This window comes from Streptomyces sp. NPDC029296 (assembly GCF_055569255.1).
Genome location: NZ_JBVHXT010000038.1, coordinates 57062 through 106939, shown reverse-complemented (window position 1 = coordinate 106939; position 49878 = coordinate 57062). Strand labels below are relative to the sequence as shown.

Annotated in this window: 46 protein-coding genes, 5 tRNA genes, 1 other RNA gene and 2 pseudogenes (1 of these 54 running past the window's edge); 24 read left to right on the top strand and 30 right to left on the bottom strand. The window is 72.9% G+C overall.

Going from position 1 to position 49878, the window contains the following annotated elements:
- Nucleotides 1–92 precede the first annotated feature (92 nt).
- Nucleotides 93–683 (top strand): annotated as a pseudogene (locus ACZ4W9_RS29920) (XRE family transcriptional regulator); the annotation flags it as partial.
- A gap of 2 nt (nt 684–685) precedes the next feature.
- Complete coding sequence (locus ACZ4W9_RS29915; protein WP_467941028.1) at nt 686–1156, top strand: NUDIX domain-containing protein; 471 nt, start codon at nt 686–688, stop codon at nt 1154–1156.
- Nucleotides 1157–1194: 38 nt separating this feature from the next.
- Here ACZ4W9_RS29915 and ACZ4W9_RS29910 read toward each other — a convergent pair whose 3' ends face one another.
- Complete coding sequence (locus tag ACZ4W9_RS29910) at nt 1195–2100, bottom strand: hypothetical protein (RefSeq protein WP_467941027.1); 906 nt, start codon at nt 2098–2100, stop codon at nt 1195–1197.
- A gap of 907 nt (nt 2101–3007) precedes the next feature.
- On the bottom strand, nt 3008–3499 hold the full coding sequence (locus ACZ4W9_RS29905; protein ID WP_467941026.1) for a MarR family winged helix-turn-helix transcriptional regulator: 492 nt from the start codon (nt 3497–3499) through the stop codon (nt 3008–3010).
- Nucleotides 3500–3595: 96 nt separating this feature from the next.
- On the opposite strand from ACZ4W9_RS29905, the gene ACZ4W9_RS29900 reads away from it, so the two are divergent.
- The 7 genes from ACZ4W9_RS29900 to ACZ4W9_RS29870 all read left to right on the top strand — a co-directional run bounded on the left by ACZ4W9_RS29900 (nt 3596) and on the right by ACZ4W9_RS29870 (nt 13052).
- On the top strand, nt 3596–4468 hold the full coding sequence (locus tag ACZ4W9_RS29900) for a DUF2797 domain-containing protein (RefSeq protein ID WP_467941024.1): 873 nt from the start codon (nt 3596–3598) through the stop codon (nt 4466–4468).
- A gap of 302 nt (nt 4469–4770) precedes the next feature.
- The gene (locus ACZ4W9_RS29895) at nt 4771–5511 is read left to right on the top strand and encodes a response regulator transcription factor (protein ID WP_467941023.1); all 741 of its coding nucleotides are present in this window, start codon (nt 4771–4773) and stop codon (nt 5509–5511) included.
- Entirely contained in the window at nt 5508–7130 is a 1623-nt protein-coding gene (locus ACZ4W9_RS29890; protein WP_467941022.1) for a sensor histidine kinase, read from the top strand. Before ACZ4W9_RS29895 ends, ACZ4W9_RS29890 begins: the two co-directional genes overlap by 4 nt.
- Before the next feature lie 14 nt (nt 7131–7144).
- On the top strand, nt 7145–8542 hold the full coding sequence (locus tag ACZ4W9_RS29885; protein WP_467941020.1) for a bifunctional glycosyltransferase family 2/GtrA family protein: 1398 nt from the start codon (nt 7145–7147) through the stop codon (nt 8540–8542).
- On the top strand, nt 8539–10716 hold the full coding sequence (locus ACZ4W9_RS29880) for a glycosyltransferase family 39 protein (protein WP_467941019.1): 2178 nt from the start codon (nt 8539–8541) through the stop codon (nt 10714–10716). The genes ACZ4W9_RS29885 and ACZ4W9_RS29880 overlap by 4 nt, the downstream gene beginning before the upstream one ends.
- Nucleotides 10717–10776: 60 nt before the next feature.
- Entirely contained in the window at nt 10777–12162 is a 1386-nt protein-coding gene (locus tag ACZ4W9_RS29875; protein ID WP_467941018.1) for an MFS transporter, read from the top strand.
- 131 nt (nt 12163–12293) lie between these two features.
- Nucleotides 12294–13052, top strand: a complete 759-nt coding sequence (locus ACZ4W9_RS29870) for a TetR/AcrR family transcriptional regulator (RefSeq protein ID WP_467941016.1) — start codon at nt 12294–12296, stop codon at nt 13050–13052.
- Here the strand turns inward: ACZ4W9_RS29870 and ACZ4W9_RS29865 are convergent, their stop codons facing one another.
- From ACZ4W9_RS29865 to ACZ4W9_RS29850, 4 genes are all read right to left on the bottom strand, one after another.
- On the bottom strand, nt 13053–13523 hold the full coding sequence (locus ACZ4W9_RS29865; RefSeq protein ID WP_467941015.1) for a PPOX class F420-dependent oxidoreductase: 471 nt from the start codon (nt 13521–13523) through the stop codon (nt 13053–13055).
- A 49-nt stretch (nt 13524–13572) separates the two neighbouring features.
- Nucleotides 13573–14394 (bottom strand): YceI family protein, encoded by an 822-nt coding sequence (locus tag ACZ4W9_RS29860; RefSeq protein ID WP_318202556.1) that lies wholly within the window; start codon nt 14392–14394, stop codon nt 13573–13575.
- A 103-nt stretch (nt 14395–14497) separates the two neighbouring features.
- Nucleotides 14498–16972: an MFS transporter gene (locus tag ACZ4W9_RS29855; protein ID WP_467941014.1), complete on the bottom strand. Its 2475-nt coding sequence runs from the start codon at nt 16970–16972 to the stop codon at nt 14498–14500.
- Between the two features lie 82 nt (nt 16973–17054).
- Nucleotides 17055–17549, bottom strand: coding sequence for a MarR family winged helix-turn-helix transcriptional regulator (locus tag ACZ4W9_RS29850; protein ID WP_467941012.1), 495 nt, complete (start codon nt 17547–17549; stop codon nt 17055–17057).
- A gap of 205 nt (nt 17550–17754) precedes the next feature.
- On the opposite strand from ACZ4W9_RS29850, the gene ACZ4W9_RS29845 reads away from it, so the two are divergent.
- Complete coding sequence (locus ACZ4W9_RS29845; protein WP_467941011.1) at nt 17755–17949, top strand: hypothetical protein; 195 nt, start codon at nt 17755–17757, stop codon at nt 17947–17949.
- Between the two features lie 742 nt (nt 17950–18691).
- Here ACZ4W9_RS29845 and ACZ4W9_RS29840 read toward each other — a convergent pair.
- From ACZ4W9_RS29840 to ACZ4W9_RS29805, 8 genes are all read right to left on the bottom strand, one after another.
- Nucleotides 18692–19651 carry an RNA polymerase sigma factor SigF gene (locus tag ACZ4W9_RS29840; protein ID WP_467941009.1) on the bottom strand — a complete coding sequence of 320 codons (960 nt, stop codon included), beginning with the start codon at nt 19649–19651 and terminating at the stop codon, nt 18692–18694.
- 369 nt (nt 19652–20020) lie between these two features.
- Nucleotides 20021–20857 (bottom strand): RNA polymerase sigma factor SigF, encoded by an 837-nt coding sequence (locus ACZ4W9_RS29835; protein WP_467941032.1) that lies wholly within the window; start codon nt 20855–20857, stop codon nt 20021–20023.
- 184 nt (nt 20858–21041) lie between these two features.
- Nucleotides 21042–21335, bottom strand: a complete 294-nt coding sequence (locus tag ACZ4W9_RS29830; RefSeq protein ID WP_467941008.1) for a Dabb family protein — start codon at nt 21333–21335, stop codon at nt 21042–21044.
- A gap of 9 nt (nt 21336–21344) precedes the next feature.
- The gene (locus ACZ4W9_RS29825; protein WP_344351499.1) at nt 21345–21524 is read right to left on the bottom strand and encodes a hypothetical protein; all 180 of its coding nucleotides are present in this window, start codon (nt 21522–21524) and stop codon (nt 21345–21347) included.
- A gap of 156 nt (nt 21525–21680) precedes the next feature.
- Nucleotides 21681–21765 (bottom strand) — tRNA-Ser (locus ACZ4W9_RS29820).
- A gap of 114 nt (nt 21766–21879) precedes the next feature.
- Entirely contained in the window at nt 21880–22341 is a 462-nt protein-coding gene (gene tadA, locus ACZ4W9_RS29815) for a tRNA adenosine(34) deaminase TadA (RefSeq protein WP_467941007.1), read from the bottom strand.
- 89 nt (nt 22342–22430) lie between these two features.
- Nucleotides 22431–22958, bottom strand: a complete 528-nt coding sequence (locus tag ACZ4W9_RS29810) for a tRNA adenosine deaminase-associated protein (protein ID WP_467941031.1) — start codon at nt 22956–22958, stop codon at nt 22431–22433.
- 301 nt (nt 22959–23259) lie between these two features.
- Nucleotides 23260–23454, bottom strand: coding sequence for a hypothetical protein (locus ACZ4W9_RS29805; RefSeq protein ID WP_467941005.1), 195 nt, complete (start codon nt 23452–23454; stop codon nt 23260–23262).
- 80 nt (nt 23455–23534) lie between these two features.
- Here ACZ4W9_RS29805 and upp point away from each other — a divergent pair, with 80 nt between their 5' ends.
- Nucleotides 23535–24170: a uracil phosphoribosyltransferase gene (gene upp / locus ACZ4W9_RS29800; RefSeq protein ID WP_467941004.1), complete on the top strand. Its 636-nt coding sequence runs from the start codon at nt 23535–23537 to the stop codon at nt 24168–24170.
- A gap of 43 nt (nt 24171–24213) precedes the next feature.
- Here the strand turns inward: upp and ACZ4W9_RS29795 are convergent, their stop codons facing one another.
- Nucleotides 24214–24867: a LytR C-terminal domain-containing protein gene (locus ACZ4W9_RS29795; RefSeq protein WP_467941003.1), complete on the bottom strand. Its 654-nt coding sequence runs from the start codon at nt 24865–24867 to the stop codon at nt 24214–24216.
- A 97-nt stretch (nt 24868–24964) separates the two neighbouring features.
- The gene (locus tag ACZ4W9_RS29790) at nt 24965–25261 is read right to left on the bottom strand and encodes a type II toxin-antitoxin system VapB family antitoxin (protein WP_004943146.1); all 297 of its coding nucleotides are present in this window, start codon (nt 25259–25261) and stop codon (nt 24965–24967) included.
- Between the two features lie 136 nt (nt 25262–25397).
- Here ACZ4W9_RS29790 and ACZ4W9_RS29785 point away from each other — a divergent pair.
- Nucleotides 25398–26718, top strand: a pseudogene (locus tag ACZ4W9_RS29785) (helicase HerA-like domain-containing protein).
- A gap of 46 nt (nt 26719–26764) precedes the next feature.
- On the opposite strand, the gene ACZ4W9_RS29780 reads toward ACZ4W9_RS29785, so the two are convergent.
- The 5 genes from ACZ4W9_RS29780 to ACZ4W9_RS29760 form a co-directional block, all read right to left on the bottom strand.
- Nucleotides 26765–26893, bottom strand: coding sequence for a hypothetical protein (locus tag ACZ4W9_RS29780; protein WP_467941002.1), 129 nt, complete (start codon nt 26891–26893; stop codon nt 26765–26767).
- Nucleotides 26894–26949: 56 nt separating this feature from the next.
- Nucleotides 26950–27264 carry a hypothetical protein gene (locus ACZ4W9_RS29775; protein ID WP_467941000.1) on the bottom strand — a complete coding sequence of 105 codons (315 nt, stop codon included), beginning with the start codon at nt 27262–27264 and terminating at the stop codon, nt 26950–26952.
- A 95-nt stretch (nt 27265–27359) separates the two neighbouring features.
- Nucleotides 27360–28073 (bottom strand): HdeD family acid-resistance protein, encoded by a 714-nt coding sequence (locus tag ACZ4W9_RS29770; protein ID WP_467940998.1) that lies wholly within the window; start codon nt 28071–28073, stop codon nt 27360–27362.
- Nucleotides 28074–28201: 128 nt separating this feature from the next.
- The gene (locus tag ACZ4W9_RS29765; RefSeq protein WP_467940997.1) at nt 28202–28798 is read right to left on the bottom strand and encodes an HhH-GPD-type base excision DNA repair protein; all 597 of its coding nucleotides are present in this window, start codon (nt 28796–28798) and stop codon (nt 28202–28204) included.
- A gap of 37 nt (nt 28799–28835) precedes the next feature.
- A complete protein-coding gene (locus ACZ4W9_RS29760; protein ID WP_467940995.1) occupies nt 28836–29579 on the bottom strand; it encodes a siderophore-interacting protein in 744 nt (247 codons plus the stop codon).
- A gap of 81 nt (nt 29580–29660) precedes the next feature.
- Here ACZ4W9_RS29760 and ACZ4W9_RS29755 point away from each other — a divergent pair, with 81 nt between their 5' ends.
- Genes ACZ4W9_RS29755 through ACZ4W9_RS29745 form a run of 3 tightly spaced genes read left to right on the top strand, consistent with a single transcriptional unit; the run spans nt 29661 to nt 33716 of the window.
- Nucleotides 29661–32432, top strand: coding sequence for a GNAT family N-acetyltransferase (locus ACZ4W9_RS29755; RefSeq protein ID WP_467940994.1), 2772 nt, complete (start codon nt 29661–29663; stop codon nt 32430–32432).
- Nucleotides 32429–32905 (top strand): cupin domain-containing protein, encoded by a 477-nt coding sequence (locus tag ACZ4W9_RS29750; RefSeq protein ID WP_467940993.1) that lies wholly within the window; start codon nt 32429–32431, stop codon nt 32903–32905. Before ACZ4W9_RS29755 ends, ACZ4W9_RS29750 begins: the two co-directional genes overlap by 4 nt.
- A gap of 37 nt (nt 32906–32942) precedes the next feature.
- The gene (locus ACZ4W9_RS29745; protein ID WP_467940992.1) at nt 32943–33716 is read left to right on the top strand and encodes an SDR family NAD(P)-dependent oxidoreductase; all 774 of its coding nucleotides are present in this window, start codon (nt 32943–32945) and stop codon (nt 33714–33716) included.
- A gap of 281 nt (nt 33717–33997) precedes the next feature.
- Here ACZ4W9_RS29745 and ACZ4W9_RS29740 read toward each other — a convergent pair.
- Nucleotides 33998–34085: transfer RNA gene (locus ACZ4W9_RS29740), tRNA-Ser, on the bottom strand.
- A 119-nt stretch (nt 34086–34204) separates the two neighbouring features.
- On the opposite strand from ACZ4W9_RS29740, the gene ffs reads away from it, so the two are divergent.
- The 6 genes from ffs to ACZ4W9_RS29710 all read left to right on the top strand — a co-directional run bounded on the left by ffs (nt 34205) and on the right by ACZ4W9_RS29710 (nt 43804).
- An RNA gene (ffs, locus tag ACZ4W9_RS29735) (signal recognition particle sRNA small type) lies at nt 34205–34301 on the top strand.
- A gap of 70 nt (nt 34302–34371) precedes the next feature.
- Nucleotides 34372–36705 (top strand): DNA polymerase III subunit gamma and tau, encoded by a 2334-nt coding sequence (locus ACZ4W9_RS29730; protein ID WP_467940990.1) that lies wholly within the window; start codon nt 34372–34374, stop codon nt 36703–36705.
- 151 nt (nt 36706–36856) lie between these two features.
- Entirely contained in the window at nt 36857–38116 is a 1260-nt protein-coding gene (gene purD, locus ACZ4W9_RS29725; RefSeq protein WP_467940989.1) for a phosphoribosylamine--glycine ligase, read from the top strand.
- A 278-nt stretch (nt 38117–38394) separates the two neighbouring features.
- Nucleotides 38395–41034: a hypothetical protein gene (locus tag ACZ4W9_RS29720; protein WP_467940987.1), complete on the top strand. Its 2640-nt coding sequence runs from the start codon at nt 38395–38397 to the stop codon at nt 41032–41034.
- Between the two features lie 303 nt (nt 41035–41337).
- Nucleotides 41338–42834 carry a N,N-dimethylformamidase beta subunit family domain-containing protein gene (locus ACZ4W9_RS29715; RefSeq protein ID WP_467940986.1) on the top strand — a complete coding sequence of 499 codons (1497 nt, stop codon included), beginning with the start codon at nt 41338–41340 and terminating at the stop codon, nt 42832–42834.
- A 70-nt stretch (nt 42835–42904) separates the two neighbouring features.
- Nucleotides 42905–43804, top strand: coding sequence for a phosphoribosylaminoimidazolesuccinocarboxamide synthase (locus ACZ4W9_RS29710; protein WP_467940985.1), 900 nt, complete (start codon nt 42905–42907; stop codon nt 43802–43804).
- Between the two features lie 67 nt (nt 43805–43871).
- Here the strand turns inward: ACZ4W9_RS29710 and ACZ4W9_RS29705 are convergent.
- The 8 genes from ACZ4W9_RS29705 to ACZ4W9_RS29670 form a co-directional block, all read right to left on the bottom strand.
- A tRNA-Gly gene (locus ACZ4W9_RS29705) sits at nt 43872–43947 on the bottom strand.
- A gap of 23 nt (nt 43948–43970) precedes the next feature.
- Nucleotides 43971–44585 carry a response regulator gene (locus ACZ4W9_RS29700; RefSeq protein ID WP_467940983.1) on the bottom strand — a complete coding sequence of 205 codons (615 nt, stop codon included), beginning with the start codon at nt 44583–44585 and terminating at the stop codon, nt 43971–43973.
- Nucleotides 44582–45838: a sensor histidine kinase gene (locus ACZ4W9_RS29695; RefSeq protein WP_467940981.1), complete on the bottom strand. Its 1257-nt coding sequence runs from the start codon at nt 45836–45838 to the stop codon at nt 44582–44584. Before ACZ4W9_RS29695 ends, ACZ4W9_RS29700 begins: the two co-directional genes overlap by 4 nt.
- A gap of 13 nt (nt 45839–45851) precedes the next feature.
- A complete protein-coding gene (locus ACZ4W9_RS29690) occupies nt 45852–46631 on the bottom strand; it encodes an ABC transporter permease (protein ID WP_467940979.1) in 780 nt (259 codons plus the stop codon).
- Complete coding sequence (locus tag ACZ4W9_RS29685; RefSeq protein ID WP_467940977.1) at nt 46628–47572, bottom strand: ABC transporter ATP-binding protein; 945 nt, start codon at nt 47570–47572, stop codon at nt 46628–46630. Before ACZ4W9_RS29685 ends, ACZ4W9_RS29690 begins: the two co-directional genes overlap by 4 nt.
- 126 nt (nt 47573–47698) lie before the next feature.
- A tRNA-Gly gene (locus ACZ4W9_RS29680) sits at nt 47699–47771 on the bottom strand.
- An 80-nt stretch (nt 47772–47851) separates the two neighbouring features.
- Nucleotides 47852–47923: transfer RNA gene (locus ACZ4W9_RS29675), tRNA-Gly, on the bottom strand.
- 165 nt (nt 47924–48088) lie between these two features.
- Entirely contained in the window at nt 48089–48406 is a 318-nt protein-coding gene (locus ACZ4W9_RS29670) for a histone-like nucleoid-structuring protein Lsr2 (protein WP_318202584.1), read from the bottom strand.
- A 311-nt stretch (nt 48407–48717) separates the two neighbouring features.
- On the opposite strand from ACZ4W9_RS29670, the gene purS reads away from it, so the two are divergent.
- The 3 genes in view from purS to purL are tightly spaced (each overlapping or abutting the next) and all read left to right on the top strand, a layout consistent with a single transcriptional unit that may run on beyond the window.
- Nucleotides 48718–48981: a phosphoribosylformylglycinamidine synthase subunit PurS gene (gene purS / locus ACZ4W9_RS29665; RefSeq protein WP_014673609.1), complete on the top strand. Its 264-nt coding sequence runs from the start codon at nt 48718–48720 to the stop codon at nt 48979–48981.
- Complete coding sequence (gene purQ / locus ACZ4W9_RS29660; protein WP_318202585.1) at nt 48978–49658, top strand: phosphoribosylformylglycinamidine synthase subunit PurQ; 681 nt, start codon at nt 48978–48980, stop codon at nt 49656–49658. The genes purS and purQ overlap by 4 nt, the downstream gene beginning before the upstream one ends.
- Nucleotides 49655–49878: the 5' end (the start) of a phosphoribosylformylglycinamidine synthase subunit PurL gene (gene purL / locus ACZ4W9_RS29655; RefSeq protein ID WP_467940974.1), read on the top strand. 2035 nt of this gene lie beyond the right edge of the window; only the first 224 of its 2259 coding nucleotides appear in the window; the start codon lies at nt 49655–49657; its stop codon lies off the right edge, out of view. Before purQ ends, purL begins: the two co-directional genes overlap by 4 nt.

Here is a 49878-nt window from a genome sequence, read left to right as displayed (position 1 = left end):
GCGACAGACGGGCACTCGGCCTGCCCATCAGCAGGCTCAGAACGCGAAACGGTCTGCCGACTCCGTCGGCAGACCGTCATGAAAGGCCGAGGCTAGGAGAAGACGTGCACGCTCTATGGCCCGCGCTCCGGCAGGCACGTCCCGCCCGCGCCGTCAGCCCGGAACTTGTGGCCCTCTACGACCAGCGGGCAGACATCCCCGTGTCGACCTTCGTGGACATGCTGACTCAGGCCCGCGAGCGGATCGACGTGTTGGTGTACGCCGCTGTTTTCCTGCACGAGGCGTACCCGCGGCTCAACGACCTGCTGCGAGAGCGAGCCGCCGATGGGTGTGCGATTCGTATCGCAGTCGGCGACCCGGACAGCCCGCATGTCCAACAGCGCGGCATCGAGGAGAAGTTCGGGCACGGGATCGAGTCCCGCTGCCGACTCGCCCTCATGCACTACCGTCCGCTGGCCGAGGTCGCTGGCATCGAGGTCCGGACCCATGCCACCACGCTCTACAACTCGATCTATCGCGCGGACGACCAGGCGCTGGTCAATGCCCACGTCTGGGGCGTGAACGCCTACGGTGCTCCCGTGTGGCATCTGCGCCGCAGCGGGGAGGGTGGCATGTTCGATACCTACGCCAGCAGCTTCGACGCGGTGTGGGAAACCTCGACGCCGATAAGCGAAGAAGGATGACCATGGCCAGGACCGAGTACTACGACGACCCGGCGGCACCGGAGCCGAACAGCATGGTGGTCGCCGCGTCCGCCGTGGTGACCGACGACGAGGGACGCATTCTCCTCCAGCGCCGGCGGGACAACGATCTCTGGGCGTTGCCAGGCGGTGGTATGGAGATGACCGACTCACTCCCGGGAACGGCCGTCCGCGAGGTGAAGGAGGAAACGGGTCTGGACGTGGAGATCACCGGTCTCGTGGGCACGTACACCGACCCTCGCCACATCATCGCCTACTCGGACGGTGAGGTGCGTAGACAGTTCAACGTTTGCTTCACGGCCCGTGTGGTTGGGGGCCGGCTCGCGATCTCGGACGAGTCCACGGAGCTGCGGTTCGTCCGGCCGGAGGAGATCGATCAGCTGCCGATGCACCACACGCAGCGGCTCCGGATCTGTCACTTCCTGGAACACCGCGATCGGCCCTATCTCGGCTGACCGCACCTGCGACACCTGCTTTGGGTCGGACGGGCCCCCTAGGGCTGTACAGGTCGTCCATCCCCGAAGCGGTCAGGAGCAGCTGCGCACGCCAGCTTATTTAGAGCGTCTAAGTATTCCCCATCTGATTCCGTCAAGGTCATCACCAGCACGGCAGTCAAGTAATGCCACGCGTTTTGATCCAGAGTGGTGGCGATTGGTACCACAGAATGGAAGATCATGTTTGCGGTGATTGAGCCGGTGCTGGCCTCAAGCATTCGGCCGGCCATTGGTTCCGCAATGTCAGACCCTCCGATTTGAAGGTATAGGTGCCCCATCTCTGCCACAAACGCAATCTTGTCCCTGGTATCGCAGATCAGATCAAATTGAGCATGGCCGAGTTGATCGATGATCGCCTCGGTCGTTCTCATGCGCGGCGCCTGGAAGGCTTGCTTGCCGTCTAGCTCTACCGCGTTAAGGGCACGTTTGATTCGAGCGTACCCTTTGCGGATTTCAGTCTCATTTAGCTTGATTTGCCTGCCGGCGAAGTTCGCTACAATCTCGGCAAGTCTGTCGGTGCCAATTTCTTCATCGCCGAGAAAACTGGCCACTCCAAAGGCGGCAAGGTCGACTACATCTCTGCGGCCTCCCAAACTCCAAAGATTTGGGCGATGTGTCGATGTAGGGTCGGGATTGCGGAGCATGCGATTGTAGTGTTCGATAGAAATCCTTGTGATTGTCTCCGCCGAATCTTCTATGGAGCGACATTTTTGCAATTCTCTGCGTATTCTGCCGTCTAGGGTCTGGTCGCCGTGTTCGACGAACCACTCAAGAGCTGAGCGAACTGCCGACTCTGGCAACGGAAAGCCGGGAAGTACGAAAAGGTCGTTATGGCGCGGATCTACTGTGAAGATTCGCAACACTGCTTCATGTATGGATACACCTTGCCGCGAGACTATCGACATTGCTTCGGTAATATCGAATGATGCGCCATCAAGTGTGGAAGCTGACCCGTTGCCTCTACCTAAGAATGTGCGCCTATTGCGCGGCAAAATCCCAGCGTGACGCCATCGTTCGAGCTGAGCCAGGCTCGCCTGGATCCCACGGCGCTGCAAGTGCTCCAAGAGGGCTCTGTCTGCCGCGCTGGGACCAGTCCTGACCATGGCCCCAGCTTAGAACCCCGCGAAGTTGTCGGGACTCCGCCGAGGCAGTTGTTGCCTTACTGGAGACCGTTGGAGCCCAACGCGGGCTTCTCGGGCATGACAGGAGTGAGTGCTGTGGACGAGCGCCGGTCTGGACGTGGGCGTCTCCGAACGATCCAACTGCTTGCGGTGGGGGTAGTAACAGGTGCTGCACGTGCGGTCGTCAGTTGGTTGCTCAATCAGTTGGTTGGCTAAAAGGCTTAGCACCTTGGCGCGGCACGGGCGCTGACTGACCGGGCGCAAGTGGGGTGGAGACGGGGGCGCGCGCGACCGGGCGCCGTTCCGCGCCCGATTAGCGAAGCTGCCGCCTTGCAGCCTGTGCCGAAATTTGTACCTCTCAGGCCGGCTGTGTTTACAGTTCTTCAGGTGCTGGGAGGCTGCGCCGTTGTTCAGAGCTGACGGCAACCCTGACGGCAACGACGGCTCACAGGGACCGTTGATCACGGCCGTCAGCGATCAGTCGGGAGGAGGGCGGAGCATCCGCCCAACGCTCTGCCCGATCCTACGGATCAGAAGGTTGCAGGTTCGAATCCTGCCGAATGCACAAGGTGAGAGGCCCCGGAGAAATCCGGGGCCTCTTGCGTTTCGGGGATGTACAGCCAGCAGTGAAGCAGGATGACGAGGAGCGGGCTGCACGTGCGGCGGGTGGGTCGGGGCAGGCGGTGGGGTGTCAGCAGTCCTCGTCCGGGGCGTTGCGGTTGAGTTTTTCCAGGTATTCGTGGGCCAGGGCCGTGGTGCGGGTGAAGCAGTCGGTGATGAGGGCCAGTTGCTCCGGGGAGTAGTCCGCGAGGAGGGCCGTCAGGCGCTTGGTGTGGCCCGCGTACACCGTCCGCACCCGGGTGATCGCCTCCGGGACCGCCGCCACGCGGACCCGTCGGCGGTCTGCGGGGTCCGGGCGGCGGGTGACGTAGCCGGCGCGTTCCAGGCGGTTGAGGATGCCGGTCACCGCGCCCGTGGTGACGTGCGCGCGGGCCGCGAGGTCGCCCGCCGTGAGCAGGTCGTCACCGGCCTCCAGGACGAAGGTGAAGCAGGCCAGGTCGGTCACGGTCAGGCCCAGCCGCCGGGCCAGCTCCTGCTGCCCGATGAGATGGGCGGCGATGAGGTGGTCCATCGCCGACAGCGCTTGGGCCGGGGTGGCGGGCTCGCTCGGCGTGCCGTGCATCTTCTGGGAGTCCTTGAGGGGTGAGAGTTTCGGTTCATATCGCTTAGCCGGTAAGGGAACCAATGGTGTCAGACCCAGCCCTTACCCTCGCCAGTGATGGCACAGGTCTGGAAATGCGCAGGGCTCCGCTGGGTGGCGGACGGCCCGGTGCTGGTGTGGGGCGGTGGGCGGCGCAGCGCGCTGGGCCGGGGGAGGCGGATCGGGTTCGCCGTGCCGGAGGGCGGTGTGCGGACGTGCGCGGGAGCGCGGGGGAACGGCTGTCCGGTGCGGGCCGTCGTGCCGGGGCGGAGCACGGGCGGCCGGTGCGAGGAGTGCGCGCGGCTGGAGCGGGCGCACTCGGTGGCCGCCGACACGGTCGCGGACGACCCCCGGCCGTACCGGGTGTACCTGGCCTGGTTCGGGCCCGGGATGGTGAAGGTCGGCATCACCGCTGTGGAGCGGGGTCCGGCCCGGCTGCTCGAACAGGGTGCCGTCTGCTTCAGCTGGCTCGGTACCGGTCCCCTGATGGCCGCGCGGCGCACCGAGGAACTGCTGCGGGCCGCGCTGCGCGTGCCGGACCGGGTGCCGTACACCGAGAAGCGGGCGGTGCGGGCCGCGCTGCCGGAGTCGGAGGCGGAGCGCGCCGCCGAGGTGCGGGAGCTGCACGCGCGGGCCGTCGCGCTCCCCGGCTGGCCGGAGTCGCTGCGGGCCGATCCCTGCCAAGTCGTCGATCAGCTCGGCGCCTTCGGGCTCACCGGTGGGCCGGAGGCGTTCGGTGAGGTCGTGGAGCTGGTGCCGGGCGGGGCCGTGCGCGGGGAGCTGGTCGCGGTCGCCGGGCCCGATCTCCATCTGGCCGTCGGCGGGCGCGGGGCCGTCGTGCTGGACACCCGGTTGATGACCGGCTGGGAACTGGTGCCGGCCGGTACCGCGGCGGACGGATGCGGCTTCCCTGTCCGGGAGTTCGGCAGGCCGCCGGAGGGGCTGTTCTGACCCGCCCTGTCCAAAACCCTCTACCGTCCCCCGGGACCTTGGTCCCCGGCCTCCCGGCCTGCCGGCCTGCCGGTCTCCCGGCCTCCGGGCCCTTGGTCCCCGGTCTCCCGGTCTCCCGGCCTCCGGGCCCTTGGTCCCCGGTCTCCCGGTCTCCCGGCCTCCGGGCCCTTGGTCCACGGCCTCCCGGCCTCCCGGTCCCAGGCTCCCGCCCTCTGCCCCGCCCGCTGCCCCCCGTCCCTTTCTCAGAGAAATCACAGACTCTGGAAAGCGTCTTCTCAGAGCACCCCGCCAGGGTGTCCGCCATGACCAGGACCTCGCCCCAGGGGCGCACCGAACTGCTGAGGCCGGACGGGAGCCCCGTCCGCGTGCTGGTGGTGGACGACGAGCTGTCGATCACCGAACTGCTGAGCATGGCCCTTCGCTACGAGGGCTGGCAGATCAGGAGCGCGGGCGACGGCCAGGGGGCGGTCCAGACGGCCCGCGAGTTCCGGCCCGACGCCGTCGTGCTCGACATGATGCTCCCGGACATGGACGGCCTGTCCGTGCTCGGCCGGCTGCGGCGCGAACTGCCGGACGTGCCCGTGCTCTTCCTCACCGCCAAGGACGCGGTGGAGGACCGTATCGCCGGGCTCACCGCGGGCGGCGACGACTACGTCACCAAGCCGTTCAGCCTGGAGGAGGTCGTCGCCCGGCTGCGCGGGCTGATCCGCCGCTCGGGAGCCGCCGACCGGCGGTCCGACTCCGTGCTCGTCGTGGGGGACCTGACCCTGGACGAGGACAGCCACGAGGTCTCGCGGGGCGGTGATTCGATCCACCTCACCGCCACCGAGTTCGAGCTGCTGCGCTTCCTCATGCGCAACCCCCGGCGGGTGCTCAGCAAGGCGCAGATCCTGGACCGCGTGTGGTCGTACGACTTCGGCGGCCAGGCCAATGTCGTCGAGCTGTACATCTCGTACCTGCGGCGGAAGATCGACGCGGGCCGCGAGCCGATGATCCACACCCGGCGGGGGGCCGGTTACCTGATCAAGCCCGCCGCGTCGTGAGCGGACGGCGCCGGCCGCGACCGCGACGGGGACAGCCGCGCACCCTGCGCACGCGGCTCGTCGTGGCGTCCGTGACGCTGATCGCGGTGGTGTGCGCGGTCATCGGCACGGTCACCACGCTGGCGCTGCGCTCGCACCTGTACGAGCAGTTGGACGGCAAGGTCACCGAGATCGCCATGCGCGGGGTCGGGCACCTGGAGCCCGGCGGCGCCGGACCGGGGCTGCCCCGGATGCCGGACGCCTCCACCCCGGGCACGAAGGTGGAGGACCTGCTGACGAAGGGGCCCACCCCGTTCGGGGCCGTCGCGGCCTATGTGCGCGGCTCCTCGATCACCAGCGCCGCCGTCGCCCGGCAGCAGAACGACGACAACGGCTTCTTCAAGCGGTCCCGGGCCGACAGCCTGACCACCGCGCAGAAGGCGGCGCTCCGTACCGTGCCGCGGGACGGCGCCGCGCACACCGTGCGGCTCCCGGGCCTCGGCGGCTACCTCGTGAAGTACAGGGCGAGCCGGGACCGGAGCGACGCCTTCTACGTCGGGCTCCCCACCAAGGACACCGACGACAACATCAACACGCTCGTCCTGGTCGAGATCAGCGTCACCGCCGCCGGTCTCATCGCCGCCGCCATCGCCGGGTACGTCCTCGTCGGTGTCGCCACCCGCCCCCTGCGCAGGGTCGCCGCCACCGCCTCCCGGGTCTCCGAACTGCCGCTGCACACCGGCGAGGTGATCCTCAGCGAGCGGGTCCCGGAGGCGGAGTGCGACCCGCACACCGAGGTCGGCCGGGTCGGTGCCGCGCTCAACCGGATGCTCGACCACGTGCACGGCGCCCTGCACGCCCGGCAGCGCAGCGAGACGCGGGTACGGCAGTTCGTGGCCGACGCCAGCCACGAGCTGCGCACCCCGCTCGCCTCCATCCGCGGGTACGCCGAACTCACCCGGCGCGGCCGCGAGGAGGTCGGGCCCGACACCCGGCACGCCCTCGGCCGGATCGAGTCCGAGGCCGGGCGGATGACCCTGCTCGTGGAGGACCTGCTGCTGCTCGCCCGGCTCGACGCCGGACGGCCGCTCCGCTTCGAGCCCACCGATCTGGTCCCGCTGGTCGTCGACACGGTCAGCGACTCCCGCGCTGCGGGCACGGACCACACCTGGCGGCTGGACCTGCCCGATGCGCCGGCCCTGGTCTCCGCGGACCCGGCACGGATCCAGCAGGTGCTGGTCAACCTGCTGGGCAACGCCCGCAAGCACACCCCGTCCGGTACGACCGTCACCGCGCGGGTGCGCCGGCGCGGGCCGTGGATGTGCGTGGAGGTGGAGGACGACGGCCCGGGCATCCCGGCCGGGCTGCTGCCGCACGTCTTCGAACGGTTCGCCCGGGGCGACTCCGCGCGAACCCGCGCCACCGGCTCCACCGGCCTCGGACTCGCCATCGTGCGGGCCGTGACCACCGCGCACGGGGGCACTGTGACCGTGGACAGCGGGCCCGGCCGCACCGTGTTCACCCTGCGGCTGCCCGCCCTCGCCCCCCTGGACGCCGCCGGGCCGGTGCCGGGGACCGGCCTGTCACCGCACTCACAGCCGCAGCACAGCGTCAACACACGGGCGCGACAGGGGGCCTGAGAAGAGTCGGCGCCATGCGAACCGACTCTTCTCCCGGCACCCTGCCGGCGCGGGAGCACCTCCCGGCCACAGACGCCGATACGCCTGTCCTGGACGTAGTGATCCCCGTCTACAACGAGGAGAAGGACCTCGAGCCGTGCGTCCGCCGGCTGCACGCGCACCTCGCGCGCACGTTCCCGTACGCGTTCCGCATCACCGTCGCGGACAACGCCTCCACCGACTCCACCCCGCTGGTGGCGGCGCGGCTGGCGGCCGAGTTCCCCGAGGCGGAGACCGTACGGCTGGAGCTGAAGGGGCGGGGGCGGGCGCTGCGGACCGTGTGGTCGGCCTCCGACGCCCCGGTCCTCGCCTACATGGACGTCGACCTGTCCACCGACCTCAACGCCCTGCTGCCGCTGGTGGCGCCGCTGATCTCGGGCCACTCCGACCTGGCGATCGGCTCCCGGCTGGCCCGCGCCTCCCGGGTCGTACGCGGCCCCAAGCGGGAGTTCGTCAGCCGGGCCTACAACCTGATCCTGCGCGGTTCGCTCCAGGCCCGCTTCTCGGACGCGCAGTGCGGCTTCAAGGCGATCCGCCGGGACGTGGCCCAGGTGCTGCTGCCGCTGGTGGAGGACACCGGCTGGTTCTTCGACACCGAGCTGCTGGTGCTCGCCGAGCGGGCGGGCCTCAGGATCCACGAGGTGCCGGTGGACTGGGTCGACGACCCCGACTCCACTGTGCACATCGTCAAGACGGCCACCGACGACCTCAAGGGCGTGTGGCGCGTCGGCAAGGCGCTGGCCACCGGTTCGCTGCCGCTGGACCGGCTGGCCCGGCCCTTCGGCGACGACCCGCGCGACCGCGAACTGACCGACGTGCCGCACGGCCTGGCCCGCCAGCTCGTCGGCTTCTGCGTGGTCGGCGGCCTGTCCACCCTCTTCTACCTGCTGCTGTACGGCACCTTCCGGCAGGTGGCCGGCCCGCAGACCGCCAACGCGCTCGCGCTGCTGGTCTCCGCCGTGGCGAACACGGCCGCCAACCGTCGGCTGACCTTCGGGGTGCGCGGGCGGGGCGGGGCGGTCCGGCACCAGGCGCAGGGCCTGGTCGTCTTCGGCATCGGCCTGGCCCTGACCAGCGGCTCGCTCGCCGCCCTGGACGCGGCCGGCGACAGCCCGGCGCACTCCACCGAACTGGCGGTGCTCGTCGCCGCCAACCTCGCGGCGACCGTGCTGCGGTTCCTGCTCTTCCGCGCGTGGGTCTTCCCGGACCGGACGGAGACCGGCCCGGCCGCGGTGACCGCCGTGCCCGTCCCGCCGCCGTACGACCGGCCGTACCAGGCCGCCGCCCACCTCCGTGCCGGCGAGACCGCGGACGCCCTTCCGCGGCCGCGGCCGGTGCGCCCGCACGACACCGAACCGGGGGACGCCCGATGACCACCCACTACGATCCGCCGACGACCGCGACCGGCGGGCCGGCCGTGCCGGAGCCGGCCGCCGGGCCGGGACGGCCGTTCCCGAGGCGGCTGTGGCGCGGCCGGCCCGAGGACCCCCGCTGGGTGCGCCCCGCGCTGCTGGTCCTGCTGGCCGCCACTCTCCTGCTCTACCTGTACGGCCTCGGCGCCTCCGGCTACGCCAACTCCTTCTATTCGGCGGCCGTCCAGGCGGGCAGCAGGTCCTGGAAGGCGTTCTTCTTCGGCTCGCTGGACGCGGGCAACGCCATCACCGTCGACAAGCCGCCGGCCGCGCTGTGGCCGATGGCGCTGTCCGTGCGCCTGTTCGGCCTGAACTCCTGGGCGATCCTGGCGCCCGAGGTGCTGATGGGCGTGGCGACCGTCGCCGTCGTGTACGCGGCCGTGCGGCGCCGGTTCAGCCCGGTGGCCGGCCTGGTCGCGGGCGTGGTGCTCGCGCTCACCCCGGTCGCGGCGCTGATGTTCCGGTTCAACAACCCGGACGCGCTGCTGGCCCTGCTGATGTCGGTGGCCTGCTACCTCGTCGTCCGGGCCCTGGAGGACGGCCGTACGAAGTGGCTGGTGTGGGCCGGGGCCGCGATCGGGCTCGCGTTCCTCGCCAAGACGCTCCAGGCGTTCCTGGTCCTGCCGGCGCTGGCGGTCGTCTACGCGGTGTGCGCGCCGGTGGCCTTGCGGAAGCGGTTCGCGCAGCTGGCCGCGGCGGCGCTCGCGCTGGTCGTCTCGGGCGGCTGGTGGGTCGCGGTGGTCGAGCTGTGGCCGGCCTCCTCCCGCCCGTACATCGGCGGCTCGCAGCACGACAGCTTCCTGGAGCTGACCTTCGGCTACAACGGTCTCGGCCGCCTGAACGGCGAGGAGACCGGCAGCGTCGGCGGCGGTGGCGGGCCGGGCGGCGGCGGCATGTGGGGCGAGACCGGCTGGGACCGGATGTTCGACTCGGAGACCGGCGGCCAGATCTCCTGGCTGCTGCCCACCGCGCTGATCCTCCTCGCGGCCGGCCTGGTCGCCACGCGCGGGGCCCGCAGGGCCTCGGTCACCCGTGCCTCGTTCCTGGTCTGGGGCGGTTCGCTGCTGACGACCATGGTGGTGTTCAGCTACATGGCGGGCATCTTCCACCAGTACTACACGGTGGCCCTCGCCCCCTACCTCGCGGCCGTCACCGGCATGGGCGCCGGGCTGCTGTGGGAGCGGCGGCGCGAGGGGTGGGCGGGCGTCACGCTCGCCGCGTCCCTCGTCGCGGCGGCGGCCTGGGGCTACGTCCTGCTGCACCGCACCCCCGACTATCTGCCCTGGCTGAGGTGGCTGGTCCTGGCCGGCGGGCTGGCCGCGGCGCTCGGCCTGGTCTTCGCCGGCCGGCTTCCCGGGCGCCTCGCCCTCGTGACGGCGGCCGTGGGCCTGGTGGCCGCGCTGGCCGGACCGGCCGCGTACACCCTCAGCACCGTCCGGCAGGGCCACACGGGTTCGATCGTCACGGCGGGCCCGGCGGGCGCGAGCGTGATGGGCGGCCGGGGCGGCGGCCCGCGCGGCGCGCCCGGTGGCGGCACGGGGGGTGGCTTCGGCGACGGCGTGCCCGGACAGGGGACGCCGGGGCAACCGGGGCAGCAGAACCCGCAGGGCCGGCCGGGCGGGACCGGTGGGCAGGGCAACGGCTTCCCGGGCGGCGGCTTCCCCGGCATGCCGGGCCAAGGACAGCGGGACGGCAGCGGACAGAACCAGCCGGGCGGCGACGGTCTTCCCGGCGGCGGCCGGACCGGCGAGGGACGCACGGGCGGCGCCGGCGGCCTGCTGAACGGCGCGAGCGTTTCGGCCGAGGCCAGGAAGCTGCTGGAGAAGGACGCCGGGGCGTACACCTGGGTGGCGGCCTCCATCGGCTCGCAGAACGCGGCGAGTTACCAGCTCGCCACGGGCGACCCGGTGATGGCGATCGGCGGCTTCAACGGCACCGACCCCTCCCCGACGCTCGCCGAGTTCGAGAAGTACGTCGCGGACGGCAGGATCCACTACTTCATCGCGGGCGGCGGCATGGGCGGCGGCGACAGCGGCACCGCCTCCCGGATCAGCACCTGGGTGCAGAGCACCTTCGAGAAGGTGACGGTGGGCTCGGCGACGTTCTACGACCTCACGCGGAAGGCGGACGACTGAGCCGGATGCCGACCGGAAAATATGTTGTACACCGTATAGCGTCGCTATACGGTGTACGGCATGTCCCCACCGCAAGGCCATCCCCAGCGCTGGCTGATTCTCGGCGTCATCTGTCTCGCGCAGCTCACCGTGCTGCTCGACAACACCGTCCTGAACGTGGCCATCCCCTCCCTCACCCGCGAGCTGCACGCGACGACGTCCGACATCCAGTGGATGATCAACGCGTACTCCCTGGTCCAGTCCGGCCTGCTGCTCACCGCGGGCAGCGCCGCCGACCGCTACGGCCGCAAGAAGATGCTGATCACCGGGCTCGTCCTGTTCGGCGCCGGCTCGCTCGTGGCCGGGCTCGCCGGCAGCACCGCCCAGCTGATCGGCGCACGCGCCGGCATGGGCATCGGCGGCGCGCTGCTGATGACCACCACGCTGGCCGTGGCGATGCAGATCTTCACCCCCGCGGAGCAGCCGAAGGCGATCGGCATCTGGAGCGCGGTCAACGCGCTCGGCTTCGCCGGCGGCCCGCTGATCGGCGGCTTCGTGCTCGACCACTTCTGGTGGGGCGCGATCTTCCTGATCAACCTGCCGGTCGCGGCACTGGCCGTGGTCGCGGTGGTGATCCTCGTCCCCGAGTCGAAGAACCCGCGCGGCGACCGCCCCGACCTGATCGGCGCGGTGCTGTCCACCGTCGGCATGGCCTCGCTCGTCTACGCGATCATCTCCGGCCCCGGCCACGGCTGGACCTCGGCGCGGGTGCTGGGCACGGCGGCCGTCGCGGTGCTGGCGCTGGGCGCCTTCGCCTGGTGGGAGAACCGGGCCGACGAGCCGATGCTCGACATCCACTTCTTCCGGGACCGGCGGTTCACGGGCGCGGTCGCCGGGGCCGTGCTCATCGTCTTCGGCATGGGCGGGGCGCTGTTCCTGCTGACGCAGCACCTCCAGTTCGTCCTCGGTTACGAACCGCTGGAGGCCGGCCTGCGGACCGCCCCGCTGGCGCTGACGGTGGTGGTGCTCAACTTCAGCGGACTGTCCGCGAAGTGGTCGGCGCGGTTGGGCACGCCGGCGTCGGTCGCGCTGGGGATGGTGTGCATGTCCGCGGGCCTGGTGTCGATCGCGGAGGTGGACTCCGGCGGTTACGCGGGAACGCTGCTCGGGCTGCTGCTGATCGGCGCGGGCTGCGCGGTGGCGAACCCGGCGATGGCGCACGCCATCATGAGCGCGATCCCGCCGGAGAAGGCCGGTGTCGGAGCCGGGATCAACGGAACGCTGGCCGAATTCGGCAACGGGCTCGGTGTGGCCGTCCTCGGTGCCGTGCTCAGCTCGTCCGTGGCCTCCGGGGAGTCGTTGTCCGCCGGGCTGGGTACCGGGCAGTTGGTCGGGGCGGTCGCCGTGCTGGTCGGCGGATTCGTGGCGGCGGGGCTGCTGCGGCGCGCGGAGCGGGTGCCCGCCTGATGGCCCGGGGACGTCATTGCTGGTCACGCCCGCGCGGCGGGGGCCGCACCACGACCCGGCCCCGCGCCGTTCCGGGCCGGTGGCGGTCCTAGCATCGTGGCAAGCGATCCGAGTACGAGGAAGGTGCGCCGGTGACGAAGGCGGCAGGTCGGTCGGCGCGGGACAGTGTCTGGCGGGAGCGCGGGGCCCGGCGCGGGGGACGCGGCGGGCAGCCCTCCGGGCTCGACCGGGAGCGGATCACCGGGGCGTCGGTGCGGCTGCTGGACGCCGAGGGGCTCGCCGGGTTCTCCATGCGCCGGCTGGCGGCCGAGCTGAACGTCACCGCGATGTCCCTGTACTGGTACGTCGACACCAAGGACGACCTGCTGGAACTCGCCCTGGACGCGGTCTTCGCCGAGCTGCGGGTGCCCGACCCGGACGACACCGGCGAGGACTGGCGGGAGCAGCTGCGGAAACTGGCCGCCGCCTACCGGGAGCTGCTGGTCCGCCATCCCTGGCTGTCGCCGCTGGCCGGGCGCTACCTCAACATCGGCCCGAACTCGCTCGCGTTCTCCCGCGCGGTCCAGCGGGTCGTCCGCCGGGCCGGGCTGCCCGCGCACGGGGTGACCGGGGCGATCTCGGCCGTCTTCCAGTTCGTCTACGGCTACGGCACGATCGAGAGCCACTTCCTCACCCGGATCGCGGACACCGGTCTGTCCCCGGAGGAGTATTTCGAGCAGGCCATGTCCCTGGTGGACGAGGTCCCGGGGACCGCCGAGATCATCCGGGAGTCCAAGGACATCATGGCGGCGCGCGGCGGCGACACGGTGGCCGAGATGCTGGACCGCGACTTCACCTTCGCCCTGGACCTGCTGATCGCCGGCATCGAGGCGATGGTCGCCCGGGGCTGACTACCCCTCCTGGACCAGCCGCGCCGGGAACCCGCCGGTCGCCACCGGCCCCCACCGCTCGGGGGTCACCCGGATGAGGGACTTGCCCTGCTTGAGCATCGCCGCCCTGTACTCGTCCCAGTCGGGGTGTTCGCCGGCGATGTTGCGGTAGTACTCGACGAGGGGTTCGACGGAGTCCGGGGAGTCGACGACCTTGGCCGTGCCGTCGATCTGGACCCAGGGGCCGTTCCAGTCGTCGCTGAGGACGACCAGGCTGACCCGGTTGTCGCGCTTCGCGTTGCGGGTCTTGGCCCGCTCCGGGTAGGTGGACATCACGATCCGTCCGGAGTCGTCCACCCCGCAGGTCAGCGGGGACGCCTGCGGGGAGCCGTCCAGACGGCGGGTGATCAGCAGGGCGCGGTGCCGGGACCGTACGAAGTCGAGCAGTTCGGCCGACGATACCCGGGTGTTCGTAGCGATGTTCGGTGCCATGGGGGCAGCCTAGGGGCAACGGGTGCCCCCGTGGCTGACCCTGCCGTGCCTACGCCTGGGGGAGGGAGTCGCCCTGCACGGCCTGGATGTCCAGCTCCACCTTCAGGGTGGTGCCGATGGCGGCGATGCCCGCCTGGAGGACCTGGTTGTAGTTCATCGCGAAGTCCTCGCGGCGCAGTTCGGCGGTGGCCCGGAACGCGGCGCGGGTGCCGCCCCAGGGGTCGGCGCCGGTGCCGAGGTAGGCGAGGTCCAGGTCCACCGGTCGCACGACGCCGTGCAGGGACAGTTCGCCGTGCACCGTCCAGCGGTCGGAGCCGGCCTGGTCCAGGCCCGTCGAACGGTAGGTGATCTCCGGGTGCCGCTCGACGTCCAGGAAGTCGGCGGAGCGCAGGTGCGTGTCGCGCATGCCGTTGCCGGTGTCGATGGAGGCCGCCCGGATCACCGCCTCCACCCGGGACTTGGCGATGTCGTCGGGGGCGATCTCGATCGTGCCGCCGAACTCCGTGAACCGGCCGTGCACGCTGGAGATGCCCAGGTGCTGGGCGACCGCGGCGACGGAGGAGTGCGCCGGGTCGATGGTCCACGGTCCGGGCGGCGGCAGCTCGGTGCCGCCCTGCCGGGCCAGCGTGACCGTGCCGACCTCGGCCCGGCCGCTCGCGGTGACGATCGCGGAGGAGGCCGCGGGCGCGTAGCCGACGGCCGTCACGATCACGGTGTACGCCCCCGGCGCCAGCTCGGTGGCGTCCCGTACCGCTCCCTCGTGATCCGCCTCGGCGCGCAGCACCTGCGTACCGGTCATGTCGGTCACCGTGACGACCGCGTGCGACACGGCCCACCCGTCCCGCGTACGGATCTTCGCGGTCAGTCCCATCCCGTTTCTCCCTGAAAAAGGCTCAAAAATTGCTCGTACGAGACCGGCCCGCGGCGGGCGCGCCCTCCGCTCAGGGCGCACGCCGCCACGGGCCGGGGTGTGCCTACTCGCCGGGGTGGGCGAGTTCGATGTCGTGGCCGTCCACACCGGGGCCGGTCACGGTCAGCGCGGTGGCCACCGGCGGGTAGCCGGTCGCGATCACGGTGTACTCGCCGCCGTCCAGGTCGGTGAAGGCGTACGCCCCGTCCGTCCCGGTGGTGGCGGTGCCGACCACGTTGCCCGCCTGGTCGACCAGGGTGACCCGGGCGTCGGCCAGCGGGCCGTGCGGGGCCCGGACGACACCCTGGAGGCGGGCGCCGGCGTCCAGGTCGACCTCGACCCGGGTGACGCCGGTGGCGCCGACCTCGACGGGCAGGGCGCGCGGCCGGAAGCCGCTCGCGTTGACCGCGACGGTCACCGTGCCGGGCACCAGGTCGGTGAGGGCGAAGTCGCCCTGCTCGCCGGTGGCGGCGGTGGCCAGCAGGTCACCGCGCACATCGGTGATGATCACCATCGCGTCCTTGACCGGCAGCGCGCTCCCGGCGGCCCGGACCACACCGGTCAGCCCGCTGGTGCCGCTGAGCAGGATGTCGTACGACACCGGCTCCTCGCCCACCACGATGGTGGAGGCCTGCGGCTGGTAGCCGTCGGCGGAGGCGATCAGGACGTAGCTGCCGGTGCCCGGGGCGTCGAGCGCGTAGGAACCGTCGGTCTGGGCGACCGAGCGGCCCAGCTGGCGGCCGGACAGCGAGATCAGGGTGACCGCGGCCTGCGCGACCGGGGCGCTCTCGGCGCCGCGGACGAAGCCGTGCACCGGGGTGCCGCCGTGGCCGGTGCCGGGTTCGGCGACCGTGGCGACGGCCGCCATGGGCCGGGTGTCGGCGGCGGTGCCGCCGGACGCGGCCGGGGTGGCCTGGGTGACCGCGGCCGGGACCGGGGCGGGAGCCGCGGCGGCCTGGGCGGCGGCCGTGGCCTGGGCGGCGGCCGTGGCCTCGGCGGCGGCCGGGGTGTCGCCGTCGGCGGACTGCGCGAGCGCGCCCTTGGTCTTCAGCGGGACCTCCTTGATGAACAGCGTGATCAGGAAGGCGACGGCGGCGAGGCAGCCGGCGATGAAGAAGACGTCGGCGATGCCGTGGCCGTAGGCGCTCTCCATCAGCGTCCGGATGGGCGCCGGGAGCTTGTCCATGTCCGGGATGCTGTCGGTCGAGCCGGAGCTGCCGGCCAGCGCGGCCTGGGACTTCGGGTCGAGCGCGGAGACGCCGTCCTTGACGTAGTGGGTGATCCGGCGGGACATCACGGCACCGAGCGCGGAGACGCCGACCGCACCGCCGAGGGAGCGGAAGAAGGTGACCGTGGAGCTGGCCGAGCCGAGGTCGGAGGGCGCCACCTGGTTCTGCGTGGCGAGCACCAGGTTCTGCATCATCATGCCGATGCCGAGACCCAGCAGGGCCATGAAGATGGCCATCTTCCAGTAGTCCGTGTCGTACCGGATGCCGCCGAGCAGCAGCAGGCCGGCCGTGACCAGCACGCCGCCGCTGACCAGCCAGGCCTTCCAGCGGCCGGTGCGGGTGATGAACTGACCCGAGACGGTCGAGGAGACGAACAGACCGCCGATCATCGGGATGGTCATGACGCCCGACATGGTCGGGGACTTGTCGCGGGCCAGCTGGAAGTACTGGCTGAAGAACACGGTGCCGGAGAACATCGCGATACCGACGAACAGCGAGGCGAGGGACGCCAGCGTGATCGTGCGGTTCTTGAACAGGCGCAGTGGGATGATCGGCTCGCTCGCCTTGGACTCCGCGAGCACGAACAGCGCGCCGAGGACGAGGGAGCCGCCGACCATCGCGCAGGTCTGCCAGGACAGCCAGTCGTACTTGTCACCGGCGAAGGTGACCCAGACCAGCAGCAGGGAGACGGCGGCGGCGATCAGGGTCGCGCCGCCCCAGTCGACCTTGACCTGGCGCTTGACCACGGGCAGGTGCAGGGTCTTCTGCAGCACGATCAGCGCGATGATCGCGAACGGGACGCCGACGTAGAAGCACCAGCGCCAGCCCAGCCAGGAGGTGTCGGTGATGACACCGCCGAGCAGCGGGCCGCCGACGGTGGCGACGGCGAAGGTGGCGCCGAGGTAGCCGGAGTACCGGCCGCGCTCGCGCGGGGAGATCATCGCCGCCATCACGATCTGCGCCAGGGCGGACAGACCGCCGACGCCGATGCCCTGGAACACCCGGAAGGTGATGAGCATGCCGGGGTTCTGCGACAGGCCGGCCGCCATGGAGGCGACCACGTAGATGACGAGGGCTATCTGGACGAGAGCCTTCTTGCTGTACAGGTCGGCGAGCTTGCCCCACAGGGGAGTGGCCGCGGTCATCGACAGCAGGGCGGCCGTGACCACCCAGGTGTAGGCGGACTGGCCGCCGCCGAGGTCTCCGATGATCTCCGGCAGGGCGTTGGAGACGATCGTGGACGACAGGATCGCCACGAACATGCCGAGCAGCAGCCCGGACAGGGCCTCCATGATCTGCCGGTGCGTCATCGGGGCGTCGCCTGGGCCTCCCCCGTGCTTGGCGTGAGCCCGCACACCGGCTGGTGTGGTCGTTGCCATGGGCTTCCTTTTCTTACGTGCTTGCGGGTGTACGGGTGGTCTCTTCGATTACGGGGGCGGGGAGCCGGACCGGTGCGGACCGGCAGTCTCCGAAGGAGTCGCGCAGCCGCGTCATCAGCCGGATCAGCTGGCCGACCTCGTCGTCGGTCCAGTCCGCCAGCCGCTCGGCGAGCAGGTGCGTGGTCCGCCGGGACAGCTCGTCGAGCTGCTCCAGGCCCTCCGGGGTCAGGCGCAGGATGCGCGACCGTTTGTCCGCCGGGTCCGGGAGCCGCTCGATCCAGCCGCGTGCGGCCACGTGCGCGACGTGCCGGCTGGTGACCGACATGTCCACGGCGAGCAGTTCCGCGAGCTTGCTCATGCGCATGTCGCCGTGGCGGCCGAGCAGGGTCAGCACGGCGGCCGAGCCGGCCGGGCAGTCGGGCGGCAGGATCCGCCCCATGTCCCGTTTCACGGCTCCGACGGCACTGAGCTGACGCGCCAGCTCTTCAAACTGCGCCCGCTCGGCCATCACACCTCCCGTATTCGTTGCTTGGGGCAACCATAAGACTGTTTGGTTGCTGAAGGCAAACAATCATGGAGTCGACCGCGCAAAAACTTGGCAAAGGCAAGTATTGCGACCGTAAATGTGCAGGTGAGTGCGGGCGGGGTACCCCCGTCTGTCCCGAAGGCCCCGCGGTTGGGCCGGTCGCCCGGATTCGCTAGGGTCTCGGGGCATGGCTAACACCCAGGGCCCCCAGGGCAATTACGACCCCGCAGGCAGCACTCAGATGTTCCGCGCCTTCGTCGACGAGGCGCCCCAGGGGCGTCAGCAGCAGGCGGCCTCCTCCGGCCCCCGGGTCGGTCTGATCATCGGCGTCGTCGTGGCGCTCGTCGTGGTGGCCGGCGTCGCCTGGCTGGCGCTGAAGTAGGGGGCGGCCCGTAAGGGATCAGCCCCGGTCCACCGAGACGCCCCGCCTCTCGATCCGCACGCAGTCGAGGCCGAGCGCGCCGATGATGTGCGTTCCGAAAGCCACCGAGTCCGAACGGGCCGCCTCACCACCGGAATGGTGAAAGGCGGCGAACACCTGGCCCCAGCGCCGGCCGGTGCCCGGTCGCCGGCTGCCCCGGCTCGGAGCGGCCGGCGTCGTACGGCCGGGCGCTGGGCCACCGGGCGAGGCGGCCGGCGGTGCCGGGGCGGGCGGGGGTGTCGGTGCGGCCGGGGGCGGCGGTGGCGTCGTACGGCCGTCCTGCCCGCCGCCGGGTTCCGGGGCGCCGGAAGCCGCGCCGGTGTCTTCGCCGTGTCCTGGGGTGCCGGCGCGGTCGTGTCCTGTCCGTAGGGTCGGCGGAAACCTGTGTCCCGCCCGGGCCCGCTCGCGCCCGGGGCCGCCCCTCCGCTCGTCCCGCCCGCCGTGGGCCCGTCCGGCGGTACCGGCGTCACCGGATCCGCCCGCGCCACGGCCGTCGGTCCGCCCCGGCTCGGGCCGGCCGCGGTGTGACCGCCGCCCGGTCCGCCGCCTCCGCAGGCGACACCCGCGCAGGGCGACGGCCGCCGGGGCCGCCGTGGCGGCGACCCGGCGGCCGCGTGTCCATGCCGTCGTGCGTGGTGTCCTGGCACGTGGCGTCCGCGCGGGGTCGCCGACGTGCCGTCGGAGGGGAAGCGGGCGGGGAACCTCAGTCCGAGATGAGGCCCTCGCGCAGCTGGGCCAGCGTGCGGGTCAGCAGCCGGGAGACGTGCATCTGGGAGATGCCGACCTCCTCGCCGATCTGCGACTGCGTCATGTTGGCGAAGAAGCGCAGCATGATGATCCGGCGCTCGCGCGGCGGGAGTTTGGCCAGCAGGGGCTTGAGGGACTCGCGGTACTCCACGCCCTCCAGGGCCGTGTCCTCGTAGCCGAGCCGGTCGGCCAGGGAGCCCTCGCCGCCGTCGTCCTCGGGGGCCGGCGAGTCGAGGGAGGAGGCGGTGTAGGCGTTGCCGACCGCGAGGCCGTCGACCACGTCCTCCTCGGACACGCCGAGCACGGCGGCCAGTTCGGTGACCGTGGGGGAGCGGTCCAGCTTCTGCGACAGCTCGTCGCTGGCCTTGGTGAGCGCCAGGCGCAGTTCCTGGAGCCGCCGCGGGACCCGCACGGACCAGGAGGTGTCCCGGAAGAACCGCTTGATCTCGCCGACCACGGTGGGCATCGCGAACGTCGGGAACTCCACGCCCCGCTCGCAGTCGAACCGGTCGATCGCCTTGATCAGGCCGATGGTGCCGACCTGGACGATGTCCTCCATCGGCTCGTTGCGGGAGCGGAAGCGGGCCGCCGCGTACCGGACCAGCGGGAGGTTCAGCTCGATCAGGGTGTCCCGGACGTACGCCCGCTCGGGGCTGTCCTGCTCCAGCGCGGCCAGGCGCAGGAACAGCGACCGGGACAGGGTGCGGGTGTCGAGGTTCGCCGCGGCCTGCGGGGCCGGGAGCGTTTCGGCGGACGGGCCGGCGGCCTGGGCCGGCACGGTGTCGAGGGCCGGCACGGCGTCGAGGGCCGTGACACCCTCGAAGCCGTCGAGGACATCGAGAGCGTCGAGCTCCTTGGGCGCTGCCTCGCTCATCGTCGGCGTCAGCACCTTCGAGCTGCCCTGGTCTGCGGACATGCCACCCCCTTTGGGTCGCGGGACGGTCGCGGCGGCGCCGTCGTCGAGCAACGCAGCCTTCACCTGAATACCGGAGCCGGAGCCACGGCAAACGCGCTTCCCGCAGAATGTCACATGTCGGCAACGCTCTGTACCGACATGTCGACACGTGAGCGGTGAATCGCCCCTGCACGGAGGGGGTCTGACGGGGTTTCGGATCGTGTTTGTCGGCATCCGCCCTGGTGAGCGATTCGCTCGTGCCGGTTACCGATCGATCGGGTATGCGATGCAGCGCCATGGGTGCCGTGCTTCCGTGCGCCCGCCGTGCGCCAGGCCAACCCCCGGCGTGCTCCGGGCCGGTGCCGGTGGTGTCCGCGTACCGTTCGTGGGTTACGCGTCGATCCGGTTCGCGGAGCGCAGCCGCTGGAAGCTGCGGGCGAGCAGCCGGGAGACGTGCATCTGGGAGACGCCGAGTTCGGCGCTGATCTGGGACTGGGTGAGGTTGCTGTAGTAGCGCAGCAGCAGGATGCGCTGTTCCCGCTCGGGGAGCTGGACGAGGAGGTGGCGGACCAGGTCGCGGTGTTCGACGCCGTCCAGGGCCGGGTCCTCGTAGCCGATCCGGTCCAGCAGGCCGGGCAGTCCGTCGCCCTCCTGGGCGGCCTCCAGCGAGGTGGCGTGGTAGGAGCGCCCCGCCTCGATGCAGCTGAGCACCTCCTCCTCGCTGATCCGCAGCCGGTCGGCGATCTCGGCGGTGGTCGGCGAGCGGCCGTAGAGCGTGGTCAGGTCCTCGGTCGCGCTGTTGACCTGCACCCACAGCTCGTGCAGCCGGCGCGGGACGTGGACGGTGCGGACGTTGTCCCGGAAGTAGCGCTTGATCTCGCCGACCACGGTGGGCATGGCGAAGGTCGGGAACTGCACGCCCCGGTCCGGGTCGAACCGGTCGATGGCGTTGATCAGGCCGATGGTGCCGACCTGGATGACGTCCTCCATCGGCTCGTTGCGGGAGCGGAAGCGGGCGGCGGCATAGCGTACGAGCGGGAGGTTCGCCTCGATCAGCGCTCCCCGCACCCGGTTGTGCTCCGGCGTGCCGGGGGTCAGCTGCTTGAGTTCGGTGAAGAGCACCTGGGTCAGGGCGCGGGTGTCCGCGCCACGGCGCTTCGCGGGGGCCGACGGGGTCGGGGACGCCGCCTCGTCCTGAGGGGGCGCAGTACTGGCCGACACGGTCAACGCCACCTCTTCGTCCGTCAATCATCCGTCAAAAGCGGTCATAGCATCACAAGACATGTGCACGGTGTGCAAGCACCTGATAACGCCGTGTTGTCGTCCGGTACCGACAAGTTGACGGGCGTGCGGCCATGCGAAAGCCCCCCGCCGGAATCGGATCGGCGGGGGGCTTCCGGGTGTCCGGGGCTCAGAACTCGTAGTCGGCGATCACCCAGGTGGCGAACTCGCGCCACTGCGCGCCGGCCGCCTGGTGGGCCGGGTGCTCCAGATAGCGCTTGAGGGCGTCGGCGTCGTCCACGGCCGAGTTGATCGCGAAGTCGTAGGCGATGGGCCGGTCGCTGATGTTCCAGGCGCACTCCCAGAACCGCAGCTCCTCGATCTGCCCGCCGAGGGCCCGGAAGGCCTCGACGCCTGCCACGACCCGCGGATCGTCGCGCTCGACACCCTCGTTGAGCCGGAAGAGGACCAGATGGCGGATCATGGGGGTACCTCAGCTCTTTCCTCCGTTGGCGGCCCAGGTCATGAAGTCCCCGACGGCCCCGGCCGCGTCCGATATGCCTTCGAAGCCTATCTGGACGTAGTCGGCCGCCTTGGCCGGGTCCGTGATGATCACGTACAGCGCGAAGACCACCAGGACGTACACGGCGATCTTCTTGACGTTCACCGCCACCACGGCCTCCCTGTGCCAGGCCCCAAGGCCCCCCTGTTGCCGGCCGTGAGTGTAACGTCCGGGCCTCGCGCGCCGGGGTGACAGTCCGTCGGCGCCCGCCCGTTGTGAGCCGGGACACGCGAAGGGCCCCGCCTCTCGGCGGGGCCCTGCTGCGAGCGGTAGCGGAGGGATTTGAACCCTCGGTGACTTGCGCCACACTCGCTTTCGAGGCGAGCTCCTTCGGCCGCTCGGACACGCTACCGAGGGAGACCTTACAGCACGGGGAGGCGTGGTTCGAAATCGGTGTCCGCGGGGCCCGGTGACCGTGCCCGGCGCCCGGTCGGCCGTCCCGCGGGCGGTCCCGCCGGCAGTCCTGTCAGCGGTCCCGGAAGAACTGCGTGAGCGGCCGGGCGCACTCCGCCTCGAGGACGCCGGCGACGACCTCCGGGCGGTGGTTGAGCCGCCGGTCGCGCACCACGTCCCACAGGGAGCCGGCCGCGCCCGCCTTGTCGTCCCGGGCGCCGTAGACCACCCGGTCCACCCGGGACTGCACGAGCGCGCCCGCGCACATCGTGCAGGGCTCCAGGGTCACCACGAGCGTGCAGCCGGTCAGCCGCCACTCGCGGATCCGGCCTCCGGCGCGCGCCGCCCCGTTCAGGGTGGCCGCCGCGCGCCGCAGGGCGAGGATCTCCGCGTGGGCCGTGGGATCGCCGGTGGCCTCGCGCTCGTTGTGTCCGGAGCCGAGCACCGTCGTTCCGTCCGGGGACAGCACGACGGCGCCGACCGGGACGTCGCCGCCCCGGGCGGCCAGGCCGGCCTGGTCCAGGGCGAGCCGCATCGCGGCCCGCCAGGGGTCCCGTACCGGGTCCGGGGTGCTGCGCGGGTGCCCCGCCGGGTCCGGGACGTCCTGGGGATTCCGTGCCGTGGTCAGCGGACGGTCTCCAGCACCTCCGAGGCGCCCAGCGCCTCGGCGATCGTGCCCAGCGCGTCGTCGGCGTCCAGGGCCCGCAGCTCCTTCTCGCTGATGCCCAGATCGTCGAGGATGCCGCTGTCGCCCACCGGGCTGTGCGGCACCGCGTCGGCGGCGCTCTCCTCCTCGTCGTCCTCGGACTCGCCTTCCTCGGTGCCGTCGAGGTCCAGCGCGTCCAGGTCCGGGACGTCGTCCGTACCGGGCTCCCGGCCGAGCAGCTCGTCGGTGAGCAGCAGCTCCCCGTACGCGCTGCGGCGGGCGGCGGCGGCGTCCGAGACGTAGATGCGAGGGTCCTCCTCGCCGTCCACGCGGACGACGCCGAACCAGGCGTCCTCCTGCTCGATCAGGACGAGCACCGTGTCCTCGTCGGGAGAGGCTTCCCGGGCCAGGTCGGCCAGATCCGACAGGGTCTCCACATCGTCGAGCTCTGTGTCGCTCGCTTCCCACCCGTCTTCGGTGCGCGCGAGCAGTGCGGCGAAGTACACCGTGACTCTCCCACTGGTCATAGGCGTGCCGGTTGGGGGTCCCCCCGGCGGAGGTACGTGGGCGGAGAGAGCTGGGCTCCGAGCCCCACCCACTCGGAATCGTGGCAGAAACAAGGCGTTCAGGGGACGTCTTCGGCTCCCTGTGTCTGGCTGTTTCGATCGTTGGTCCGTGATCGGCTCAGCAGCGCACTCGTTGCCGCCACCTGCGGATCGTACGCGGCTTTTCGCCGCGTCCACGCACGGCCGCCTCTCCAACACCGGTGCGGGCGCGGGTCCTCGGCGCCGGTCACGGCCTCGCGGGCTACCAGCGGAACGTGCGCATGCGCAGCGCCTGGCGCAGCCGGGCGGCCTTGGCGTGCCGGGGCCGCACCCGGGCACGCAGCTCCCGGGCCTCGGCGAGATCGCGCAGGAACCGGGCGCGCCGCCGCCGGCGCTCGGCCTCGCTCTCGGGTTTTCCGGGCTGGTCAGGCAGATCGGACACGTCACACCACCCCATTCCCTCCCTCCCACTTTCCCCCGGACGGCCGGTTTGACGCCAGCGTGAGGGCGGCCGGGGGCGCAGGTACCGTTAGGGGCATGCGTCTCCATGTCGTCGACCACCCCCTGGTCGCTCACAAGCTCACCACGCTGCGCGACCAGCGCACCGACTCCGCGACCTTCCGGCGGCTCGCCGACGAGCTGGTCACCCTGCTCGCCTACGAGGCGACGCGGGACGTGCGGACCGAGACCGTCGACATTCAGACACCGGTCGCCCGCACCACGGGTGTGAAGCTGGCCCGTCCGCGTCCGCTGGTGGTGCCGATCCTGCGGGCCGGCCTCGGCATGCTGGACGGCATGGTCCGGCTGCTGCCGACCGCCGAGGTGGGCTTCCTGGGCATGATCCGCAACGAGGAGACGCTGGAGGCGTCCACGTACGCCTCGCGCATGCCGGAGGACCTGTCGGGCCGCCAGGTGTACGTGCTCGACCCGATGCTGGCGACGGGCGGCACGCTGGTCGCGGCGATCCGGGAGCTGATCAAGCGCGGCGCGGACGACGTGACGGCCGTGGTGCTGCTGGCCTCTCCCGAGGGGGTCGCCGTGGTGGAGCGCGAGCTGGCGGGGACGCCGGTGACCGTGGTCACGGCGGCGGTCGACGATCACCTCAACGAGCAGGGGTACATCGTGCCGGGGCTGGGGGACGCGGGAGACCGGCTCTACGGCTCCGCGGAGTAGCTCCTTCCGGCGCTTTTGCCGGGGTGCGGCTCCCCGGGCCTGATCAGCAGGCCTTTGTCGCGGGAGCCGTGTCCTGGGGGGCCGTCAGCGTGGTCACGGCCTTGTCGGCCGTCTGCTGGCGGGTCAGGGTCTTGAAGGCGTCGCCGATGATCAGATCGAGGTCGGCGCCCTTGCGGGCGTCGGCGCGCAGGTCGGCGCCCGCGAGCTGGGTGGCGAGCACCCGCAGCGAGGTGTCCTGGGCGGCGGGGGAGCCGAGGAGCAGGCCCGTGCCCTTCACCTTCTTGTCGTACGCCTTGGCCGCGTTGCCCACCTTGCCGATCCGGAAGCCGCGCCGGCGCAGTTCGTCGGCGGTCTTCTTGGCGAGCCCGGTGCGCGCGGTGGCGTTGTAGACGTTCACCGTGATCCGGCCGGGCGCGGGCAGGGAGTCCGCCCGTGCCACCGGGGCCGGATCGGTCCGGCCGGCCCGGTGGGCCCCGGTGCGGCAGTCCGCCGTACGGCCGGCCGCCGTGGTGTCGCCGCCGCCGGTGAAGACGTCGACGAGCTGCACGGTGCCCCAGCCGAGCAGACCGAGCACGGCGACGGACGCGACCGCCGCGGCCACGAGCCTGCCGTGCCGGCGGGGCGGACGCATACGGGGGTACTTGTCCCCCGTGATCCGGTACTGGCCGCCCATGCCGGGAGGAGTCAGCATGCTCATGAGCGCAGCGTAGTGCGCCCGGGCGGCGATGCCTATCAGATGATCAGCCGATGCCGGTCGGCGAACCCGAAAGGGCCAACGGCCGTGTCCCGCCGGGTCAGTCGAGTTCGAGCACGCGTGCGTGCAGCACCTGGCGCTGCTGGAGGGCGGCGCGGACCGCGCGGTGCAGCCCGTCCTCCAGATACAGGTCGCCCTGCCACTTCACGACGTGCGCGAAGAGGTCGCCGTAGAACGTCGAGTCCTCCGCGAGCAGGGTCTCCAGGTCGAGCTGCTGCTTGGTGGTGACGAGCTGATCGAGGCGGACCGGGCGCGGCGCGACGTCCGCCCACTGCCGGGTGCTCTCCCGGCCGTGGTCGGGGTACGGCCGGCCGTTTCCGATGCGCTTGAAGATCACACGGAAAGCCTACCGGCCAACACGTTCCGGGCGCAGCCATGGCGGCCCGGTGCGACGCTTGAAAAGACGGTTCGAAGACGGGGCAAGGGATCACCAATACGGGCATACAGGCCGCTACGGGAAACAGGGGCCCGAGATGAGTGACAGCGAGAGCGTGCCGTCCGCCGGCGCCCCGGAGGCCGCCGCGCCGCCCGCCGAGGCGGCGCGGATCGCCTCCGGTTACGCCTTCGCCGGTCCCGCGCCCGACCTCGGTGCGCTCCTGTGGGACGGACGGTGCCTGCCGGGCGCGCCCGTCCGCGTCCCGCTGTCGGTGCTCAACCGGCACGGTCTGGCCGCGGGCGCCACCGGCACCGGCAAGACCACGACCCTCCAGCTGATCGCCGAGCAGCTCTCCGCGCGGGGCGTGCCGGTGTTCCTCGCGGACGTCAAGGGCGACCTGTCCGGCATCGCGCGGCCCGGACAAGGCGGCGACCGGGTACGGCGGCGGGCCGGCGAGGTCGGGCAGGAGTGGGCCCCGGCCGGTTTCCCGGCGGAGTTCTACGCGCTCGGCGGCCTCGGCCACGGCATTCCGGTACGGGCCACGGTCACCGGTTTCGGGCCGGTGCTGCTGGCCAAGGCCCTCCGGCTGAACCGGACCCAGGAGCAGTCCCTCGGCCTGGTCTTCCACTACGCCGACACCAAGGGCCTGAGCTGACCGACCTCAAGGACCTGCGCGCGGTCGCCGCCTTCCTCACCTCGGACGAGGGCAGGGCCGAGCTGAAGGGGATCGGCGGCCTGTCCCGCGCCACCGCCGGGGTGATCCTGCGCTCGCTGACGGAGTTCGAGGCGCACGGCATGGCGGACTTCTTCGGCGAACCGGAGTTCGACACCGCCGACCTGCTGCGCACGGCACCGGACGGCCGGGGCGTCAGACCCCGAAGGACGTGCCCGGCGATGTCCTCGGCCGGCTCGGCAACAGGATCCAGCACGCCCTGCGCGCCTTCACCCCGGACGACCGCAAGGCCCTGCGGGCGACCGTGCGGACCTTCCCGGAACCGGCGTACGACCTGGAGGAACTGCTCACCGGGCTGGGCACCGGCGAGGCCGTGGTGACCGTGCTCGGCGAGACCGGCGCGCCGACCCCGGTCGCCGCCACCCGGCTGCGCGTCCCGGAGTCCCTGATGGGCCCGGTGGACCCCGCCGAACTGGAGCGGGCGGTCCGCGCCTCCGCGCTCCACGGCCGTTATGCACAGGCTGTGGACCGCGAGTCGGCGTACGAGAAGCTGAGCGCCGCGGGGCCGAGGGAGGCGGCACCGGGTCCCCGGACGAGGTCGCGGGAGGCGCCGGGGGAGGAGCCCTCGCTGGTCGAACAGGTCGTGAACAGCGGGATGTTCCGGTCGCCGGCCCGCTCGGTCGGCACGCGGATCGGCCGGGAGATCACCCGCTCCCTGTTCGGCACGGCCCGGCGGAGGCGGTGACCAGTGGTCCGGCGGAGGCGGGGGGCCCGCCCCCGCCGGGGGCGGCTCAGCGGTTCCGGTTCTCGTCCGGTGCGCGCTCAGGCCGGGGGGTCCGTTGGTCCGGTCCGGGGGGCGTGCCGCGCCGGGCCTCCGCGCGCAGCAGGGCGCGCAGGACGGCGTAGGGGTCGTGGGGCATGGCTGTGCTGCTCCTTGCGTCGAGCCGGCCGACCTTGCGGGGGGAGCGCGGGTCCGTCAGCAGCGCAGCACCACCGTGCGCGGCGGGGACGCGGCGGACGGCGGCGGGGACGCGACCGGGCCCGGTCCGGCGGGCGCCGGGCCGGGCAGGGGCGCGGGGCGCGCGGGGGCGTCGGCCCGGTGGACGGCGCGGGCGGGCGGGCGGAGCGCCGTCGTGCCGAGGACGTCGTGCTCGGCGGTCCCGGCGGCCACCGCGAGGTCCGGGCCGGCCTGGACCGGCACCTGGGCACCGGGCACCCACAGGACGAGCAGCAGCGCCAGTACCCGCAGCCGGTGGCGGCTGCCGGACGCGCGGGCGCTGTGCGTGCTCATGGCCGTTGTTTCCCCGCTCGGGCGGGACGCGTGGCCCGCCACGGCGCAGAACAAGCCGTTCGGGGGCACGCGGGGTCCGTGCGGCCGAGGGCGGGTCACAGCGTCCGTGGCACCCGGCGGGCCCGGGCGCGCATGCGCAGCGCCGTGAGGACCTCGACGACGCCCACCGCGACCAGCCAGATCCCGCCGACGAGGGTGAGCACCGCGACCGACTCGAACGGCGAGTCGATGAGCACGATCCCGGCGACGAAGGTGAGGACGCCGAGAAGGATCTGCCAGCCCCGCGCGGGCATCCGGGGGTCGTGCAGGGCGGCCAGGGACTGGGTGATCCCCCGGAACAGCCAGCCGATCCCGATCCACAGGGCGAGCAGCAGGATCGACCGCATGGGCCCGCGGAAGCAGAGCAGGCCGAGCAGGATCGACAGCGCGCCGCTGATGAAGGCCAGCACGCGCAGCGAGGTCGCCTGGTGCGTGCCGAAGGCGGAGACCAGCTGGAGGACCCCGCTGTAGAGCAGGTACAGGCCGAACAGCACACCGGCGGCGAGCAGGGAGGCGCCCGGCCAGACCAGCACCAGGACCCCGAGCAGCAGGGAGCCGATGCCGGTGAGCAGGACGGCCTGCCAGGCGGCCCGGGACAGGGTGTGCAGCGGGCCCTCGAACGGCGGTTCCGGTTCCGGGTGGCCACGGGCCGCTTCCGCGGCGGGGTGCCCGCGGGCCGCTTCTCCCGCGTGCACGTGATCTCCCGCGTGCACGTGCCGGTCGTCGTACTCGCGGTCCCCGGCGGGACCGCCGCGCGGTGCCTCGGTCATGCTCCATGCTGCGAGCGGGCGGGGGAGGGGGGCCACCGGAGTGGTCCGGACGGGGATCGGGAGCCTCCGCTTCCGCGTCCGCCGCGCGCTTCCCCCTTCCTCCTCCCCTTCCTCCTCCCGTTCCTCCGCTACTTCTTCTTCGTCGCCTTGGCCGCCTTGGCCGCCGCCTTCATCTCCTGCTTGTGGGCGCGCACCTTGGCCAGCGACTCGGGTCCGGTGATGTCGGCGACGGAGCGGAAGGAGTCCGGTTCGCCGTAGGCACCGGCGGCCTCCCGCCATCCCTCGGGGGCGACCCCGAGCCGCTTGCCGAGCAGGGCCAGGAAGATCTGCGCCTTCTGCCTGCCGAACCCCGGCAGGTCCTCCAGCCGGCGCAGCAGCTCGGCCCCGCTGCCGGCGTCCCGCCAGACCGCCTCCGCGTCCCCGTCGTAGTGCTCGACCAGGTACTGGCACAGCTGCTGGATCCGCTTCGCCATCGAGCCCGGGTAGCGGTGCACGGCGGGCTTGCCGGAGAGCAGCGCGGCGAAGGCATCCGGGTCCATCGCGGCGATCTCGTGGGCGTCCAGGTCCTCGGCGCCGAGCCGGTCGGCGATGGTCCGGGGACCCTTGAACGCCCACTCCATCGGGATCTGCTGGTCCAGCAGCATCCCGGTCAGCGCGGCGAGCGGGGAGCGCCCGAGCAGCGCGTCGGCCGCGGGGTCCTGGGCGAGGTGCAGGGTGACGTCCATGCGTCGATGATCCCGCGCCCCCGCCCGCCCCGCCCGCTCAGTCCCCTCCCCCGGGCGGGGAGTCCGCGCGCCAGTACCCCAGCGCGTGCACGCGCTGTTTCGGCACGCCCAGTTCCTTGCGCACGTAGGCCGCGAGGGTGCGGGTGGTCGCCGTGTCGCAGGCGATCCAGACGTACGGGTGCGGGGTGCCGGCGAGGACGGCGGGCAGCTCGGCGCGGACCCGTTCCACCAGGTGGGCGCCCGCGTCCCGGCGGGGCACCGGGCGCATCTCGTGCCGGCCGGGCTCGGCCCGGTGGGGCAGGCCCGCCGGCTCGCCCTCGAACCAGACGGTCGCCGGGGCCGGGCCGAGGGCGCCGAGCAGGGAGTTGATGGCGGGCAGCGAGGCCGCGTCGCCGATCGCCACGAGGTGGGAGGGCGCGGGGTCGGGGTCCCGGAAGCCGGTGCCCTGGACGGTGGCCTCGATGGTGTCGCCGGGCCGTGCGGCCCGGGCCCAGTCGGAGGCCACGCCCTCGTGCAGGGCGAATTCGAGACCGAAGGTGCCCGCCTCCGGGTCGGGGTCGACCAGGGTGTAGGCCCGCTGGTGCGGCCGGCCCCGGTCGTCGAACCACAGCCGGACCCACATCGTCGGGTGGACGCCGGTCGCGGCGAGCAGCCCGCCGTCGCTCAGCCGCAGCCGACGGTAGTCGGGGGTCACGTCCTCGGCGTCGAGGACGGTCAGTACGAAGTCCTTGGCGCGCAGCAGTCGTAGGACCGCGCCTTCCCAGCCCCGCCCCTGTCCCATGCCCCCTCCATCGTTCGCGTACGATTCCGCCACAGAAAATACTTAGGCAAGGCTAACCTAAAATCCTCTAGGGGGTCCCTCGTGGCCATCGAGATCTACCGCGACGCCCGGGGCGTCCCCCACCTGCGCGCCTCCGACGCCCGCGAACTGGCCCGCGCCCAGGGCCTGGTCACCGCGCACGACCGGGCCTGGCAACTGGAGGTCGAGCGCCACCGGGCGCGGGGCACCTCCGCGTCCTTCCTCGGCGCCGAGGCCCTGTCCTGGGACGTCTTCGCCCGCCGGGCCCGGCTGGAGGACACCGCCCGGCGCTGCTTCGCCGCGCTGGAGCACCGGGATGCCGAGACGGCCGACTGGGTACGGGCGTACGTCGACGGCGTCAACGAGGGGCTGGCCGCCGGCGCCCGCCGCGCCCCCGAGTTCGCCCGCGCCGCTCTGGTCCCGGGCCGCTGGCAGCCCTGGACGCCCCTCGGGGTCTGGCTCGGCACGCACATCCTGTTCGCCGGGTTCCCCGCCAAGCTCTGGCGCGAGCAGGTGATACGGCATCTGGGGCCGGAGGCGGTCGGCCTGTTCGCCACGGACGGGACGGGCACGGCGGGCAGCAACGGCTGGCTGGTCACCGGGGAACGCACCGCCGGCGGACGGGCGCTGCTCGCCGGCGATCCGCACCGGTTCATCGAGGACCCCGGCGTCTACCAGCAGATCCGCCTGGCCTGCCCCGAGTTCGACGTCGTCGGCCTGGCCGTGCCCGGCGTGCCCGGCATCGCGCACTTCGGCCACACCGGCACGGTCGCCTGGGCCATCACCAACGCCATGGCCGACTACCAGGACCTCTACCGCGAACGGCTCCGCCGCACCGGCGCGGGCGTCGAGGCCCTCGGCCCCGACGGCACCTGGCAACGCGCCGCCCGCCACACGGAGACCGTCCACATCGCCTCCGCACCACCGCTGGAGATAGAGCTGATCGAGACGCCCCGGGGCCCGGTGATAGCCGGCGGCCCGGAGGGACCGGACGCGCTCGCGGCGCCGGGGGAAGAGCCCGGGCCGGGGGCGGACGCCGGCCGGGACCGGCCGTTGACGGCGGAAGACCGCGCGGGCGGAGCCGAGGGCGAGGCGCTGGCCCTGCGCTACCCGCCCCGCGTCACGGAAGACCTCGGCTTCGGCGCCCTGCTCCCCCTCCTCCGCGCCCGCACCGTCGCCGACGTCGACCGCGCCCTGGACGCCTGGACCGAGCCGGTCAACGTCGTCCAGGCCGCCGACACCGCCGGAGGCACCCTGCACCGCGTCGCCGGAAAGGTCCCCCGCCGCGCCGCCGCCAACCTCCTCCACCCGGTCCCGGCCTGGCAGCCCGGCCACGACTGGCACGGCACGCACGAGACGCCGTACGCCGACCCGCCCACCACCGACGGCATCGCGGTGATGGCCAACGCCCGCGGCCTGGCCGCCCCCCTCGGCGTCGAGTTCGCCCCGCCCCACCGCGCCGCCCGCATCGCCGCCCTGCTCGGCACGCGCCGCGTCTGGACCGCCGACGACATGGCCGCGATCCACACCGACACCCACCTCGGCTCCGCCGCCCCCCTGCTGGAGCGCCTCACCGCCCTCACCGGCCTCACCCCCGCCGCGGCGACCCTGCGCGACCGCCTGCTCGACTGGGACCGCCGGATGGACGCGGACAGCACCGACGCGGCGGCGTTCGCGGCGCTGCGCCACGCGGTCGTACGCCGCCTCGCCGCGCACCCGGCCTTCGCCCCGCTCGCCGAGCCCCCGGCCTGCCCGGACGTCCTGCGCCCCTGGCTGGCCCTCGTGCCCCGTATCGGTCACGCCCTCGAACACCTCCTGGAAGCGAAGGAGTTGTACGACATCGACCGCGCCGAGGTCGTCCGCGCGGCCCTCGAGGAGACCGCCGCCGCACCGCCCGCCCGGCCCTGGTCGGCCACCCACCGCCTGGCCCCCTGGCGGGCGCTGCCCGGGCAGCCGGACGCCGCCGCCGCCGAACCCGGTCTCGGCGGCGACCACGACTGCGTGCTGTGCACCTCGGCCGTCCCCGGCGTCACCGACCGCGCCGCCCGCGGCCCGGCCGCCCGCTTCGTCTGGGACCTGGCCGACCGCGCGAACAGCCGCTGGGTGGTGCCCTTCGGCGCCGACGGCGCACCCGGCACCGCCCACCACCACGACCAACTGCCCCTGTGGCTCGCGGGCGACCTGGCCCCGGTGGTCACCGACTGGTCCCGACTCACCCCCGAGCGCCCCGCACCCCCGAGGAGACCCATGACCGACCTGCACGTCCAGCACATCGACGGCTACGGCACCGTCCGGATCCGCCCCCTCGACCCGGAGGGCGACGCGAAACTGATCCACGCCTGGGTGAGCGACGAACGCGCCGCGTTCTGGGGCATGAACGGCCTCACCCGGGACCAGGTCGCCGACGTCTACGCCCACATGGCCACCCTCGACACCCACCACGCCCACCTGGTCACCAAGGACGGCGAACCGGCCGCGCTGTTCCAGACGTACGAGCCCTCGGCCGACCGGGTCGGCGAGTGCTACGACGTCCGCCCCGGCGACCTCGGCGTCCACCTCCTCCTCGCCCCCGCCGGACCCGGCGGCCCGCACCCCGGCTGGACGTCCGGACTGGTGAGGGCGATGACGACGTACGTGCTGCGGGTCCTGGACCGGCCGCGGATCGTGATCGACCCGGACGTGCGCAACGACAAGGCGATCGCCCGCTTCGAACGCCAGGGCTTCACCCGCGGCCCCGCCGTCGTCCTGCCCGAGGTCGACCTGCCCGAGGTGTACCTGCCCGAGAAGCACGCCCAACTCGCTTTTCTGGACCGGGCGGTAGCCTTCCCCGGGTGACGACGCCCGAAGAGCTGACCGCGCGCTACGGCCTCGAACCCATTCCCCGCGAAGGCGGCCTGTTCCGGCGCACCTGGGCCGGGCCCGAGCGTCCGGACGGCCGCCCCGAGGGATCGGCGATCGTGGCGCTGCTCACCGCCGACGACTTCTCCGCCCTGCACCGGCTGCCCTTCGCCGAGACCTGGCACTTCTACCTCGGCGACCCACTCCACCTGCTGCTCCTCGCCCCCGACGGCACCATCCGCCGCCCCGTCCTCGGCCCGGACCCCGGCGGCGGCCAGCACCTCCAGCTGACCGTGCCGGCCCGCACCTGGATGGGCGCGCGGGTGGCGGCGGGCGGCGCGTGGACGTTCTTCGGCTGCACGATGGCCCCCGGATTCACCTACACGGACTACGAACACGGGGACCCGGCCGACCTCACGGCGCGTTACCCGGCCGAGGCCGCCCTGATCACGGAACTCTGCCGCCCATGACCCCCTCCGCGTCCCCGAGCACGGAGCCCCGCCGCCCATGACCGTGTCCCCGCGCCTGCTCGAAGGACAGACCGCCCTGGTGACCGGCGCGGGCGGCGGCATCGGCCGCGCCCTCGCGCTGCGCTTCGCGGAGCACGGCGCGGCGGTCGCCGTGCACTGCCGCACGGCGCTCACCGCCGCCACCGAGGTGGCCGACCGCATCCGGGCGGCGGGCGGCAGGGCGGTCGTCCTCCGGGCCGACCTGACCGACGAGGCCGCCTGCCGCCGCCTGGTCGAGGAGACGACGGACTGGTCGGAGGGGCACCTGACCGCGCTCGTCAACAACGCGGCCGTCCAGCCCGTCCAGCCGCTCCCGGAACTGACCGCGAAGGACTGGCGTACGGTCGTCGACACCAACCTCACCAGCGTCTTCGCCTGCACCCAGGCCGCCGCCGCCCACATGCGCGCCCACGGCGGCGGCACCATCACCCACATCGCCTCCATCGAGGCCGCCCACCCGGCACCCGGCCACGCCCACTACGGCGCCGCCAAGGCGGCGGTGGTCATGCACGCCCGCGCGGCGGCCCTGGAGTACGGACCCGACGGCATCCGCGTCAACACGGTCTCGCCCGGCCTGATCGACCGGCCCGGCCTCGCCGAGTCCTGGCCGGACGGCGTCCGCCGCTGGCTCGCCGCCGCCCCGGCCGGCCGTCTGGGACGGCCCGAGGACGTGGCCGACGCCTGCGCCTTCCTCGCCTCCCCGCTGGCCTCCTGGATCACCGGCCACGACCTCGTGGTGGACGGCGGGGTGACCTCCCGCCCGACCTGGTGAGCAGACCGGCCGCCGCTTCCGTACGTATCCCGGGGCCCTGCCGACGAACACGGCACACGAGGCGACGGACGGAGACCGAGGGTGCGACGCCGGGAACACGGAGGACGACAGGCCGCCCGCACCTGGCCCCTGACGCCGCGACCGACCGCTGAACGTGATCCGGTAGTCCCTGGAAGGGCGAACGCCAGAGGGACCCGGAACCACTTTCACGGTCCGGGAGGACAACGCCGAAGGGCCCCCTGTTTCCAGGGGGCCCTTCGACATCGTGCCCGGTGAGGCACTGGCGGAGGATACGAGATTCGAACTCGTGAGGGGTTGCCCCCAACACGCTTTCCAAGCGTGCGCCCTAGGCCTCTAGGCGAATCCTCCGCCGAGAACATTACATGACCGAGGGGAGTGCTCGCGAACCCGTTCCCGCAGGCCGTCCCCGGGTGCGGAGGGCCGGGCGGCCGGGTTCGGTCCCGGGGCCGCCATCGGGTACTGTGGGGCACAGCCCCTCACGCGGCGCTATCTGACTGAACTCCCCCAGGGCCGGAAGGCAGCAAGGGTAGGTCGGCTCTGGCGGGTGCGTGGGGGGCCCTTGCGTTCCCCGGCCCCTGGGTTCCGGATCCGCGGGCGGGGCCCGTTGTCGGTGCGCCCCATTAACCTCGTATGCGTGTCGTCTCTCGCGCTGTACCGCCGCTATCGCCCGGAGACCTTTGCCGAGGTCATCGGGCAGGAGCATGTCACCGACCCGCTGCAGCAGGCGCTGCGGAACAACCGGGTCAATCACGCGTACCTGTTCAGCGGCCCCCGCGGATGCGGCAAGACGACCAGCGCGCGCATCCTCGCCCGCTGCCTGAACTGTGAGCAAGGTCCCACACCGACCCCCTGCGGGGAGTGTCAGTCGTGCCGCGACCTGGCCCGCAACGGGCCGGGGTCCATCGACGTCATCGAGATCGACGCGGCCTCTCACGGTGGTGTGGACGACGCCCGTGAGCTGCGCGAGAAGGCCTTCTTCGGCCCCGCGGGCAGCCGCTACAAGATCTACATCATCGACGAGGCCCACATGGTCACGTCGGCCGGCTTCAACGCGCTGCTGAAGGTCGTCGAGGAGCCGCCGGAGCACCTGAAGTTCATCTTCGCGACCACCGAGCCCGAGAAGGTCATCGGGACCATCCGGTCGCGTACCCACCACTACCCGTTCCGGCTGGTGCCCCCGGGCACGCTGCGCGAGTACCTCGGCGAGGTGTGCCAGAAGGAGGACATCCCGGTCGAGGACGGCGTGCTGCCGCTCGTCGTGCGCGCCGGCGCCGGTTCCGTGCGTGACTCCATGTCCGTCATGGACCAGCTCCTCGCCGGCGCCGGCGAGGACGGTGTGACGTATGCCATGGCGACCTCCCTCCTCGGCTACACCGACGGCTCCCTGCTCGACTCCGTCGTGGAGGCCTTCGCCACCGGTGACGGGGCCGCCGCCTTCGAGGTCGTGGACCGGGTCATCGAGGGGGGCAACGACCCGCGGCGCTTCGTCGCCGACCTGCTGGAGCGGCTGCGCGACCTGGTGATCCTCGCCGCCGTGCCGGACGCCGTGGAGAAGGGCCTCTTCGACGCCCCGGCCGACGTGCTGGAGCGGATGCGGGCCCAGGCCGAGACGTTCGGCGCCGCCGAGCTGAGCCGCGCCGCCGACCTCGTCAACGAGGGCCTGACCGAGATGCGCGGCGCCACCTCGCCCCGCCTCCAGCTGGAACTGATCTGCGCCCGCGTCCTGCTCCCCGCCGCCTACGGCGACGAGCGCTCCCTCATGGCCCGCCTCGACCGCCTGGAACGCGGCATCGGCTTCTCCGGCGGGGGCGGCATGCCCGCCATGGGGTACGCCCCGGGCCCCGAGGCCCACGGAGGCGCTCCCGCGGCAGGGCCCGGCCCGGGCGTGGGTGCGGTGTCCGTGCCGCCCGGTGGGGGCCCGGCGGCGGCCCGCGCGGCCGTCCGCGGCCCGGGCGCCCCGGGCGCTCCGAGTGCCGAGGGGGTTCCGGCGGCTCCCGGTGGTCCGGCCGAGGCCGTCCCGCCCGCCCCCGCCGTCCCGGCGCCTCCGCCCGCCCCCGCCCCCGCGCCCGTCGCCCCGGCGGCCCCCGCCCCGGTGGCCCCGGCCCCTGCGGCGGCGCGGAGCACTGCCGCCCCGGACGCCCCCGCCCCCGGCGCCTGGCCCACGGCCGCCCCCGCCGGCGGCGGCCGTCGCCCCGGCGGCTGGCCCACGGCCGCCGCCCCGGCGAGCGGGCGGCCCGGCCAGGGTCAGGGCACCGGACAGCCGCAGCAGCAGCCCCAGCAGCAGCCGGCCCACGCGGCCCCCGCGCCCGCTCCGGCGCCCCAGGCCCCGGCGCCCGCCCCCACCGGAGGTCTGGACCCCCGCGCGCTGTGGCCGAACATCCTGGAGGCCGTCAAGAACCGCCGTCGCTTCACCTGGATCCTGCTCAGCCAGAACGCCCAGGTGACCGGCTTCGACGGCACCACCCTCCAGCTCGGCTTCGTCAACGCCGGCGCCCGGGACAACTTCTCCGGCAGCGGCAGCGAGGACGTGCTGCGGCAGGCGCTGGCCGAGCAGTTCAACGTGCAGTGGAAGATCGAGGCGATCGTCGACCCGTCCGGCGGCGGCGCCCCGCAGTCCCCGGGCGGCACGCCCGGCCACGGCGGAGGCGGCGGCTACGGCGGCTCCCCCGCCGGCGGCTACGGCGGCGCTCCCGGCGGTGGTGGCTACGGCGCCCCGGCCGCCCCCCGCCCGGCGGCGCCCCAGGCCGCCCCGCAGGCCGCCACCGCCCCGCGGCACAGCGCCCCGGCCGCCTCCGGTCCCGTGCCGCCGCCCCAGCCGCCCGCCGCCCCCGAGCCGCCGCCCGTAGCCCTCGAGGACGACATCCCCGAGGACGACGACCCGGACCTGGACGAGTCGGCCCTGTCCGGTCACGAACTGATCGTGCGGGAGCTGGGAGCGACGGTCGTGGAGGAGTTCTCCAACGAGTAGCCCGGGGGCGGGCGGGCCCCGACGGGGGTTCGCCGTCCCGCGGGAAGCCCCCGCCCCGGGGGCGGGAGACGGGCGCGGCCGGCGTCTTTTGGAGGAAGCTCCGACAAACCCGGCGCCCGGGCTTCGGCGACCTTGCCATTAGGCTGACCCCGTGAAGGTCCTCGTCATCGGCGGCGGCGCCCGCGAACACGCCCTGTGCCGCTCCCTGTCCCTCGACCCCGACGTCACCGCGCTGTACTGCGCCCCCGGCAACGCCGGCATCGCCGAAGTGGCCGAGCTGCACCCGGTCGACGCGCTCGACGGCGCGGCCGTGGCCGGACTCGCCACCCGCCTCGGTGCCGAGCTGGTCGTCGTCGGCCCGGAGGCCCCGCTGGTCGCCGGTGTCGCCGACGCCGTCCGCGCGGCCGGCATCCCGGTGTTCGGCCCCTCCGGGGAGGCCGCCCGGCTGGAGGGGTCCAAGGCCTTCGCCAAGGACGTCATGGCGGCGGCCGGGGTGCCGACCGCCCGCTCCTACGTCTGCGCCGGCGCGGACGAGGTCGCCGAGGCCCTGGACGCCTTCGGCGCCCCCTACGTCGTCAAGGACGACGGCCTCGCCGCCGGCAAGGGCGTGGTCGTCACGTCCGACCTGGAGGCCGCCAAGGCGCACGCGGCCGGCTGCGAGCAGGTGGTGATCGAGGAGTTCCTCGACGGCCCCGAGGTGTCCCTCTTCGCCGTCACCGACGGGGAGACCGTCGTACCGCTCCAGCCCGCCCAGGACTTCAAGCGTGCCCTGGACGGCGACGCGGGCCCGAACACCGGTGGCATGGGCGCGTACTCGCCGCTGCCGTGGGCCGACCCGAAGCTGGTCGACGAGGTGCTCCAGACCGTGCTCCAGCCGACGGTGGACGAGATGCGCCGCCGGGGCACGCCCTTCTCCGGGCTCCTCTACGCCGGTCTCGCGATCACCTCGCGCGGGGTCCGGGTCATCGAGTTCAACGCCCGCTTCGGCGACCCGGAGACCCAGGTCGTGCTGGCCCGCCTGGCGACGCCGCTGGCCGGTGTGCTGATGGCCGCCGCCACCGGGAACCTGGCCGACCTCCCCCCGCTGCGCTGGAGCGACGACGCGGCGGTCACCGTCGTCGTCGCCTCGCACAACTACCCGGACACCCCGCGCACCGGCGACCCGATCACCGGGCTGGACGCGGTCGCCGCCGAGGACGCCCCGCACGCGTACGTGCTGCACGCCGGGACGAAGCGGGACGGCGACGCGGTCGTCAGCGCCGGCGGACGCGTGCTGTCCGTCACCGCCACCGGCAAGGACCTGGCCGAGGCGCGCGAGCGGGCGTACCGGGCGGTGGGCCGGATCGGGCTGGACGGCTCGCAGCACCGCACGGACATCGCGGCGAAGGCGGCGCAGTCTGCGGACGTCTGAGCTCCTGCCCTTCTGACCTGCGGTTTTGTCATCAGGCCCCGGATCCGTGATCCGGGGCCTGACCCTTGCTTTCTGTCACCCAGCTCTGACCAAAGCCATTCCATCGAGTGAGCAATCGGCTATCCGGCTGACGGGGGCCCGGGCCCCAACTAGGGTGCCGCGCAAGCGTTCCGGCACTTGGCCCACCGGCATTGCGATGTCAGTGACGGGTGCCACAGTGGGGGAGTGAGCACCACCAGGACAGCACGCGAGCGGCAGGGAGGGGGCGAGGTCGGCACGTGACCGGAATCGGTGTGGAGGCGGGCGCGCAGGCCGCGCGCTCCCGGGCCCTCGCCGTGCTGCGGGTCCGGGGCCGGGCGCTGGGTGTGGCGCTGCTGCCCGCGGGCGCCGCGGTGATCCTGCTGGCCGGCGTCTCCACCGGCCGGTTCGTCGGCCCGGGCTGGGACGCCGCCCGCTGGGCCGTGGGCGCGCTCGCGGTGCTGGCGCTGCTGACCGCCGCGAGTGTCGCCCTGGTGGTGGCCCGGGCCCGCCCCGCCACCAGCCCCACGGTGCCGATCCCGGAGGAGTCCGCCCCGGATCTGTACCGGATGGTGCGCGACCTCGCCGACCGCCTGGACGTGCCGGCCCCGTCGGCCATAGCCCTCACCCCGGACTGCGACAGCTGGCTGGAGGACCGGGCGCACTCGGCGCACGGCCCGCCCCCGCGTCCGGCACCCGGCCGGCCGGCGGCCCCCCAAACCCCGACCCCGCCGGTCCTGGTCATCGGCTCCCCGTTCCTGTGGTGGATGCGCGTCGGCGAGCTGCGCGCGGTCCTCGCCCCGGTCATCGCGGGCACGGGCCCCTCGGCGCACCCCGACATAGCGGCCGCCCGCCGCTTCGTGCGCGGGCTGGACGCGGCCGTGGCGGTCACCTCGGCTCCGGGCCGCCGTCCGCCGGTCCGGGGGCTGTGCGCGGCCGTCGGCTGGGTGGCGCGGCTGCTGCTGCGCGGCTGCCGGGAGCACGCGACGCTGATGGAGCGCGGGGTCGCCGCGGCGGCGGCCGAACGCGCCCAGGCGGTCGACTACGGCCTGCGGATCGTCGCCCAGGAGCAGGTCGGGCTGGCCTATGCCGGCTGGGACCGCCTGCTGACCAGGGTCGCGCTGCCCGCCTGGCGCATGGGCCGCTGGCCGTCCCGGCTGGACGCGGGCGTGGTGGCGGCGCTCACCGAGCTGTCCCGCCGCGACCGGCTGGCCGAGGGCTTCGCCTCCCGGCTCGGCGAGCGGCCGGCCTGCGACCTGCTGGAGGAACCCGGCACGGTGGACGAGGCCGCGTCCCTGCTCGCCGCCCGCCTCTTCCACGGCGGCCCCGCCGAGCCGTGTTCCGACTGGGCGCCGGTCGACTGGCAGGCGTACCCGGAGGAGGTCGTGGACCGCACCTGGCGCGTCGACGCGGCCCGCCTGCACCGGGCCCTGGACTCGCTGGGCGTCCGCCCCGCCCCGGCCGCCGGCCCCCGCGACCCGGGCGGCCCCACCCTGGCCCGCGTCCTGAACCACCTGACCACCGCCGCCCCCGCAGCCGGCGACGAGCCCGCGCCCGAGGCCGGCACCGACGGGAAACCGGCGCGAGAGACCACGCGACCGACACCGGCCGGCCCGGCGGCCCGGACCACCACCGAAGCCTCCCCGGCCCAGACTCCCCAGCAGACCCCCGAGGCCGCCCCGCAGACTCCCGAAGACCGACTGGACCAGGCCGCCTCGCAGACCTCCGACGGCAGGCCGGAGTCACGGACCGCCCCGCAGAATCCCGAAGGCCCTCCGGACCGGGCTGCCCCGCAGGCCACCGAAGGCCCCTTGGGCCGGGTTGCCCAGCAGATCCCTGACGGCAGGCCGGAGGCGCAGACCGTCTCGCAACCCTCCGACGGCAGGCCCGAGGCGCAGATCGTCCCGCAGTCCTCCGACGGCAGGCCGGGGCCACGGACCGTCCCGCAGAATCCCGAAGGCTCTCCGGACCGGGCTGTCCCGCAGGCTACCGAAGGCCCCTTGGACCGGGTTGCCCAGCAGATCCCTGACGGCAGCCCGGAGGCGCAGACCGTCTCGCAACCCTCCGACGGCAGGCCCGAGGCGCAGACCGCCCCGCAGACCGCCGAAGGCCCCTTGGACCGGGTTGTCCAGCAGATCCCTGACGGCAGGACAGAGGCACAGGCCGCCTCGCAGCCCTCCGACGGCAGGCCCGAGGCGCAGACCGCCCCGCAGGCCCCCGACGGCGAGCCCCAGACGGAGACCGCCGACGGCAGCACCCCGGCGGAGACGGCTCAGGGCGGGCCCCTGGCCTACCCGGCCCCCGGCGGGACCCCGGCGCGGGAAGCCGCCGTCGAGCCCCTCGCCCCCGCCCACCCCCGAGCCGCCGACGCCGGGAGTCACCCGCGGGGGCCTTCCGTCCTCGACGACGTCACACGTGCGGGTGGTACGGGTGGGCGTGAAGTGGACGCCGACGGTGAGGCCGAGGCGGAGCCCGGAACGCCCCGCGGCGTCGCCCTGGCCGCTCTCCTCACCGCCGAGCTGGCCCGCGAGGAGGCCCGCGCGCAGCAGGCCCGGAAGGGCCACAAGGGCGCCGCCGGTGCCCACCACGGCCCCGACGGCACCGCGTGGGCCCCCGGTGACTACGGCCTGCCCCCGTTCCCGCTCCAGCCACACCGCACCGCCCGCGAACTCCTCGCCGACCACGTCACGGCGATGGTGTGCTGCGCGGCCGTGGACACCGCCGGCGCCGTCCCCGCCCTGGACTGGCTGGACGGCCCCTCCCTGCTGCTGGACGGCGAACGCGCCGCCGACCTCGCGCCCAAGGTGCTCACCCTGATCGAGGACGGCGACCCGCGCCCGCTGCGCGACTGGCTCACCGCGTTCGGGATACGCCCCGAAAAGCCCGTACGGCTCGTGTGATCCCGCCGCGGCCGGCCCCCGCGGCCCGCGCCGCGCGGGCCGGAACCGGGCCGGACCGCCGCAGCCACCGCACCCTCCGGCAAGCCGCCTCCGCTCTCTCCCCCGTAGCGGAAACGCGTCTTCCACTTCAAGGCAATTCGCAACGAGTAGTGACCGGCCCCGTGCGTAATGTGATGTGCTGGGGCCGACCACGCCTTTGGCAATGGCGCGCGACATACGACAGCGCGTCCGAGCACGGCGGAGCATCACCGCTCAGCGGGCACCACCGAGACAGACACGGGGGGATGAGGGAGGGGAGCGACCATGGCCTCGGACCACATTCGTCGCTGGGAGTCCGGAGCACTCGCGCATGGCGTCACGGATCCCTTCGGCCAGGGCCCGGTGCCCTGGCTGCGCGGCAGTGAGCCGTACATCGACGACTTCGGCAAGGTGATGCCCTGGTACGTCGACGCCTGCCCGCAGGCCGCAGGGGCGGCCGGCCGCCGCGCTCCCGCCCTCCGCACCTCCTCCTCCGGCCCCCGCTCGGCCGACGACGTGCACCGCCAGATCAAGGGCTTCACGTCCAGCGGCGCGGTCGCGCCCGGCGAGGCGATCGACTTCCACATCACGGTCGACCCGCCCCAGGAGTTCTTCGTGGACATCTACCGCATCGGCCACTACGGCGGCGACGGCGCGGCGAAGATCACCACCAGCCCGCGCCTGTCCGGCATCGTCCAGCCCCCGCCGCTGACCGCCGACCGCACGGTCTCCTGCCACCACTGGTGGCTGTCCTGGCGCCTCCAGGTGCCCTCCTACTGGAGCATCGGTGCCTATGTGGCCGTCCTGACCACCGCCGACGGCTACCGCTCCCACGTGCCCTTCACGGTCCGCGACAGCCACCCCGCCGATCTGCTCCTGCTGCTGCCCGACGTCACCTGGCAGGCGTACAACCTCTACCCGGAGGACGGCCACACCGGCGCCAGCCTCTACCACGCCTGGGACGAGCACGGCCGCCTCCTCGGCGAGGCCGACGCCGCCACCACGGTCTCCTTCGACCGGCCCTACGCGGGCGCGGGCCTGCCCCTGCACGTCGGCCACGCCTACGACTTCATCCGCTGGGCCGAGCGCTACGGCTACGACCTCGCCTACGCCGACGCCCGCGATCTGCACGCCGGCCGGATCGACCCCACCCGCTACCGGGGCCTGGTCTTCCCGGGCCACGACGAGTACTGGTCGGTGCCGATGCGCCGGGCCGTCGAAGAGGCCCGCGACCGGGGCACCTCCCTGGTCTTCCTCTCCGCCAACACCATGTACTGGCAGGTGGAGCTCGCCCCGTCCCCGTCCGGTGTCCCGGACCGGCTGCTGACCTGCCGCAAGCGCAAGGGGCCCGGCAAGCCGGTGCTCTGGCGCGAGATCGACCGGCCCGAACAGGAACTGGTCGGCATCCAGTACGCGGGCCAGGTGCCCGAGCCGCGCCCGCTGATCGTCCGCAACGGCGGCCACTGGCTGTGGGAGGCGACCGGCGCGCACGAGGGCGACGAGATCAAGGACCTGGTCGCCGGCGAGGCGGACCGCTACTTCCCGCGCACCGCGCTGCCCGAGCACGACGAACGGATCCTGCTCGCCCACTCCCCCTACACCGACGCCGACGGCGTCCTGCGCCACCAGGAGACGTCCCTCTACCGCGCCCCCTCCGGCGCCTGGGTGTTCGCCTCCGGGACCTTCGCCTGGTCCCCGGCCCTGGACCGCCCGGGCCACGTGGACACCCGGGTCCAGCGCGCCACGGCGAACCTGCTGGACCGCATCTGCAAACGCGACTGACCCCCGGGCGCGCCCGATCGGCCCCGTACGGGAGAATCGGGTGCATTGGACAGAGCCACGGGGAGGAACCGTGTCCGGATTCGTAGAAAAGCCCGAGCCGATCGAGGTTCCGGGCCTGGTGCACCTGCACACCGGGAAGGTGCGCGATCTGTACCAGAACGAGGCGGGCGACCTCGTGATGGTCGCCAGCGACCGCATGTCCGCCTACGACTGGGTGCTGCCCACGGAGATCCCCGACAAGGGCCGCGTGCTCACCCGGCTCTCCCTGTGGTGGTTCGACCAGCTGCGCGACCTCGCCGTGAACCACGTGATCGGCACCGAGGTGCCCGAGGGCGCCCCGGCCGACTGGGCGGGCCGGACGCTGGTGTGCAAGTCCCTGAAGATGGTCCCGGTGGAGTGCGTGGCCCGCGGCTACCTCACCGGTTCCGGCCTCGCCGAGTACCGGGAGTCCCGTACGGTCTGCGGCCTCGCCCTCCCCGAGGGCCTCGTCGACGGCTCCGAGCTGCCCGCCCCGATCTTCACCCCGGCCACCAAGGCCGAGGTCGGCGAGCACGACGAGAACGTCTCCTACGAGGAGGTGGCCCGCCAGGTCGGCGCGGAGACCGCCGCCCAGCTGCGCCAAGCCACCCTCGCCGTGTACTCGCGGGCCCGGGACATCGCCCGGGACCGGGGGATCATCCTGGCCGACACCAAGTTCGAGTTCGGCTTCGACGGCGACACGCTCGTCCTCGCCGACGAGGTCCTCACCCCGGACTCCTCCCGCTTCTGGCCGGCCGACACCTGGCAGCCGGGCCGCGCCCAGCCGTCGTACGACAAGCAGTTCGTGCGCGACTGGCTGACCTCGCCGGCCTCCGGCTGGGACCGCCGGAGCGAGCAGCCCCCGCCGCCGCTGCCGGACGAGGTCGTGGCCGCGACCCGGCAGAAGTACGTGGAGGCGTACGAGCGGCTGACGGGCACCAGCTGGTCGTAGCCCGCGGGCCCCCGGCGGAAGCCGGGGGCCCGCGAAAAGCCCCCGGCGAAAACCGGGGGCTTCTTCGTGGAGCGGACGACGAGGCTCGAACTCGCGACCTCAACCTTGGCAAGGTTGCGCTCTACCAACTGAGCTACGTCCGCGTTGCGCCGTGGCGCGAGAGCAACTATACCCAACCTCGCTCGCGGGCGAGACGCACCGCCGCGTGACGGTTCTCGGCACCGAGCTTGGTGACGGCCGAGGAGAGGTAGTTCCGCACGGTCCCCGGCGACAGCGCGGCCCGCTCGGCGATCTCCGCGACCGGTGCCCCGTCGGCGGCCAGCTCCAGGACCTCGGCCTCCCGCGCGGTCAGCGGGGAGTCCCCGGCGGAGATCGCGTCGGCGGCCAACTCGGGATCCACGTAACGGTTTCCCGCGTGCACGGTGCGGATGATCTCGGCGAGCCGCCGGGCACTGACCGTCTTCGGGACGAACCCCCGCACACCGGCCGCGAGCGCCCGTTTCAGATGCCCGGGGCGGCCGTGCCCGGTGACGATCAGCACCCGGCAGCCGGGCAGTTCGGCGCGCAGCGATGTGGCGACCTTCACACCGTCGGCACCCGGCATCTGCAGGTCCAGGACGGCGACGTCGGGCGCGTGCGCCAGCGCCATGGCCAGTGCCTCGGGCCCGCTCGCCGCCTCCGCGACGACCAGCAGATCGTCCTCCAGGGACAGCAGCGCGGCCAGCGCGCCCCGGATCAGATGCTCGTCGTCGGCGAGCAACAGCCGTACCGGACCGCTCATGAGGTGACTCCTCCCACCGTGGTCAGGGGTACTTCCGCGATCAGCCGGAACCGGTCCCGGCCGGGGCCGACGTGGCCGGCCTCCAGGGTCCCGCCCACGGCGGCCAGCCGTTCCCGCAGTCCGGCCAGTCCCGAGCCGCCGCCCTCGTCCCCGGGCGCCGCCACGGCGCCGTCGTTCTCCACCGTCAGCACCGCCTGACCCTCTCGCACCGTCAGCCCCACCCGGCACCGGCCCGCGTCGTCCCCGTGCCGGAGCACGTTGGTGGCCGCCTCGCGCACCACCCAGCCGAGCGCGGACTGCACCTCGGCGGGCAGCCCGCCGGTCTCCGCGCGGACCTCGCAGTCGATCCCGGCCGCCGCCAGCACGCCCTGCGCCCCGGCGAGTTCGGCGCCGAGGTCGGCCTCCCGGTAGCCGCGCACGACGGCCCGCACCTCCCGCTGGGTCTCCTGCGCGATGCGCTGCACCTCGATCATCTGCTCCACCGCCTCCGGCCGCCCCCGCCGGGCCAGTTGGACGGCCAGCTCGCTCTTGAGGGAGATCACCGACAGGTTCCGGCCCAGCACGTCGTGCAGGTCCCGGCCGAACCGCAGCCGTTCCTCGGCGACGGCGAGCCGGGCCTCCACCTCGCGGGCGCGTTCCGCCTCCCACAGCACGGACAGGGTCCAGGAGCCGCACCGGTAGGCGAGCAGCGCGAACACCGTCATGAAGGCGGTGGCCGCCGCGGTTCCGACCAGCCCGGCGACGGACCGGTCGGCGATCCCCAGGGCGGCCACGAGCAGCGCCGCGAGCACCGCCGCGTTCCGCAGGTACACCCGTACCGGGACGATGAGGCCGTAGAGCATCCCGAACGGCAGCAGGGCGGCGCCGAGTGCCAGCCGGATCGTCGGCCGGTCGGCTCCGCGTACGGCGGCGAGGGCCACGATCAGCGCCACGGCGAGGCCCAGCAGGACGGCCGGGACGCGGTGGGCGCCGGCCAGCAGCCGGGACCGCCCCAGATAGTGGCCGAGGGCGGGCCGGGTGAGCCGGTTCGCGGCGGCGCACTGCAGGGCGGCCACCAGGATCAGCGGGACGCCGAGGAGGAGGGCCGCGGGCCGGCCGTGGACGAGTCCGGGGGTCAGCGGCAGGATCAGCCAGCTCAGGATGAAGAACCAGGTGGTGACGTACCAGGTGACCACCGTGTACAGCTCCACCCGGTCCGCCTTGCCGCGCTCCCGCCAGTGCCGCTGCTGCCACCGCCGTATCGGCCCCACCACACGCCCCCGTTCCTCAGCGCCGGGGCTCCCACCGGAACCACCGTCGGACAGCGACCACCGCCACCACGGTCCAGGCCAGCGCGGTCGCGAGCGCGCCCAGTGCCTCGTAGGCGCTCAACTGGCCGGTCCAGCCGCCCCGGACGAGCCGGATGGCGGGGGACAGCGGGAGCAGCTCGCAGACGGAGGCGAGCGGCTCCGGCATGACCTCGGTGGGCACCATGATCCCCGAGCCGATCATCGAACCGAACACCAAGGGCAGCGCGGTGACCTGACCGCTCTCCACGGTCCGGGTGACGGTGGCGGTGAGGGCGGCCAGCGCGGCGCTCAGCACCAGCCCGGCGAGCAGCCCCAGCAGGCTCAGGTACGGCGCTTCGGGGGCCCCGGCGTCCAGCAGGACCGCGCATCCGGCGCACAGCACCAGGGACTGCGCGAGGCCCACGGTCAGGGTGGGCAGGGCGGTGCCGGCGAGGATCTCGGTGTCGGTCAGCTCGCCGGTGCGCAGCCGCTTCAGGACGAGTTCCTCGCGGCGGGCCACGTAGGCGTTGACGAGCGCGCTGTAGACGGCGAAGAGGAACGAGAAGCCGATCCCGGCGGTGAGCATGGCGGAGCCGATGCTGATGCCCTGCTTCTCCAGGTCCACGTGGTCCAGGGCCGGCCGCACGCTGAACGGCAGCAGGAGCGGCACCAGGAGCGCGGTGACGATGACCCCGCGGTTGCGGCCGAGCAGGGTCAGCTCGGCCCGGGCCAGCGCCCGCAGCCGGCGCACGGAGGGCGCGGTGAGGGACATGCTCATGCCGCCGCCACCTCCTCCCGCTTGCCGGCGATCCCGAGGAAGGCCTCCTCCAGGGAGGCCGAGCGCACGTCCAGCGCGCGCAGTTCGACCCCGGCCCGCTCGGCCCAGGTGAGGACGGCGGTGGCGGTCCGCTGGAGTTCGCGGGTGCGCAGCCGGACGGTCCGGCCGTCGTACTCGTGGTCGCAGACGCCGAGGGCGGCGAGCGGCGGCAGATCGCCGGGGAGGTAGCCCGGGGGCAGTTCGAAGGACATCCGGGAGGGGCGGCCGGCGGTGACCTCGGCCGGTGTGCCGGAGGCGGCGATCCGGCCCTCGTGCAGGATGGCGAGCCGGTCGGCCAGCTCCTCGGCCTCCTCCAGGTAGTGCGTGGTGAGCAGCACGGTGGTGCCCTGGTCCCGCAGCGCGCGCACCAGTGCCCAGGTGTCCCGGCGGCCCTCGGCGTCCAGTCCGGTGGTCGGCTCGTCGAGGAAGAGCACCTCCGGGTCGCCGAGCAGCGCAAGGGCCAGGTCGAGGCGGCGGCGCTCCCCGCCGGACAGCTGCTTGACCCGTACGCCGTGCTTGTCCGCGAGCCCCACCCGCTCCAGCACCTCGGCCTCCGGCCGGGCTCCGGTGGTGCAGTCGGCCCACATCCGGGCGGTCTCCGCGACGGTCAGCTCGGCGGGGAAGCCGCCTTCCTGGAGCATCACGCCGGTGCGGGGCCGTACGGCGGCCCGCTCGTGGAGGGGGTCGTGGCCGAGGACCCGGACCCGGCCGCCGGCCGGTGCGGCCAGTCCCTCCAGCAGCTCCACCGTCGACGTCTTCCCGGCGCCGTTGGTGCCCAGCAGGGCGAAGATCTCCCCGCGCGCCACGGAGAAGCTGATTCCGCGTACGGCCTCGAAGCCGCCTCCGTAGACACGCCTGAGGTCGGTGACCTCGATCACGTGCTCGTCCCCGTCGATGTTCATGGCACCAGCGTCCCCGCCGCGGGCGCCCGCCGGCAGTGCGCGATGTCATCCCCGCGCATGACAAATGTCAGAAGGGCCCCGGGGAACGAAAAGACCCCGGTCCGATGGACCGGGGTCTCATTCCCGAGCGGACGACGAGGCTCGAACTCGCGACCTCAACCTTGGCAAGGTTGCGCTCTACCAACTGAGCTACGTCCGCACTGCCCCCGATCGGCTCTCACCGACCGGTGCGAGCACCAGCCTACCCGATCCACGGCAGTGGTCGTGTCGGCGGTGCGGAGCGGGTGACAGGAATTGCACACTGCGCCTTCCCCCTGGAAGGGGGATGTTCTGCTACTGAACTACACCCGCGTGTCCTCGGGATCCGGCCTGTCGGCCTCGCCCCTCGGCGTGTCCCAGACATTAGCCGATCGCCGGGGGGGTTGCGCAAGTCGGCTCCCTCCCGGGTCCCGTATGTCCCAAGTGCACGGCTCCCAGGGGTCCCTGACGGTCCCTGGGAGCCGCCCCTTCGCGGGCTCACTGGGCGGCGGTGAACGCCTCGTAGACCTTCTTCGGGATGCGTCCGCGGGCCGGGACGTCCATCTTGTTGGCCTGGGCCCAGGCGCGGACGGCCGCCGGGTCGGGGGCGACCTCCGTCTGCTTGTACGCCTTGCCGGAGCGCGACCGCTTGCGGCCGGCCTCCACGTACGGCGCGAGCGCCTTGCGCAGTTTCTCGGCGTTGGTTTCGTTCAGGTCGATCTCGTACGACTTGCCGTCGAGTCCGAAGGCGATCGTTTCCGCCGCTTCCGAGCCGTCGATGTCGTCAAAGAGAGTGACCACGACCTTTTGCGCCACGAATATCGGTCCCTTCGTGCGGCACGTCGTTACAGCTCAGCGCCGACGACGTGCCGAGTATCGGCTATTGCCAATTCATTTGTACAGTGCCCGGCAATGAAATGTGAAGCCCGACTAAATCCGCCCGCGTGTCCGGGCGCAATAGGCGTGGGCGGGCGGACTGTGGAACTTTCCCAGATCTTTTCGCGGGGGCGTGGCTTCGACACCCGATCGTGATGCGCCTCACGTACTTTCCTCCAACTCTACCCGCGTAGAAATTTTGTGCGGGTAGTCTGAAGGAACCTGCTCAGCACCACACACCGGGAGTGCCAGTGGCACGCGTCGTAGTCGACGTCATGCTCAAGCCGGAGATCCTCGACCCCCAGGGCCAGGCGGTCCAGCGTGCGCTGCCCCGCCTGGGATTCGAAGGGATCTCGGACGTACGTCAGGGAAAGCGTTTCGAACTGGAAGTTGACGGGCCGGTCGACGAGGCCGCCCTCGCCCGCATCCGCGATCTCGCGGAATCCTTCCTCGCCAACACCGTGATCGAGGACTTCACGGTCCGGGTCGACGAAGTCGCGGAGGCGGCCAAGTGACCGCTCGTATTGGCGTCGTCACTTTCCCGGGCAGCCTGGACGACCGGGACACCCAGCGCGCGATCCGCCTCGCGGGCGCCGAGCCGGTCGCCCTGTGGCACAAGGACAAGGACCTCAAGCAGGTCGACGCCGTGGTCCTGCCCGGCGGCTTCTCCTACGGCGACTATCTGCGGGCCGGTGCCATCTCCCGGTTCTCGCCGGTGATGGACTCCGTGATCGAGCAGGCGAAGGCCGGGCTGCCGGTCCTCGGCATCTGCAACGGCTTCCAGGTCCTCACCGAGGCCCACCTGCTCCCGGGCGGCATGCTCGGCAACGACCACCTCCACTTCATCTGCCGCGACCAGAAGCTGCGGGTGGAGAACGCGGAGACGGCCTGGACCGGCGACTACCGCGCCGGGCAGGAGATCCACATCCCGCTGAAGAACATGGACGGCCGGTACGTCGCCGACGAGTACACGCTCGACAAGCTGGAGGCGGAGGGCCGCGTCGTCTTCCGGTACCTCGACTTCAACCCGAACGGCTCGCTGCGGGACATCGCCGGCATCACCAACGAGGCCGGGAACGTCGTCGGCCTCATGCCGCACCCCGAGCACGCCGTCGAGCCGCTGATCGGTACGGGCCGTACCGACGGGCTCCCGTTCTTCACCTCGATCCTCAAGAAGCTGGTGGGCGCATGAGCCGGACGCCTCTGGACACGGTCGAGCACGCGGCCGCGACCCCCGACGTCGAGCTGCCCTGGGCCGAACTCGGTCTGAAGAAGGACGAGTACGAGCGGGTGGTGGAGATCCTCGGCCGCCGCCCGACCGGTGCCGAACTCGCCATGTACTCGGTCATGTGGTCCGAGCACTGCTCGTACAAGTCCTCCAAGGTCCACCTGCGCCAGTTCGGTGAGAAGGC

Excerpts from the sequence above, each read along its gene's own strand:
- ACZ4W9_RS29900 (WP_467941024.1), top strand. The coding sequence starts at position 3,596 with ATGGCACAGGTCTGGAAATGCGCAGGGCTCCGCTGGGTGGCGGACGGC.
- ACZ4W9_RS29795 (WP_467941003.1), bottom strand. The coding sequence starts at position 24,867 with ATGAGCATGCTGACTCCTCCCGGCATGGGCGGCCAGTACCGGATCACG.
- ACZ4W9_RS29775 (WP_467941000.1), bottom strand. The coding sequence starts at position 27,264 with ATGAGCACGCACAGCGCCCGCGCGTCCGGCAGCCGCCACCGGCTGCGG.
- upp (WP_467941004.1), top strand. The coding sequence starts at position 23,535 with ATGCGTCTCCATGTCGTCGACCACCCCCTGGTCGCTCACAAGCTCACC.
- ACZ4W9_RS29905 (WP_467941026.1), bottom strand. The coding sequence starts at position 3,499 with ATGCACGGCACGCCGAGCGAGCCCGCCACCCCGGCCCAAGCGCTGTCG.
- ACZ4W9_RS29760 (WP_467940995.1), bottom strand. The coding sequence starts at position 29,579 with ATGGGACAGGGGCGGGGCTGGGAAGGCGCGGTCCTACGACTGCTGCGC.
- ACZ4W9_RS29855 (WP_467941014.1), bottom strand. The coding sequence starts at position 16,972 with ATGACGCACCGGCAGATCATGGAGGCCCTGTCCGGGCTGCTGCTCGGC.
- ACZ4W9_RS29915 (WP_467941028.1), top strand. The coding sequence starts at position 686 with ATGGCCAGGACCGAGTACTACGACGACCCGGCGGCACCGGAGCCGAAC.
- ACZ4W9_RS29700 (WP_467940983.1), bottom strand. The coding sequence starts at position 44,585 with ATGAGCGGTCCGGTACGGCTGTTGCTCGCCGACGACGAGCATCTGATC.
- ACZ4W9_RS29895 (WP_467941023.1), top strand. The coding sequence starts at position 4,771 with ATGACCAGGACCTCGCCCCAGGGGCGCACCGAACTGCTGAGGCCGGAC.
- ACZ4W9_RS29875 (WP_467941018.1), top strand. The coding sequence starts at position 10,777 with ATGTCCCCACCGCAAGGCCATCCCCAGCGCTGGCTGATTCTCGGCGTC.
- ACZ4W9_RS29850 (WP_467941012.1), bottom strand. The coding sequence starts at position 17,549 with ATGGCCGAGCGGGCGCAGTTTGAAGAGCTGGCGCGTCAGCTCAGTGCC.
- ACZ4W9_RS29765 (WP_467940997.1), bottom strand. The coding sequence starts at position 28,798 with ATGGACGTCACCCTGCACCTCGCCCAGGACCCCGCGGCCGACGCGCTG.
- ACZ4W9_RS29865 (WP_467941015.1), bottom strand. The coding sequence starts at position 13,523 with ATGGCACCGAACATCGCTACGAACACCCGGGTATCGTCGGCCGAACTG.
- ACZ4W9_RS29780 (WP_467941002.1), bottom strand. The coding sequence starts at position 26,893 with ATGCCCCACGACCCCTACGCCGTCCTGCGCGCCCTGCTGCGCGCGGAG.
- ACZ4W9_RS29770 (WP_467940998.1), bottom strand. The coding sequence starts at position 28,073 with ATGACCGAGGCACCGCGCGGCGGTCCCGCCGGGGACCGCGAGTACGAC.
- ACZ4W9_RS29830 (WP_467941008.1), bottom strand. The coding sequence starts at position 21,335 with ATGATCCGCCATCTGGTCCTCTTCCGGCTCAACGAGGGTGTCGAGCGC.
- ACZ4W9_RS29715 (WP_467940986.1), top strand. The coding sequence starts at position 41,338 with ATGGCCTCGGACCACATTCGTCGCTGGGAGTCCGGAGCACTCGCGCAT.
- ACZ4W9_RS29685 (WP_467940977.1), bottom strand. The coding sequence starts at position 47,572 with ATGAACATCGACGGGGACGAGCACGTGATCGAGGTCACCGACCTCAGG.
- ACZ4W9_RS29880 (WP_467941019.1), top strand. The coding sequence starts at position 8,539 with ATGACCACCCACTACGATCCGCCGACGACCGCGACCGGCGGGCCGGCC.
- ACZ4W9_RS29910 (WP_467941027.1), bottom strand. The coding sequence starts at position 2,100 with ATGTCGATAGTCTCGCGGCAAGGTGTATCCATACATGAAGCAGTGTTG.
- tadA (WP_467941007.1), bottom strand. The coding sequence starts at position 22,341 with ATGCGGCTCGCCCTGGACCAGGCCGGCCTGGCCGCCCGGGGCGGCGAC.
- ACZ4W9_RS29885 (WP_467941020.1), top strand. The coding sequence starts at position 7,145 with ATGCGAACCGACTCTTCTCCCGGCACCCTGCCGGCGCGGGAGCACCTC.
- ACZ4W9_RS29805 (WP_467941005.1), bottom strand. The coding sequence starts at position 23,454 with ATGGGGTGGTGTGACGTGTCCGATCTGCCTGACCAGCCCGGAAAACCC.
- ACZ4W9_RS29690 (WP_467940979.1), bottom strand. The coding sequence starts at position 46,631 with ATGAGCATGTCCCTCACCGCGCCCTCCGTGCGCCGGCTGCGGGCGCTG.
- ACZ4W9_RS29745 (WP_467940992.1), top strand. The coding sequence starts at position 32,943 with ATGACCGTGTCCCCGCGCCTGCTCGAAGGACAGACCGCCCTGGTGACC.
- ACZ4W9_RS29860 (WP_318202556.1), bottom strand. The coding sequence starts at position 14,394 with ATGGGACTGACCGCGAAGATCCGTACGCGGGACGGGTGGGCCGTGTCG.
- ACZ4W9_RS29845 (WP_467941011.1), top strand. The coding sequence starts at position 17,755 with ATGGCTAACACCCAGGGCCCCCAGGGCAATTACGACCCCGCAGGCAGC.
- ACZ4W9_RS29840 (WP_467941009.1), bottom strand. The coding sequence starts at position 19,651 with ATGTCCGCAGACCAGGGCAGCTCGAAGGTGCTGACGCCGACGATGAGC.